Consider the following 56,534-nt stretch of genomic DNA (forward strand, 5'->3'; position numbering starts at 1 on the left):
CTCGTGCGCCGGGACGCCCGGCTGGACCCCGTACAGGGTGCCGCGCAGTTGGAACCGACGAGCTGAACCTCATCCGACAAGCCGAAGATATGCCTGGTTTGTGACGATATGCGGGTTACCGTGCCCGCATGCACAGGAACACTCCGCCACGGAGCACGATTCGACTGACGCGCAGGGGCCGACTCGTCCTCATCGCGACCGGGGCCGTCGTGGCCGGCACCGCCGTGGCGGTGCCGCTGCTCAGCCTGCGGGGCGAGGAGCAGAGGGAGTCCGCCACCCTGGTGATCCCGGAGGGCTGGCGGGCCGGGCAGATCTACGACGCCGTGGACAAGGCACTCGCCCGGCCCCCCGGCACCGCGAAGAAGTCCCTGGCCAAGGCGCACCTCAAGCTGCCCAACGACGCCGAGGGCAACCCGGAGGGCTATCTCTTCCCGGCGACCTACCCGCTGGAGCGCAACGGGAGGAAGGCGACGCCCGAGGCGCTGCTCACGTTCATGGTCGACACCGCGAACAAGAAGTTCAACGGCGCTCCCATCGCGGCCGGCGCACAGCGCAACGCGATGAACGTCTACCAGGCCGTCACCATCGCGAGCATCGTCCAGGCCGAGGCGGCGACCAAGGCGGACATGGGGAAGGTGGCCCGGGTCATCTTCAACCGGCTGGAGCGCGGGATGCCGTTGCAGATGGACTCCACCATCAACTACGCGCTGAACCGCTCCACCCTCCGGACCACCGGCGCCGACCTGCGGATCGACAGCCCCTACAACTCGTACCAGCGCATGGGTCTGCCGCCGAGCCCGATCGACAACCCGGGCGAGGAGGCGATGCGCGCGGCGATCAACCCGACGCCGGGGGACTGGCTGTACTTCGTGACGGTGAAGCCGGGGGACACCCGTTTCACCAACAGCTTCGACGAACACCGGCGCAACGTGGCCGAGTTCAACAAGAACCAGAAGAACTCGTCCGCGACCGGGTGATGTGACGGACCGTCAGGCTACAGCGGGTTCCGCGGTCAGCAGCCGCCTGATGTCCCGTACGGCCGCACGGCCCGCGCGGTTGGCGCCGATGGTGCTCGCCGACGGGCCGTAGCCGACGAGGTGGACCCGTGGGTCGGCGACCGCGCGCGTGCCCTCGACCCGGATCCCGCCGCCCGGCTCGCGCAGCCTCAGCGGGGCCAGGTGGTCGATGGCCGCCCGGAACCCGGTCGCCCACAGGATCACGTCGGCGTCCACGCGCCGCCCGTCGTCCCACTCCACGCCGTCGGGAGTGATCCGGTCGAACATGGGCCGCCGGTCGAGGACGCCGTCCGCGAGGGCCTGCCGGACCGCGTCGTTCAGTGGCAGTCCGGTCACCGACACCACGCTCTTCGGCGGCAGACCCTGCCGGACCCGCTCCTCGACGAGCGCCACGGCCTCCCGGCCGACGTCCTCGGTGAAGGGACCCTCGCGGAACACCGGTTCGCGCCGGGTCACCCAGGTGGTGGCGGCCGCGTACGGGGCGAGTTCCATGAGGTGCTGGGTGCCGGACGCGCCCCCGCCCACCACGACCACCCGCAGCCCGGCGAACGCCTCGGGCCCGGGGTACTGCGCGGTGTGCAACTGCCGCCCCCGGAAGGTCTCCTGGCCGGGATAGCGCGGCCAGAACGGCCGGTCCCAGGTACCGGTCGCGTTGATCAGCGCCCGTGTCGACCAGACGCCGTCCGAGGTCTCCACCAGCAGCCGCCGGTCGTCCCCCTCCCGCACCGCACGCACGTCTACCGGTCGGCGTACGCGCAGGTCGAAGGCCCGCTCGTAGGCCGTGAAGTACTCGGCGATCACCTGCGACGAGGGCCGCTGCGGGTCGGCGCCTTCGAGCTCCATCCCGGGCAGCGCGTGCATGCCGTGGACCTTGCCGTACGTCAGCGACGGCCACCGGAACTGCCAGGCGCCGCCGGGGGCGGGGGAGTGGTCCAGCACCACGAAGTCGCGCTCCGGCTCGAAACCGGTGCGGCGCAGGTGGTAGGCGCTGGACAGACCCGCCTGACCAGCGCCCACGACGACTACCTCGACCTCGCGCGTGTTGTTCACCTTTCTACTAACCGTGGCGGGGTCGTGGATCTTCCCGGGTCGGTCCTCGCAGGAGTGGGCGCGGGAGACCCCGGATGACGAGTGAATCCGACGGGAGGGGTGAGGATGGGGGCATGTCAGACGCTTTCACCACCCGAGTCCTGAACGTCGCCTCCGGTTCGTCGGAGCGGATCGTCGACCTCACCGGCGACTGCGAGGCGTTTCTGCGGGAGGCCGCCGCGGGTCGCGACGGCCTCCTCAACATCTTCGTCCCGCACGCCACGGCCGGCGTCGCGATCATCGAGACGGGCGCCGGCAGCGACGACGACCTCCTGGCCGCCCTGCACACCCTGCTCCCCGCCGACGACCGCTGGCAGCACCGCCACGGCAGCCCCGGCCACGGCCGGGACCACGTCCTCCCGGCCATCGTGCCCCCGCACGCCACGCTGCCGGTGGTGAACGGAAGCCTGGAGCTGGGGACCTGGCAGTCGGTGTGCCTGGTGGACACGAACCGGGACAACCCGCAGCGGAAGGTCCGCCTCACCTTCCTCGCCGGTTCCTGAGCCGCCCATCTCTAGGCCGGGCAGCCGGAATCCGCCACGACGTAGTGACCGGGCGCGGTCTGCTCCAGGGTGTGCACGGTGAACGTGTTCCACAGACCCATCGGCTCGTCGGAACCGTTGGCATAGGTGCGGCCACCGCTCTGGTGGGCGCGCCCGGCGGCCGTGTGGTCGTAGTTGCTCGCCGTGTGGCAGGTGGGCGTGAACCCGGTCGTGGTCGCCGTCACCGCGGCGGAGACCGCGCCCTCCACACCGGCCGGGTCGACGGCCGTCACCGTGTAGCGGTAGCCGGTCCCGGTGGCCAGACCGGTGTCGGTGTACGCGGTGGACGTGGCGGTGCCCACCTTCGTGCCGCCCCGGCGGACGGTGTACGAGGCCGCGCCGGGCACCGCGTCCCAGCGCAGGGCCACGCTGGTGCCGGTGGTCCCGGTGACGGTCAGCCCCGTGGGCGCGGGCAGGGCGCCGGTGCCCGGGTCGTCGCCGTCGAGGCCCCAGAAACGGGCGGTGTGGTAGCTGGAGCAGATGGTGTCGAGGTAGTACGTGCCGGTGGTCCCGCACTGCTCGGCACCGCTGCCCGGGTCGACCGCGAGTCCGTGCGCCATGCCGGAGACGGAGTAGACCTCGACCGCGGGTCGGCCGGAGGCGTCGTCGTAGACGGTCAGCGTGGTGCCCCCGCTCAGGTTCTCGGTGCGTGCGGGGGTCTGGCCGAGGCCCCACACATCGGTCCACTGGTCGCGGAGTTCGGTGGCGTTGGCGGGCCGGACCGTGGTGTCGGCCGAGCCCTGCCAGATCGCGACGCGCGGCCAGGAGGTGGTGCCGGCGGGCGCCGCGGCGCGCACCAGGTCGCCCCACTGGGCGGGGGTCCGGTCCGGTGGGCTGTACATGCAGGTGTAGGCCGCGGACACGGTGGTCGCGCAGGACGCGGGCAGTCCGGAGTCGACGGCCCCGCCCGCGAAGACGTCCGGGTACGCGGCGAGCAGGTCGGCGGTCATGCCGCCGCCCGCGGACAGGCCGGTGACGTAGATCCGCCGGGTGTCGCTGCCGTACCGCGCGACGGCGTTGTCGACCATCTGTCTGATCGACAGTGCCTCGCCCCGGCCGCGCGAACTGTCCGCCGGTTCGAACCAGTTGAAGCAGGAGTTGGCGTTGTTGGCGCTGCTCGTCTGCGGGAGGACCAGCGCGAAGCCGTAGCGGTCGGCGAACTTCGGCCAGCCGGAGTGGGAGTAGTAGTCGCTCGCGCTCTGCGTGCAGCCGTGCAGGGCGACCACGAGCGGGGCGCCGGACGGCAGGGCGTCCGGGGCGTAGGTGTACATGGACAGGTTGCCGGGGTTGCTGCCGAAGCCGGTGACCTGCGTCAGGCCCGCGGCGGACGCCTGGGGGCCCGCGGCGATCAGACCGCCCGTCAGCGCCAGAGCCCCCGCGGTGGCGGTCACCCAGCGCCGGATGCCTCCGAGGAGGCGGCGGCCTTTCGCGCGGGGGCCCTTCGTACGGCGGCTCTTCGTACGGTCGAACGGAGGATGCGACTGTCCCATGACGACTGCCTCCCGATGCCCGGGCGAATGCCCGTTGACTGGTGAGGCGTGCATCATCGGGGCGCACCTCCGGGCCCTGGCATGGGCTGGGCAGCCAGGACCGCGGAAGGGGCTGTGTGAGGGCAGCCCATAGGTGCGGTCGCGCCGGGCTCGGCCGGCACATGTCTGACCCCTCGGGATGGTGTGGGGCACCATCACCGGCGGGCGGACGGTGGGTGACGGCCCCATGTCTGGGCGGGTGCGGGCGCCCTAGTCTCCGCGCATCCTCATACGCGCGCTCGGAGGCACATCCATGCGTCTGTCCCCCCGCTCCCCGTCCGGCTCCCGGCCGCACCGGGTTCCCACGGTCCTCGCCGTGGCGGCTCTCGTGCTCACCCCGCTGCCCGCCACCGCCACCGCCGCCGCGGACCGTCCCGGCGCCCACTGCGCGCACCGCACCGAGCTGCGCGTGCCGGGCGCCGAGTACCAACAGGCGGCATGCCTGGGCGACTTGACCACCACCGGCACGGTCCTGACGGGCCACACCGACCCGGCCGACTGGGCCGGACTGACGGCGAAGGACCTGAGCGCCCCCAGCGGCGTGCCCGGCATCCAGATCGACGGCTACTTCCCCGACACCTCCACCACCAACACCAACCACGACTGGGGACACGACTCCCAGTTCGTCGTCCGCCTGCCCGACCGGTGGAACGGCGGCCTGGTGGTCGCCGGCACCCCCGGCAACCGCGAGCAGTACGCCAACGACCGGGCCATCGCCGACTCGGTGCTCTCCCGCGGCTACGCCTACGCCGCCACGGACAAGGGCAACACCGGCCTCGCCTTCCACCGGGACGGCACGGCACCCGGTGACGCCGTCGCCGAGTGGAACGACCGGCTCACCCAGCTCACCCGGGCCGCCCGGGCCACGGTCGCCCGGCGCTACCACCGCCCCCCGACGCGCACCCTCGTGACCGGCATGTCCAACGGCGGATACCTGGTGCGCTGGCAACTGGAGAACCACCCGGAGCTCTACGACGGCGGAGTCGACTGGGAGGGCACCCTGTGGCGCTCCGACGGTCCCACCCTGCTGGACTTCCTGCCCCAGGCGCTGCGCCACTACCCGGTGTACGCCGCCGGGGGCGAGGGCGCCCGGCAGGCGCGGGAGGCCCTGCACGCCGCCGGTTTCCCGCCCGGCTCGGAGTTCCTGTGGCCCTACCACCACCAGGTCTACTGGGACCTGACCCAGCGCATCTACCGCGAGGAACTCGACCCCGGGTTCGACGGGGCCACGGAGGCCGGGACGCCGTACTGCACGACGGGCACCCCGGCCTGCGACGCCGACTACGACTACTCCGCGCGCCCGGAGGAGGTCAGGCGGGCCGTGGCGAGGATCGCCCTGACCGGACGGATCGGCAAGCCGCTGATCACCCTGCACGGCACCCTGGACGTCCTGCTGCCGATCAGCCAGGACTCCGACGTGTACGCCCGTATGGTCCGCGAGGCCGGGCGAGGCGCGCTGTACCGCTACTACCGCGTCGAGGGCGGCACCCACACCGACGCTCTGGTCGACCTGTTCCCGGACCGGCTGCGGCCTCTCGCGCCCTGCTACCGCACGGCGTTCACCGCACTGGAACGCTGGCTCGGCACGGGCCTGCGGCCACCGGCCTCCCGGACCGTGCCCCGGCCGGCCGGGACGGACACCACGGCGTCGGCGAACGACTGCTCCCTGGACGGCCGGACCGGAACCGGCCGGCGGTGACGGGCCAAGTCCCGTCACCGCACGTCCCGTTGAGCCGTCAGTAGACGGACAGCCCGTACGCGTTCAGCACTTCCTGGATCGGCTGGTAATAGGTGGTCCCTCCGGTGGTGCAGTTCCCGGAGCCGCCGGAGAGGATGCCGATGACCTTGTCGCCGGCGTAGAGCGGGCCCCCGCTGTCGCCCGGCTCGGCGCAGATGTTGGTCCGGATCAGCCCGGAGACGGTGCTGCCGTCTCCGTAGTTGACGGTCGCGTTCAGCCCGGTGACGAGACCGCACCGGACACCGGTGGTCGCTCCCCGGCGGCAGACGCTCTGGCCGACGTAGGCGGCCGCGGTGCCGGTGACGTCGACGGTTCCGATGGTGCCGGGGTGCGGTACGTCCGGGTTGGCGTACCGCACCACTCCGAAGTCGTTGCCGGGGAAGCTGGTCGCGGTCGTGGGACCGATCGTCGTGGTCATGGCGGAGCTGGTGTACCAGGTGGGCAGGCCGTTCGTGCAGTGGCCGGCCGTGACGAAGTAGTACGCGGAGCCGGCGCGCACGTTGACGCCCGCCGAGCAGCGCCAGGCGGAGGCGAAGATGCCGTCGCCGCCGGACACGAGGGTGCGCAGCCGGCCGTCGAGCCGCTCGACCGTCACGGCCCCCGGGAAGCGTCCGGTGGCCTGCCGGATGCGCGACAGGTCCGATCCCGCGACCGTGGAGTCGGCGGAGACCCGCAGCCTTCCGGTGCGCTCGTCGACGGTCCACGAAGTCCCGGCGATGCGCAGGGAGTCGACGGCCGCCGCCGCATCGGACACCGACGCCGTGGAGGGCGTGGAACCGGCCGCGGGCGCCGCGGCCGCGCCGGTGGCGGACACGGCGAGCGCGGCCACCACCAGCAGACTCAGCACCGGGGCGATCAGCCGCGGACGTCTGGTGCCGGTACGACGTGTTCTGGTCACGGGAGCCCCCCGGAGCGGTAGGTCGGGTCCGGAGCACGCCCCTGCGGTCGCGGGGCGTGCGGTGCTGCTGTGCTGTGTCGTTCTGTGCGGGTGCGAAGGGTGCGCCGGTCCACGCGTCCGTGGCCGACGCTTCAGTGTGCCCGCCCGCGGCCGGTGCGGGTAGACGGCCTTCGGTCGACGAACCGGTGCGCGGGCTGGGGCAGTTGTGGCTCCTGCTTTGCCGGTGCACGCGCTGTCGTCCGGCCTTCGCGGGGTGCGCCGGCGGAAGTCGGCCGGACACCCGTCGGCGCGGGGCGAAGCCCGGGACGGCGAGGGGGACGCCGTCCCGGGCGGACGTGCGGGCGGAGAGGCTACGGCGTGGTCAGATAGGCCCTTTCGATCGTCTGGGTCAGGGTGTTGCCCGCCCGGTCGGTCAGCTCCGCGCGCAGGGAGACCGAACCGGCCGTCGCCGGGTGCCGCAGCGACAGGTGCGTGCCGCCGACGGCTTCGGCGGGCTGCCAGGTCCTTCCGTCGTCGTACGACACCTGGAAGGCGAGCTGCGCCGGGTGCTGCCCGGCCGCCGCGCCCTCGACGGTGAAGGGCACCTCGAAGCGCCTGCCCGCCTTCGCCGTACTGCGCGGGGTCAGTTCGGGGCTGAACCGGACCGTGGACAGCGGCAGTGCGGCGAACTCGCCCCGGGGGGTCCGCGCCGAGCGGAAGGTCCACTCGGCGTGGACCCGGGTGCTCACCGGATACGCCGCGGGATCACGGGAGTTGTCGACGGTCAGCCGGTACGCGGTGTCCTCGGCGGGAAGGGTGTACTCGGTGAGACCGAGGGTCGGTGGGATGCCGTAGTCGTCGGCGATCTCCCTGCCGTTCGCCTCCAGCCGGGTCGTCATCGTCGTCGTCTCGCTGGTGCCCCAGTGCCCGGAGCCGTCGCCGAACAGCGGCAGGAAGGTCCTGAGGGTGTTCCCGTCGCGGCCGGCACCGGGGTAGCCCCGGGCCGGGCCGAGGTCGCCGGGGCCGCTCAGGACCGGCCCGAAGACGCCCACGCCGAAGCGCTCCTGGTAGGTGTGCCCGGCCCGCCAGGTCCGCGGCATGCGCATCAGGAAGCCCTCGAACGGCGCGTCCGGACCCTCGCCCCAGCGCTGCCAGGTGCGCACCGACCACTTCACGCCGTTGTCGAGGATGTACTCGGTGCTCCGGTACGGCAGGTCCCCGCGCATGTCGGTGTAGCCGGTCAGCAGCCGGCCGTCGGGCAGGTGCGCGCTCACCTCGGCCTGGACGCGCCGGCCCTCGACCGCCGCGCCGACGCGCAGGTCCACCTTGGCCAGTTGCCCGCGCCGGACGCTTGCGGTGAGGCCGTCCAGGCTGCCCTCCCGGTACCAGCCCAGGTGGTAGTGGACCGGCCTGCCCCGCTTGTCCTTGCCGGTCCAGCCGCCGGAGTACAGGGAGTTGAGCCCCGCCACGGGCTCGTCGGAGCCGAGCCGACCGAAGCGGGAACCCTCGAAGGTGGGCAGCAGGAACTGCAGGGAGGCGTCGTCCAGGCCCTCGCCCCGCCCGTAGCCGATCGCGACCGCGGCGTCGTCGTTGACGGCCGTCGGGTCCGGCACGGTGATGTCCACCGGCTTCGCCTGCCGGGCGTCCACGGTGACCGTCGTGTCCTTGTCCAGCCGCAGCCTGGGCTGGACGAGGACGGCGTGCCCGGGGGCGGACAGCGCCGGGTGGATCACCCCGGTCAGGAGGTAGTCGGCCTTGGGCAGGCGTACCGTCAGCTCACCGTCCCGCTCGTCGCCGTAGTCGGCGTAGAAGCTGCCCACGAGAGCCGCCACGGAGGTCACGGCGTCGCCCGTGGCCGTGCCCTGCTCGTCGAGGTGCTTGAGCGTGAGGTCGTACGACTCCACCTCGCGGACCACGCCGACGGCGGACCGCACCCGCACCTGGCCGTCGGCGGACGCGGCCGTCACCGAGCCGCCGAAGCTGCCGTCCACGGTGCCGGCGCGGGTGTCGGCGGTGACCTCGGCGCTCGCCTCGCCGCCCGCCGGGACGGTGACGCGCCGCGGGGAGACGGCGAACATGCCCTCGGCGGCGGGCTTCTGGTCCACGCCGTAGGCCTCGACCGACAGGTCGAGTGTGACCGGCTCGGAGCTGAGGTTGCGGTAGATGAGCCGCTCGGTCCGCGCCCTGTCGTCGTCGTGCGGCCACCGCTGTACGCCGAAGTCGAGCGGCCCCTGCTCGGTGACGACGCCCTCGTCCAGGGCCCGGGTCACGTCGACCCGTCCGGTGCCCTGCTGGTAGGAGCTGTACGTGCCCGGTTTCGCGGAACCGGTCAGCACCGCCTTGAGGCGCTCACCGCTCCAGTCGGGGTGCTGCTGGGCGAGGAGCGCGGCCGCGCCCGCGACATGCGGGGTGGCCATGGAGGTGCCCTCGATCGTGAGGTACCCGGGGATATCGGAGGGGAACCACTCCGACAGGACGCTGCCCGCGGCGGCCGCGGCGGTGATGGCGACCCCCGGCGCGGTCAGGTCGGGCTTGACCCCGCCGTCACCGACCCGGGGGCCGCGGCTGGAGAAGGCGGCGAGCGCGTCGGACGTGTCGACCGCGCCGACGGTGAGCGCCGACGCGGCGCTGCCGGGCGAGCCGACGGTCCCCTCGCCGGACTCGCCGTCGTTGCCGGCCGCGATGACGAAGAGGGTGCCGGACTCGGCGGAGAGCCGGTCGACGGCCTCCTCCATCGGGTCGGTGCCGGGGGAATCCGGGCCGCCGAGGCTGAGGTTGACGACGTCCGCGCCCTCGGCCACCGCCCACTCCATGCCGGCGATGATCCCGGAGTCGGTGCCGCCGCCCTGGTCGTCGAGGACCTTGCCGTTGAGGAGCCGGGCGCCCGGCGCGACGCCCTTGTACTTCCCGTCCGACTTCGCCCCGCTGCCGGCCACCGTGGACGCCACATGGGTGCCGTGCCCGAACTTGTCGGTGGTGGTGCCGGTGCCGCTGAAGTCCCGCTCGGCCACCACCTTGCCCGCCAGGTCGGGGTGGCCGGTGTCGATCCCGGTGTCCAGGACGGCGACCTTGGTGCCGGTGCCGTCGAAGCCCGCGGCCCAGGCGGTCGGCGCGCCGATCTGCGGGACGCTTCTGTCGAGGGACGCCTGCCGCCTCCCGTCGAGCCACAGCTTCTCCACGCCGGCCGCGGCGGTGAACTCCGCCCTGCCTGCCGGGGAGTTGCGCGTGACGGCCTTCCAGAATCCGGCGCCGCGCTTCTTCGCGGCACGCAACGCCCGCCCGTTGACGACGGGCAGCGGGCGTCCCATCCGTGCCCCGGCCGCGGTGAACGGGCTCGTCGAGGGGGCCTTCGTGCCGCGGAACGTGGCGATCAGCGGGAGATCGGAGCGGCGCGCGTCGTCGTAGCCGTCCTTGACGAGCTGCGTGACGTCGAACAGCCGCGGATCCAACCTGCCCTGGGCCAGCAGCAGTTCGGCGTCACCGGGAACGACCCGGGTGTGCCCGGCGGCGACCCGGATCGAGAACGGCATGTCCTCCCGGCCCCGCGCCCGCTGCACCCCGGAGAGCTGGCCGGTGCCGTCCAGCAGGACGCGGTCGCCGGTGACGAGCGTGACCGTCCGCACCGCGGAGGCCCTACGGGCACCCCCGGACGAGGCGTCGGCGGCTCCGGCACCGGACGGGAGCCCGGCGAGGACCAGGGTCACCGAGGCCACTCCCGCGGCGAGGGCCGCGTGTCTGTGGCGTACGCGTAACTCCATCTGCACTCCTGACAGTCGGGGATCAGTGCGTCACGGGACCGAGGGGCCCGTGATGAGACGGCCGTCGCTGTCGTACGGCCAGACATTGGGGACGCAGCCGTGCAGGCCCTTGATCTGCTGCATCATCGCGGGGGCGGGCCGCCCCGCACCGGGGCAGGTGACATGGCCGTGGCCCAGGAAGTGGCCCACCTCGTGGTTGATGATCAGCGAGCGGTACCCGACGACGTCGTCGCGGTAGAACTCGGTGGCCAGGACCCAGCGTCTGAGGTTGACCATCACGTCGTGGTTCACGCTGCAGTTGACCGTGCCGCCGGTGTCGAGACCGCCCTCGGCGCAGATCCGGTCGACGGTCGCCGGGGTGGCGAGCCGGACCCGGAAGTCGGTGGGGCCGCTGGACACCCGCTGGAACGCCGAGTGGCCGTCGGCCGTCCAGCCGCGCCGATCGGCCAGGATCCGCTCCACCTGGGCGGCGACCTCCTCGGGGGAGATCGTGATGCCCTTCTCCACCTCGACCCGGTAACGCAGCGGCGTGCCCTCGCCGACCGGCTCGCTCTCCCCGGGGGCGACGTCGAAGGTCCCCGGGCCGCTCCGGGGCAGGGGAGTCGAGGAGGGGCCGGACTTCTCGGCACTCGGCTCCGTCTCCGACGGCCCGGTGGTGGTCCGCGGCGCCGGACTCCCGACGGTCCCGGAGGCCGCGGAGGTGCGTCCCGTGTCGGACGGCAACCACGCCACCACCGCGCCGCCGACGGCCGCGAAGACCGCCAACGCGGCCAGGCCGCCCATCAGTTGGCTCTTCACGCTCCGCTCGGAGCGCTTCCGGCGACCGCGGCCGGCGGGGTTTCGTCTGTGCGCTGTCACGGTGGTTCACGATGTGATCGCCATGTGATCGGAGCTGGCCCGGAAGGTAACGAACCGATAACCCTCCTCGTGCTCGCGCCCGTGTGGATACTGTGCGCATGCCACGTGTACTGCTGATCGAGGACGACCCCGCCGTGCGGGAGGGCGTCGCCCTGGCCCTGCGGCGCCAGAGTCACGACGTCTGCGCCACCGCGACCGGCGAGGAGGGGATGGACCGGCTGCGGGCCTTCCGGCCGGACATCGTCGTCCTCGATCTGATGCTGCCCGGCATGCCCGGCCTGGAGGTCTGCCGGGGCATCCGGGCCGTCGACCAGACCCTGCCGATCATCATGGCGACGGCCCGGGGAGACGAAGTGGACATCGTTGTCGGCCTGGAGGCGGGCGCCGACGACTACGTCGTCAAACCCGTGCCGGCCCGGGTGCTCGACGCGCGCATACGCGCCGTCCTGCGCCGGACGGCGGGAGCCCCGGCCGGCGCCGAGGGCCTGCCGAAGATAGACACCTACGGCGACCTCGCCGTGGACCGCGCCGGCCTGACCGTCGCACTGGACGGCGAGCCCATCGCCCTCGCCCCCTCCGAGCTGCGGCTCCTGCTCACCCTGTCCGCCTCACCGGGCCAGGTCTTCAGCCGCCAGCAGCTCCTGGAGGCGGTCTGGGAGCACGACTACCACGGCGACGCCCGCCTGGTGGACGCCTGCGTCAAGCGACTGCGCACCAAGATGTCCGAGCCGCCCCGCGCACCCCGCTACATCCACACCGTGCGCGGTTTCGGCTACCGCTTCGCGGCGCCGTGAGGAGGCGCCGGCTGCGGGGCCTGCGGGCCCGTCTGGTGGTGGCGTTCGGGCTCGTCGCCACCGTCGCGGCCATCTCGACCGGGGCCCTGACCTTCCGGGAGGCGCGCACCGGAGTGCTCCAGCAGAGCCAGGACGCCACCATCAGACAACTGCGGGCCCAGCTCAACCAGCACGCCGCCGAACTCCCCCTGCCCCCCGGCGAACCGGCGCTGCGGGAGTTCGCGAACGACATGGCGGCCACCGAGTCCCAGGGCAGTTGGCGGGTGCTGGTGACCTACGGGGACCGCAGCGGCTCCTCCGCCCCGGGCGACCCCTTCACCGAGGTGACGCCCGCCCTGCGCGAGGCCGTCGGCTCCAGCCGGGCCACCGTCTTCCAGCGGGTGCGCGGCGAGGGACGCACCTCCCTCGTCGTCGGCATGTCGATCCTCTTCGGCGGCCGCGACACCGTCTCCACGGTCACCGGGGTCCAGGTGTTCCTCGTCGTTCCGCAGACCAAGGAACAGGCGTACGTCGACGCCCTGGTCACCGCAGTCGAACGGGCCATGGTGGTCGCCCTCGCGCTCGCCGTCGTGCTCGCGCTCCTCGCCGCGCGCGGGGTGCTGGTGCCGGTGCGCCGGCTCCGGCTCGCCACCCGCAGGATCGCCGAAGGGCGCCTGGACACCCGGCTCGCGGTCAACGGCTCGGACGAACTCGCCGACCTGTCCCACACGTTCAACGAGACGGCCGCCGCGCTGGAGTCGTCGGTCGCGGAGCTCCGCGGGATGGAGGCCCGCGCCCGACGCTTCGCCGCCGACGTCTCGCACGAACTGCGCACCCCGCTCGCCGCCATGTCCGCGGTCACCGACGTCCTCGACGAGGACGCCGCCCGACTGGACCCGGACACCGCCACCGCGGTCCGCCTCATCAGCGCGGAGACCGTCAAACTCGCCCGCCTCGTCGACGACTTGATGGAGATCTCCCGCTTCGACGCGGGCGCCGCGGTGCTGCACCTGGACGAGATCGACCTCGCCGAGTCGATCCGCCGCACCCTCGCCGCCCGCAACTGGACGGACACGGTGGCCACCGACCTGCCCCCACCGGACGCGGTCCGCGGCCGTGTCGACCCGCGCCGCCTCGACGTGGTCGTCGCCAACCTGGTCGGCAACGCCCTCAGGCACGGCGCCCGTCCGGTACGAGTGCGCCTGACCGCCGCCGACGCGGTGGCCGTCATCGAGGTACGGGACAGCGGCCCCGGCATCCCCTCCGACGTCCTGCCCCATGTCTTCGAGCGGTTCTACAAGTCGGACACCGCCCGGATCCGCTCCGAGGGCAGCGGCCTGGGCCTCGCCATCACCGCCGAGAACGTCCGGGTCCACGGCGGTACGGTCCGCGCGGCCAACCATCCGGCGGGCGGCGCCGTCTTCACCGTGGAACTCCCGCTGCGGCGGGACGAGTCGCCCGAGGAGGACCCGTCATGAGGCTGCTGCGCCGTGTCCCGCTGCTGGCGCTGCTCGCCGTCACCTCCTGCGGCATCCCCGCGACCGGGGTGGTGCAGGCAGGAGGCCCCGCGAGCGGCACCCTCCCGCTGACGCAGGTCTACTTCGTCGTGCACGGCGCCCTCGTCCCGATGCCCCGCACGACCGAGGAGCCCGGCGACCCCGAGGCGGCCCTGGTGCTGCTGATGGCGGGCCCGCTGCCCGGGGAGGGACGCGTGGGCGGTCTCTCCACCGAGGTGCCCGGCCTGCCGACCGCGGTGGCCCTTCCGACGGACATCACCGGCGCGCCCGGCGAGCCCGCCTCGGACGCCCCGCGGGTGAAGGACGTCCCGCGGGTGAAGGTGGAAGGAGGCACGATGGCCATTGAACTCCCGTCGGGCGTGGGCAGGTTGCCGGACATCGGGGTGCGGCAGGTCGTGTGCACGGCGGCCTTCGCGTACCGCCTCGACCGCCCGTCGACCGGCACACTCGCCGTCGAGGTGACCGACGGTGCCGGACGGCGGGTCAGGGGGTCCGACGAGGGCTGCCCCGGTCGGTGAGGAGCCCCGCCGCGTCGGAGGGGACCGTCGACGCGGCTGTGTCCGCCTGCTGGAGCTGGGTCAGAAGCAGGTTCTGGCCCGCCAGGAGCTCCGTGAGGATGCGGCGGGCCGCGCGCAGGAGTTCGGCGACGTCGCCGCCGGCGAGGGCGTAACTGACCGTGGAGCCCTCGCGGATGGACACGACGATGCCCGAGCGGCGCAGCACGGCCAACTGCTGGGAGAGGCTGGAGGGCTCGATGTCGATGTCGGCCAGCAGGTCGCGGACCGGCACGGGCCCGTTCTGGAGCAGTTCCAGGACACGGATGCGCACGGGGTGGCCGAGCATGCGGAAGAAGTCCGCCTTGGCCTGGTAGAGGGGGACGTGCACGTTGCTCGCTCCCTGCCGGACGGTACGGGGTCGGTGCCGATCCTGCTGGTCGGGGACGCCGGGCGGCCACGGATTGGACTCATGTGGATGTGGCGACTTGAAGAAGTCTTCACATCACGGGCGTGCGGCGCCCCGACCGGCAGCGGGTCTAGATCTCCAACTCCGCTTCCACGCGCTTGAGTTGGTGCCGGGCCATCGCCAGGTTCGAGCGGGCCTTGTCGAGGACGAGGTAGAGGAACAGCCCGTTGCCGGAGCGGCCGGTCACCAGGCGGATGAGGTGGTACTGGTGCTCCAGCGTGATCAGGATGTCCTCGATGTCGCTCTTGAGGCCCAGTTGCTCCATGGTGCGCACCTTGGCCCGGATGACGTCGGTGTTGCCGGCCGCCGCGACCGTCGTGTCCAGGTCCTTGCCGCCGCCCAGGGTGCCCAGCGCCATCCCGCTGGTGTAGTCGACCACCGCGGCCGCCATCGCCCCTTCCGTCCCGGCCATCATCTCCTTCAGCGACACTTCCACACTCGCCACGGTGCCTCCCTGAGTTCCAGTGGATCGCGGCGGGCCCGTGGTCGGGTCCGTCCGCCGGATGGCTGGAACGTATGCGCGCGGCGGGGGCCGGATGCGGGGCTCTTCGGGACTGCCTCCCGATGACCGAACGCCGTACCGAAAGGACCGCCCGAGGGCCACAACTGGCCTTCGGGAGGCCGAAGATGACGACGGGCGGGCCCGCCGCGCTCAGTGGGTGCGGGCCGCCAGCAGTGTCACGTCGTCCTCCGACTTCGACGGGGCCAGCCGCTCGACGACGGTGGTGAGGATGTCCGGGAGGGCCTGCCCGGGGACGACGGGAACGTCGGCGAGTGCGGCGAGCCCGGCGTCGATGTCCTGGCCCCGCCGCTCCACGAGCCCGTCCGTGTAGGCCAGCAGCAGGCTGCCCGGCGGCAGCGGGCAGTGCCGGCTCTCGTAGCCGCCGGCGCCCGTGCCGAGCGGCGGACCGACCGGCAGGTCCGCGAGCTCGGGGGTGGCGCCGGGCCGGACCAGCAGCGGCGGGACATGGCCGGCGGTGGCCAGGACCGCTGCTCCGGCGGCCGGGTCCAGGAGGGCCAGCACACAGGTGGCGACGCGGTCCAGGTCGAGCGCGTGGGCGGTGCGGTCCGCCTCGGTGAGCAGCCGGTCGGGGGCAAGTCCCTGAAGGGCCAGCGCGCGCAGCAGCGAGCGGTACTCGCTCATGGCCGCGGCGGCCCGCACCCCGTGCCCCATGACGTCCCCGACCACGAGCAGCGTCCGCCCGCAGGGCAGCGCCACGGCGTCGAACCAGTCGCCGCCCACCTCGGCACCCCGCCCGGCGGGCAGATAGCGGCTGGCGATCTCCACGCCGGGCCCCGGGGTGTGCGGGGTGGCCAGGAAGGCGCGCTGCATCTCCAGCACGGTCTCGTGCTCGTGGGTGTAGCGCAGGGCGTGGCCGATGCCCGTCGCGGCCCGCGCGGTCAGCAGTTCCAGCAGCTCGAGGTCGTCCGGCGCGAACTCGGGGGAGTGCGCCCTGCGGCCGAGCATGACCGCCCCGACGGGCTCGCCGCCGACCATGAGGGGCAGGTAGGCCACGGAGTGCAGTCCCAGGGCGCGGTAGCGCTCCAGCCGCTGCCGGGTCGGGGCGAGCAGTCGTACGGTCTCGTCGTCGGGCCGGTTGAGCACCATCGGCCGGTGCCCGGTCAGTACCTGGGACATGGAGGAGCTGGCCTGGTGGAAGATCACCTCGCCGCTGCGGGTCGCGGGGGTGAGCGGTTCGGGGGTGCCGGGCGCGGCGGCCACCGCCATGCGCCGCAGCCGCACCGGGACGGGGGTGGCCGGGGCCCTGCGCGTGCCCTCGGGATCGAGGACGTCCACGGCGGCGTAGTCGGCGAACCGCGGCACCAGCAGCTCGGTCAGGGCCTGGCAGGCCTCGGCCGCGTCGAGGGTGCCGCCGACCCGGGCGGCGGTCTGTTCCAGCAGTTCCAGGCGTTCCTGGGCGCGCCGCAGCGACTCGCGCTGCCGGATGCCCTCGGTGACCTCCATGACGACGGCGGCGACCCCGAGGATGCCGCCGTCCTCCGCCTCCAGCCGGTGGAAGGCGCCGAGCCACCAGCGCGGCACGTCCACGGTGCCGTCCGGCACCCGGCCGTCGAACACGAGCGTCCGCGGCCGGCCGGTGCGCAGCACCTCACGGGCCACCTCCGCCGAGGGTCCCGAGCCGGGGACCACCTCCGGCATGGGGCGGCCGAGGTGTTCCTCGACGGGCAGCCCGTTGAACTCGGCCAGCGTGTCGTTGAGGTACAGGTAGCGCAGCTCCGCGTCCAGGACCGCGACGGCAGCCGGTGTCCCGTCCAGGAACCGGCGGGCCGTCCACAGCTCGTCCAGCACCTCCCCCGTCCCGGCAGCCCGGGCCGCCTCCGACAGTTCCCGCAGCGTCCCCGAGGAGAGGAAGGGGGCGGACCGGGCGGACGGGCGGGGGTGGGTCATGGGGTGTGATTCCTCGAAGGCCGGAGTCCGATTCGTCATACTTATGGCGTATTGGACCATATGTGCGACATCGAGGCTATGAGCTGGGTCTCACCCGCCGCCGACCAGCTTCTCGAAGAAGAACTCGTGCTTGAGGAACGAGGTCTCGTGCTCCGTTCCCGGGTACGGCGGAACGAGCTGCGCCGCCTGGAAGAGCCGCCAGCCGTCCTCCAGGGCGGCCACCCCCGTCTCATAGGGCGGCTCGTCGCTGTCCCCGGTGGTGGGACGGGTGGTGCCCGTGCCGTCGTAGCGGGCCCAGCCGACGACCCGCGAGTCGAGCGCGGAGGTGTCCAGGTACAGGACCAGGACCTGCTGGCGCACGGTGGTGGACATGGTCACGCCTGGCTCCTCTGTGCGGCGGGCCGGTTCCCGATGCGGGTGGCCCAGTACTCGATGTCGAAGGCGGGGTCGCCGGACAGGACGCGCCACAGCCTGATCCGGTTGAGGAGCTCCAGTCGGCCGGTGGCCTGCTCGTACCAGGGGAAACCGCGCCCCAGCTCCTCGCGGACGGCGGGCGCGTCGAGGTCCGCCGTGTCCCACAGCCGGACCTGCGGCACGGTCGGGTTGAAGCGGATCTTGTACATGTGGCGGACGGTGTCGCTGTCGTTGCGCCGCCCGCCGTGCCAGATCCCGTGGTGCAGCAGCACGACCGTGCCGGCCGGGCAGGTCAGCCGGGTCTGGCCGCGCAGGTTCTGGTAGCGGCCGGTGTCGGACTCGTTGGTGCGGCGCAGATGGCTGCCGGGCACGATGAGCGTGCCGCCCATCTCCGCGGTGACCTCCCGCGGGTAGTACATGAGCTGGACGTCGAACGCGTCGGGCCGCGGATCGATCAGGGCGTCGGCGTGCAAGGGCTGGGCGCTGCCCTCACGCGGTTCACGGACGTGCACGAAATGGTGGTCGACGGTCGGCTCCGGCCCCACCAGGCTCTCCAACGCCCCGGCGACCGCCGGCAGTTCGACGAGTCGCCGGGCGAAGGAACCCTCGGGGAACGCCTTCGGCACGGGGGTGCCGTACGGCACGGAGGGCAGCCCGGCGGCGAAGACCCCGAGCGCCTCCTCGTTCATCTCCCGGGGCACGATGCCGTCCAGGCGCAGGAAGCCGTGGGCCACGAACCGCGCCACCTGCACGGAGTTCAGTAGCTGTCGTGTGGTTGACATACGGCAACCGTAGGAACAACCGCCCCTGCGGTCGTGGGCTGTAATCGGCGACCACTGGTAATTTTCCACCATGACCCGTCATGTCGACCTGGCCCTCGACCTGCCGCCCCAGGTGGAGAACGCGGGCGTCGGCGTGCACGGCTCCGCGGGCCCGCACGACGTGTACCGCCTGCCCCACCTGTGGCAGCTCCATCTCTACGGCTGGTCGGGCACCCTGGAGCTCGGCGGCTCCCGGCACCCGGTCCGCCCCGGTCACGTCAGCCTCGTCCCGCCCGGGACCGAGGTGCACTTCCACTACGACGCCACGCGCTGCGAGCACCTCTACGCCCACTTCCGGTTGCCCGGCGACGGCGAGCGGCACCGGGTCCCGGTGATGCAGGACGCCGGCGCGGACGCGGCGGCGCTGACCGGGCTGCTGCGGCAGACGGTCGCGGCGAGCGCGCAGTCCCCGGCCCGGGCCTCCGCCGAACTGTGGGCCGTGCTGTGGCGCACCACCGGCCTGACCGGCGCCGGCGAGGACCGGGCCAGGCACCCCGCGCTGCGGACGGCGATCGCCCACATCGAGGAGCACCTGGCCGGTCCCCTGACCGTCCCCGGCATCGCCCGTGCCGCCGGCGTCTCGCACACCCATCTGACCCGGCTGTTCCGCGAGGACACGGGGCACACCGTCGTCGCCTACGTCCGGCGCCGCCGCATGGAACGCGCCCGGCACCTGCTCATCGCCTCGACGCTGGCCATCCCGGCGATCGCGGCGACGGTCGGCGTCCCCGACCTCCAGGCCTTCAACAAGACCTGCCGCAAGGAGCTGGGCGCCTCCCCGCGGGCGGTACGGGAGCGGCACGGCCAGGGCGGTTCAGGCCGGCGCCGGGACCGCACGCCGGGCTCCGTGACGCCGGGCCCGGCCCCTGCCGACCGCGGCGCAGCCGGCGTAGAGGACGAAGGAGATCGTCGTGACGTACGGGCTGATCGGGATGCTGCTGCCCAGGGCCAGCAGGATGCCGCCCTCGATCGACGCCATGGCGAACACCACGCTGAGCAGCGGCAGCAGGACCGGTGAGGCGGTGACGCGGGCGGCGGCCGCGGCCGGGGTGATCAGCAGGGAGAGCACCAGCAGGGCGCCCACGACCTGCACCGACAGGGCGACGGCCAGACCGAGCACCACCATGAAGCCGAAGGAGAGCCCGCGCACCGGCACCCCGCGGGCCTCGGCGACGTCGGGGTCGGCGCTGGCGAAGGCGAGCGGACGCCACATCACGGCGAGGGCGACCAGGACCACGGCGGAGGTGGCCAGCAGCCAGGTCGTCTGCGGGGTGTCCACGGCCACTATCTGCCCGGTGAGCAGGCCGAACTTGTTGGCCGCCCGTCCCTTGTAGAGGGCGAGGAAGAGCACCCCGAGACCCAGTCCGAACGGCATCAGGATGCCGATCACCGAGTTGCGGTCACGCGCGCGCGTGCCGAGCACGCCGATCGCGCCGGCCGCCATGAGCGACCCGGCGATCGAGCCCGCCACGATGTTCGTGCCCAGCAGCAGCGCCCCGGAGGCACCGGCGAACGACAGCTCGCTGATGCCGTGCACCGCGAACGGCAGGTCGCGCATCGCGACGAAGACCCCGGCGAGGCCGCCGACCAGGCCGAGGGCCGCTCCCGCGACGAGCGAGTTGCGGACCAGGACGAGGAGTTCGCCGTAGTTCTCGAAGTCGAACATCTGGTGCCAGACGCTCATGGCCGGACCTCCTCGGGCAGGTGGTGCGCGTGGTCGTCGTGGGCGCCGACCACCACGACCCGGCCGTGCACCCGGACCACGTCGACCCGGGTGCCGTACAGCAGGTACAGGGACTCGGAGGTCAGCACCTCGTCGGGGGTGCCGACGCGATGGCCGCCCGGCGCCAGGTACAGCACCCGGTCCACCAGGCCGAGCACGGGGTTGATCTCGTGGGTCACGAACACCACCGCCGTGCCGTGGGACCGGCGGCGGGCGTCCACCAACTCGGTGACCGCGCGCTGGTGGTGGAGGTCGAGGGAGAGCAGCGGCTCGTCGCACAGCAGGACGCGGGGATCGGTCGCGAGGGCCTGCCCGATCCGCACCCGTTGGCGCTCACCACCGGACAACCGCGCGAGGGGCACGTCGGCGTACGCCGAGGCGCCCACGGAGGCGAGGATCTCGTCGACACGCCTGCGCAGGGCGGCCGTTCGCAGCCGTGGCCCGAAGCGGTGGCCGTCGATGCCGAAGCGCACGAGGTCACGGGCGCGGAGCGGCGCCTGCGCGGACAGGGCCGCCTGCTGGGGGACGTATCCGATGTGCCGGGCGGCCTGTCGGGGGGAGCGGCCGAGCACCGTCAACTCCCCGGCGGACAGCGGCTGTCGGCCGAGGAGGGCCCGGACGAAACTGGTCTTGCCGGCTCCGTTCGGGCCCAGCACGGCGAGGAACTCCCCGGCCCGCACGTCGAGTTCGAGGTCGCTCCAGACCGTGCGGGGGCCGTAGGAGAGCGCGGCCCCGCGCAGGCTGATCACCGGTGGGGATGTCGTGCTCACTTGGCCAGGGCGTTCGCGAGCGCGTCGACGTTGCCGGTCATCCAGGAGAGGTAGTCCCTGCCGCTCGGCAGGGTCTCCGTCACCGGGACCACCGGGATGCCCGCCGCCCTGGCCGCCTGCTCGGACTTCTCGGTCTGCGGGCCGGAGGTCTGCTCGTTGTAGACCAGCGCCTCGACCTGCTTGCCGGTGAACAGGGCGAGCGCCTCCCGGAGCACCTTGGGGGAGACGTCGGTGCCCTCCTCGACGGCCTCGCTGAACTCGGCGGGCGTCCGGTCGACCAGGCCGCTCGCGCCGGTCATGTACAGCGGCACGGGCTCGGTGATGGCGATCGCCTCTCCGCCGTGCTCCTTCCTTATGCGCGCTTCCTTGGCCTCCAGGGGCTTCAGGTCCGCCTTGAAGGCGTCGGCGTTGCGCCGGTAGGTGGTGGCGTTCGCGGGGTCGGCCTTGCCGAGGGCGGCGGCTATATGGTCGGCGATCCTCGCGACCGAGGGGAAGTCGTACCAGACGTGTTCGTTGAGCTCGCCGCCCTCGGGAGCGGTCTTCCCGGACACCTTCACGGCGTTGACCACCTCGGCGGAGGAGTTGCCGGCGCTCTTGAGCATCCGGTCCACGAAGTCGTCGTAGCCGCCGCCGTTCTCGACGACGACCTTCGCCTTCGACAGCGCCAACTGGTTCTGTGTGCTGGCCTCGTAGGAGTGCGGGTCCTGGTCGGGGTCGCTGATGACCGAGGTGACGGACACCTTGTCGCCGCCTATGCGCGCGACGATGTCGCCGTAGACGTTGGTGGAGGCGACGACGGAGACCGTGGACGAGGCGGCCGGGGCCGCGGAGGCGTTTTTGTCGCTCCCGGATCCCGAGGAGCTGCCGCAGCCTGCCAGCAGGGCGAGACAGGCGCCGACGAGCAGCGCCGGACGGCGGGACGGGGACGGGGACATGGATCCTCCAAGCGCGGTTCTGATGACCCCGTCACGCTAGATGGAAATGATTGTCGTAAACAGGCTTGGCTGCGGCTATATGAAAACCGTTGCCAATAATTGACCCGTCCCTGGTCCGGCGCCCCCGCGCTAGGCCCGGGATGCCGTGCGGGCCCGGTGACGGCGCACCGCGTCGCGGTTGGCGCACCGCTGGGAGCAGTACCGGCGGCGGCCGGTGCGCGTGGTGTCGGCGAAGATCGTGGCGCACTCCGTCACCTCGCAGCGCCGCAGCCGGTGCATACCGCGTCCCGCCAGGTGCAGGGCGGTGCCCACGGAGATCAGGGAGTACAACACGTCGCCGAGCGACTGACCCTCGTCGCGGTAGTGCAGGTGCCAGCCGGTTCCCACGTGGTTGGTCATCCGCGGATACGCGGCGGCCGCCGCCAGCATGCGGTTGAGCAGCGCGGCGCGCTCCTCCTCGCCGGGGGCGTCGACGATCTTCTCCCACGCGTCCAGCACCTCGCCCGTGCGGGCCAGGTCCCGCGCGGTGACCGGGCCGTCCAGCACGACGCCCGCGGCGTGGCAGCGGTCCGCGAGTTCCGTGACGTCGGACGGACGCCGGTTGGCCAGATCCGCGGCCAGGTTCACGGGGTCCGCGCCGTAAGGGTTGAGATGCACAAGGACATTACATCAACCTGGTCGGCATGGGACAAGGCAGCTCAAGCGCAGGGTCCGTACGGCGGGCGGTGGGGTACGACCTCGTGGAGCTGGTGCGTCTGCAGGCTCTGCGGTCCGGGGACCTCGACGGCGACGGACTGGACTCGCTTGCGGCGACGCTGTGGGAACAGCTCGCCGCGGAGGACGTGCGCGTCCTGGTCGTGGACGCCGCGGACGAGGGCCTCGCCGCGTGCGGCATCGGCGCCATCGACCGACGCCCGCCCCGGCCGGGCGCGGGCGGGGGCCGGACCGGGCACGTCGTCGGGGTGGTCACCGATCCGGACCACCGGCGGCCCGACCACAGCGGCACGCTCGTCAGGAGCCTGCTCGCCTGGTTCCGCGATCACGGCGTCTCCCGGGTGGAACTGCGCGCGCCCCTCGGGAGCGCGCCCCCGCGCCGGGCCGTCAGTCCTTCCCGGTGAGCAGCCGTCTGGGGTTGGCGATCCGGAAGGCGTAGGCGGCCGCTCCGCCGAGCCCGTGGCCGGGGTGCTGCGGCGGCTCCGCGTACGGCCGGTCGGAACCCTGGACCACGGCGTCCACGCCCAGCGCCCGCACCACGGACTCGACCGCGCGCGGCCCGTACGAGGACGTCTCGACGAAGACCGACGGGTCCGGCCGCAGCCCGCCGCCCCCGCGCGCGGCGAACCGCTCCCCGTGCAGCGGGGCGAGCCCGGCCAGCAGCGCGAAGCAGACCCGCAGCCGTGGGTGACGCGGCCGGGCGAAGGCGTGGAACGCGAACCAGGCGGCGTGCATCTGCTGGACGTAGGGGACCATCGCGGGCCACCAGCCGGGCCCCTCGCAGCCACCGGCCGCGGGTCCCGGATGGACGAACAGCGGCAGGTCGCGTTCCTCCAGCAGGTCGAGCAGCGGGGCGCAGCGGGCGTAACCGGCCGCGTCCACGAGGGCGTCGGCGGGCAACTGGAGGCCGACGAACCCCTGGTCGAGCCGGGCGGCCGTGGCCTTCGCGTCGATGTCCCGCACACAGGCGGCGGCCCACGCCCCGAAGGGCCGGGGCAGGGCGGCCGCACCCTCGTGGTAGGCGTCGAGCAGCGGCCGCGCCTCGGCCGCGGGCAGCCACTCCACGCCGATCGGCGCCGACAGGGAGACGAGCGCGAGACCGAGCCCGTCGGTCCCGGCGAGCTCCGCGCGCCGCGCCACGTCGTGGTCGGCGGGCGGGAGGTCGTAGGGCGGCTCACCGTCCAGATGCAGGGTCCAGCCGTCGAGGTACGGCGGCTCGCGCCGTGCCCTCAAGGCCGTCACCAGCGCCGGGCTCCACAGATGCTGGTGCACGTCGACATTGGTCATGCCGCTCCTCCCACCCAGGCCCGCGCGATGCTCCGGACTCCGCCTGCCCCCATGATCTCGCGGCCCCCCACCTCCCCGTCCACCCCACCGGCGCCCCGCGGCCGGCCGTCATCCGCCGGACGCCGAGCCGATCTCCACCACGCGGGCCCAGGAGGGCGGTGTGTCCGGCACGTACTCGGGGTCGTTCTCGCGTCGCGCCTGACTCCTGGCCGGCCGCGGGAACAGGCCGACGACCGTACGGCACGAGGGCCGGGCGCTCGGCCAGGGCGTCTGCCCGTCCGTCAGGGCCACGACCACGTCCGGGCGGGGGCGCGAGCGCAGCGCCTTCGCGAAGCCCGTGCGCAGGTCGGTGCCCCCGCCGCCGACCAGCGGGATGCCCTCGGCCCGGCACAGCGGGCGCACGGCGCCGGCCGCCGCGTCGCACGAGAGCACCCCGACCAGGTCGCGGCGGCCGCCCACGGCCCGGGAGATCGCGGTCACCTCCAGCAGGGCGCTGCCCAGTTCGTCGTCGCTGACCGAGCCGGAGGTGTCGATGATCACGCAGACCCGCGGCGGCCGGCGCCGCAGGCTCGGCAGCACCGCTCCGGGCACCCCCGCCGAGCGCCGCGACGGCCGGCCGTAGCTGTAGTCGTCGCCCGCGCCGGACCCGCTGACCGCCGAACGCAGGGCCGCGCCCAGCAGGTCCCGCCACGGCTGCGGCGGATGGAACGCCTCCTCAGCCCAGCGCCGCCAGCCCCGCGGGAGGCTTCCCGGGCGCGCCTTGATGCCCTGCGCCACCCGGAAGCGGACCGCGTCCCGCTCCTGCTCGCTCAGCCCGTCCGCCCCCTCGGGCCCCAGGTCCCACGGGCGCTCCAGACCGTCGGCCCCGCTGCCGCAGTCCAGCCAGGACAGATCGAGGGTGAGCGCGCCGAGGCTGATCCCGCTCAGGTACTCCTCCATGAGCTGCCCCTCGGGCAGCCGCAACCGCCAGGGCCGCACGGCGCCTTTGGGCGGGAGCAGTCCGTCGCCGTACACGTCGTCGTTGATCTCGCAGTCCGCGGCGATGTTCATCCGCAGCCGGTCGCCGACCCCGGTCAGCCCGCGCTCCCGGGCGACCCGGTCGCCGCGCCCGTGGTGGTCGCGCAGCAGGTGGGACACCTCGTGCACCCACACCCCGGCCAGCTCCTCCACCGGCATCCGGTCCACGAAGGCCGGGGAGACATAGCAGCGCCAGTGTCGGTCGACGGCCATCGTCGGCACCCGCTCCGACGCGACGGTGTGCAGGGCGAACAGTGCAGTGGCGAGGTACGGGCGGGCCCGGGCCGCGTGGAGCCGGGCGGCGAAGAGCTTGTCGCGGTCCAGGCGGCCCACCTCCTCGGGGACGGTCGCGCTCACCGGCGGGCCTTGGAGGCGACCGCCGCCCGGTCAGCCCGTCGTGACAGCGCCACCGTGCCGGCCAGCCTCTCGATGGTGTCCGGTACGTCCCAGTCCTGCTGTCGCAGCGAGGCGAGCGTGGTCGCGGGCACGACCACCAGGTCCGGCGCCCCGGTCTCCAGCGCCCGGGCCAGCACCGCCCACGCCGAGTCCCAGCGGGCCCGGTCCGGACGGGCGCGTACGGCCGCCACCACACCGTCGAGCACGGCCTGCCGCAGGTCTCCGCGCTCGGGCAGGACGGCCCCCTCGGGATCGGCGAGCACGTCCTCCGGGTCGGGCAGGTCGAGGCGGTCCAGGCTCGCCAGCAGCTCGAGCCCCGGGCCGTCGCCCACCGTGCCCCGGACCAGCAGGGAGAGCACGTCCCGTGCGGAACCGGTCGCGGTCGCGAACGCCACCAGGGACAGGGTCATGTCCCAGCTCCGCGGCGACGGCCAGGGGCCGCCGCGCCGGGTCTCGTCGCCGGGCAGCCGGTGCACGAGGGTGGGCCGTGCGGCGAGCAGCCCGCACACCGCGCGGCGGGCGAACGCCACGGCCTCCGGCAACCTGCCCGGATCGAGCCGCGGCAAGGTGGCCCGCGGCCAGGTCCCGCCGAGCCCCCGTACGACGACCTCGTGGTCGTGGGTCCACTGGAGATGGACGAACCGGTTGGCCAGCGGCGGGCTCAGTTCCCAGCCGTCGGCCGCCGAGGAGCGGGGGTTGGCGGCGGCCACGATCCGTACCCCGGGCGGGAGTTGCAGCGTGCCGATCCGTCGCTCCAGGACGAGCCTGAGCAGCGCGGCCTGGACGGCGGGCGGCGCGGTGGACAACTCGTCCAGGAACAGCAGTCCCCGTCCGGCCCGCACCAACCGCACGGCCCAGTCCGGCGGGGCCATCGGCACGCCCTGGGTCGCGGGGTCGTCCCCGACCACGGGCAGCCCCGAGAAGTCGGACGGCTCGTGCACGCTGGCGATCACCGTGGTCAGCGGCAGGTCCAGGGCCGCGGCGAGTTGGGTGAGGGCGGCCGTCTTGCCGATGCCGGGCTCACCCCACAGCAGAACCGGCAGATCGGCGGCGACGGCCAGGGTGAGGGCCTCCAGTTGGGAGTCGGGGCGCGGTTCGGTGGTGGAGTCGCGCAGGAGGGTCAACAGGTCGGCGGCGATGTCGAGTTGAGAGACGGGAACAGGGACGGTCAAGGTCATGTGAGATCACCTGTGGGCCAGGAGCGGGCCGGGAAGGGGGACGGGGTCCCCGGGGGTGGGGTCGGTGGGTGTGCCGTGGAGGGGTGCGTCGGGTTCGGGGGTGGCGGTGGTGGAGTCGGTGGGTGTGCCCTGGCGGCACACGCGGTTTCGGGGGTGGCGGTGGTGGAGTCAGTCGGGTGTGCCGTGGAGGGATGCGTGGTTGCGGGGGTCGTCGTGTCGGAGTCAGCGCGCAAGTCGTGGAGGACGCGCCGGGTTCAGTGGTCGCGGTGGTGGAGTCAGCGGGTGTGCCGTGGATGGGCGCGCGGGTTTCGGGAGGTGGTGGAGTCAGCGCGCGAGTCGTGGAGGGCGTGGTCGCGGTGGTGCAGTCAGTGGGTGTGCCCTGGCGGCACACGCGGTTTCGGGAGTCGCGTGGTGGGGTCTGTAGGCGTGCCCTGGATGGGCGGGTGGTTTGCGGGAGCGGGCCGTGGCGCAGTCAACGCGCGTGTCGTGGGTGGGTGCGGCGGTTCCGGGAGTCGCGGTCTGACGGGCGTGGGCGGAACCGGGTGGGACCAGGTCCCGTCAGGCCCGCCCTGAACAGGCCGTAGGTGACGCGTCGCAGCGCGGCCGCCTCCAGTTCGTCCCGGAGGGGGCCGGTGCGCAGCAGCGCCTCGGGGCCGAGCAGTGCCTCCACGACGGCCAGCGCGCCGGCGGTGTCGCCGTGCAGGAGTCGTTCGCGGACGCCGTCCAGGCAGTGCGGACGGCGGTGTGCCTCGTCGATCGCCTGGAGGCAGGGGAGCGGGGTGCCGGTGAGCGCGACCAGCAGTTCCTCCCGCCGGATCTCGTCGGGGTCGTGGTCCAGCGGGGCCAGCACCCCGTCGACCAGGCCGATCCGGTGGCGGGCTCCCCGGCACTCCACGAGCCGTGCGTGTCCGGGCCCGGCGGGGGTGCGGGGCGGCCCGGTGGCCGTGCAATCCGGTGCCAACGCGGCGGCGACCAGGGGATGCAGCCGGTCGACCTCGATCGCACCGGCGCGCAGCAGTCGGAGGTCGGGCGGCACCCAGGTCGCCGCGTCGGGCAGGACGGGAAGCGCGGAGACGCTGCCGGCCGACGGTGTCGGTACGGGACGTAGCAGGTCTTGGTCCGCGGAGAGTTCCAGCACCAGTCGGTGCCGTCCGCCCCACCGCACCGACAGGCGGCCGCCGGCCTGCCCTTCGGCTGCGAGCAGGGCCCGGGCCTCGGCCGGCCAACGGTCGACGGCACAGGCGTGCGGCACCGCCAACTCCGGTCCACCGAAGGAAGCTTGCCGAGATGCGTGCCGGGACGAGGACTCCCCGGCCCCAGACCGCTCCCGCGCCTCCCCGGCCCCCGGCCGCCCCCACAACTCCCCGGCATCCGTCCCGGCCCGCAACTCCCCGGCCTCCGACCGTTCCCTCAACTCCCCGGCCCGCGACCAAGCCCACAACTCGTCGGCCTCCAGCCGCTCCCGCAACTCCTCGGCGCCCGGCCCGGCCCGCAACTCGCCGGCCCCAGACCGCTCCCGCAACTCCCCGGCCCGCGACCGAGCCCGCAACTCGCCGGCCTCCGACCGCCCCCACAAGTCCCCACCCCCCGACCGCCCCCACAACTCCCCGGCCCGGGACGCGTCCCAGAGGTGTCGGTGCAGGTCCAGTCGGAAGCGTCGGTTCGGGCGTGGATGCGGATGTCCCACGGCGTCCGCAGCGGACCGGGACCACAGCGCGAGGCTGACGCGCTGGCCGGCGTCCGCCCAGGCGGGTGCGGTCCGGGCCACGAGGTGCACGGGGCCCTCGACGGTGTCGTACCGCGCCAGCGTCACGGTCATCCCGGGCCGCAGCAGCCCGTCCGGGGCGACCCTGGGCAGATGCCAGCGCAGCAGGTCGGGTGCGAGGGTGCGCAGATCGGACCGGACCCGCGACGCCAGGTCCCGGCCGTGATCGCGCGCCACGGCACGGAGGTCGAGATCGACGTCGAAACCGGCGGCGGCACACGCCCCCGCCCAGTCCCCGGCGAGGCGACGGGCGGTCGCGGTCTCGATCATGGAGGCCGGCACGGCGAACTCGCGCACGCGCGGCCAGAAGGAGGTACGGATGTCCTCGTCCGCGTTCGCAGGGAGCATCAGCGCTCACCTTGCGCGGACGGGACCCCCAATCGTTCAGGAGTGTGAGTCGTCATCGTGGAGCAGCGTAAGCCCCTCCCCGCGCATCCGTCACGTGGTTTGTGCCGGGTTAGCCTGGGGCGTGATCGGATTCCCGCTCGGCGCCGCCACCACGACGGCCCAACTCGCCAGTGATCCGCACCCGCGCCTGGCCGAACTGCGCGCGGGCGAACCGGTGTCCTGGCTGCCCGCGCTCAACGGCTGGCTGGTGACCCGCCGCGATCTCGCGCTGGACGTGATGCGGGACGCCGAGACCTTCACCGTCGACGACCCCCGCTTCTCCACCGCCCAGGTCGTCGGCCCGAGCATGCTCTCCCTGGACGGCGACGAACACACCCGCCACCGGGAGCCGTTCACGCAGCCCTTCCGTCCCCGTGAAGTGCACGACGGGTTCGCCGCGTTCGTCGAGCGGGAGACCGACCGGCTCGTCACCGCGCTCGAACCGGAGGGCGCTGCCGACCTGCGCCGCGCCTTCGCCGCCCCGCTCGCCGTCGCCGTCGTCACCGAGGCGCTCGGGTTGGTGGGCGCCGGCACCGACACGGTGCTCTCCTGGTACGACGCCATCGTGCGGTCGGTCTCGGACCTCACGGAGGGCCGTGCGGCGGGGTCCGAGGGCCCGCAGGCGTACGCACGGCTGCGGCGGGCGGTCGAGGCCACGGTCGCCGAGGGGGCCTCCTCCTCGCTCCTGACCCGCGCCGCCGACCGGCTGGCGCTGCCGGAAGTGGCCTCCAACGCCGCGGTGCTGATGTTCGGCGGCATAGAGACCACCGAGGCGATGATCACCAACGCGCTGCTGCACCTCCTGCGTCACCCCGACCAACTCGCCCTCGTGAAAGCCGACTTCGCCCTGCTCGACGGGGCGGTCGAGGAGTCGCTGCGCCTCGAACCCGGCGCGGCCGTCGTCGACCGCTACGCCACCCGTGACATCACGCTCGGCGCGGCCACGATCCGCCGGGGCGACCTCGTCACGGTGTCCCTGACGGGCGCCAACCGTGATCCCGCCGTCTTCCCCGACCCCGACCGCTTCGACGTCCGCCGTGCGAACGCCCGCCTCCACCTGGCCTTCGCGCACGGCCCCCACTACTGCCTCGCCGCGCACCTGGCCCGCCTGGAGACCCGTATCGCCCTGCGGCACCTGCTCGACCGGCTCCCCGCCCTCCGACTCGACCCGGACCACCCGGCCGCCCCGTACGGCCTGGTCTTCCGCAAGCCGCCCACGCTGCACGTGCTCTGGGGCTGAGGCGCACCGGCGGTGCCTCAGCCGGCCCGGGTCACCTCCAGGGACAGGTCGTTGTCGACCGTGTAATAGGGCCGCACCACGACTTGCCCGGCCGTGGCGCCGGGGTAGACGAAGACGTGCTTGCGGTCCGCCACGTCGTCCAGGAGACGTGCGAGCCGGATCATCGGGGCGCCGGTGGCGGGACGGACGAACAGGTCCCAGACGCCGAGGTCCAGGGTGGCGTCGTCGACCGTGAAGGAGAAGCTCCGGCCGTCCTCCCCGACCAGCGGCTCAAGGGTGCGTACGACTCCTTCGCCCCGCCGCAGCCGCAGCAGCACCTCGGCGCCGGCCGACAGCGCGGCACCGTGCAGTCGGACTGCGAACCGCAGCGTCCCGCCCGTGACGTCCACGCGTCCGGCCTCCGCGTGGGCCGGCCGCAGCCAGGTCCGCAGGGCGAGGTAGCCGTCCTTGGTGACATAGGGGACCCTGACCGCCAGCGGCCCTCGCGGCTCCCGCAGGTGCCCCTCGACCAGGGCCCGCAGATCGGGGGGGCCCGGCCGCAGCCGCGTGCGTTCGGAGCCGTCCAGCAGATAGACGTCCCAGCGTCCCTCCGCGAGCACGGGGTCCGGGCCCAGGACGGCCCGGCCCCGCCCCTCGTCCGCGGCGTCCAGGTCGAGGACGTGCAGGGTGTCCTCGGGCCGGCCCTTCTTCGGACGCAGCCGCAGCAGCAGTTGGTGCCCGGGGGAGGCCGGCAGCTCGAAGGTGATCCGGCCCTCCGCGTCGATCGCGCAACCGGTGCGTGGAGTGGTCATGACCGTCCCTTCCGTACGAGGCGCAGCGCGCCGCTCGCCGCGATCAGCGCGGTGTCCCGGGCGGCGGAGCCCCGGGCGGTCAGCGTCCCGCCCTGACGCTCCCGCACGACCGGCCGGCCCGCCCGCCGCGCCGAGACGGCCTCCTCGATGAGCCGCTCGGCCTGCGCGACGACCGGACCGGGAGCGAACCGGCGCGCGTTGTCCAGGGCCGCACGGCTCATCCGGCGGCGCAGTTCGTCGTTGCCGACCAGCTCAAGGAGGGCCGCCGCCATCGCGTCCCGGTCCCCGACCGGCACCAGCCTGCCGTCGGCCCGGTCCGCGATGATCTCGGCGGGCCCGTGGGGGCAGTCGGTGCTCACGACGGGCAGTCCGCAGCGCATCGCCTCGACGATGGTCATGCCGAAGGGTTCGAAGTCGGAGGCGGCCACCCCGATCGAGCCCTTGACCCACTCCGCCTCCATCGGGGCCGCGGGCCCCATCAGGAAGACGTTGTTCCACAGCCCGAGGTCGGTGATGAGCCGCCGCAGCCGGTCGTGCTCCTCACCCTTGCCGTAGATGCGCAGTTGCCAGTCCGGATGCTCGGCGGCGACCGCGGCGAAGGCCTCGACGAGAAGGTCGTACCGCTTCACCGGGACCAGCCGGCCGGCCGCGACGACCACCTTCGCGGAGGCGTCCGCGGCCGGCAGCACCGGATCCGGCACGCTGTTGGGCAGTGTCTCCACGCGCACGCCGGGCAGCCGCATCCGGCGCCGGTACGCGGTCGCGTCCGCCTCGGTGACCGTGGTGAGCACGTCGAGGCCGCGGTAGGCCCGGCGCAGCGCGGTGCGCAACCGGGGCGAGTGGTTGTCCAGGGTGAGGTGTTCCTGCCCGATCCGGGCCACGTGCGGCGGCGCCTGGTCCGCGAGGTGCACGTTCAGCCCGGGCCGGGTGCCGATCACCGCGTCCGCGTCGATGGTGGCGAGGGCCTCCGATATCCGCTGGTCCGTCAGTTCGCTGTACTGCCCGTACCGGTACTCGGAGCGTGGGAACACCCGCGCCGGTCTCAGGTGTAAGGGGTGCTCCTTCTCCTGTCTGAGATCGACCAGCGGCCGCAGCGACACCCGGGGATCCAGCACGAAGTTGGGCAGCTCCCGGTGCCGGAGCACGGAGACGATCTCCACCTCGTGCCGTGCGGCCAGGGCCTGGGCCAGGTTGAACGTGGTGGTGATGGTCCCTCCGATCCCGTAGGCGTTGTGGAGCAGGAAAGAGATCTTCATGCCGGGCTAGACCACCCGGCATTGCCTTCGGTTGACCTTCGTTACCCATTCGTGGTGTCCTCGCCACCCCGGCGTCACGCCGTGTACTGGTATGCGGGATAAGTGAGGTAGCCGTTGTCCCCGCCCTGGAAGTAGGTGGCCTCGTCGGCCGGGGCGATCGGCAGACCGGTGCGCAGCCGCTCGACCAGGTCGGGGTTGGCGATGAAGGCGCGGCCGAAGCTGATGAGGTCGGCGCCGAGGCCGAGCCAGTGGTCGGCCTCCGAGCGGCCGGCCTGCTTGGCGCCCATCGGCTGCACCGGGTTCATGACGAGCGCGCCCGGCCAGGCCCGGCGCAGGGCGAGAAGGGTCTCCTCCGGGGCGGTGGCCTCCAGATGGACGTAGGCCAGTCCGAGCCCGGACAACTCGGTCAGGAGCGCGGTGTACAGCTCGGGGACGTCCGCCTCCTCGACCCCCCAGAACGTCCCGCCCGGGGAGAGCCGGATACCGGTCCGCTCCGCGCCCACCGCGTCCACGGTCGCGGCGGCCGCCTCGATGGCGAACCGGATCCGGCCGGCCACCGAGCCGCCGTAGCGGTCCGTGCGCAGATTGGCGTTGGAGGAGAGGAACTGCGAGATCAGGTAGCCGTTGGCGCCGTGCAGTTCCACCCCGTCGAAGCCCGCGTCGACCGCGCGGCGCGCGGCCTCGGCGTACGAGGCGGCGTGCTCGGGGACCTCTGCCGTCTCCAGTGCCCGGGGCACCGGCGCGGGCTGCGGTCCCGTGGGTGTGAACACCTCGCCGGTGGCCGGGACGGCCGAGGGGCCGACGGGCCGCAGACCGGTGGTGTCCGGGTGCGAGACCCGGCCGCCGTGCATGATCTGCGCGAAGATCCGGCCCCCGTTGATGTGCACGGCCTCGGTCACCGGGCGCCAGGAGGCCACCTGCTCGTCGGTGTACAGCCCCGGCGTGCCCGGGTTGGACTGTCCCACGAGGCTCGGCTGCACCCCCTCGGTGACGATCAGGCCGGCCGTGGCCCGCTGGGCGTAGTAGCGCGCCATCGACGGCGTCGCCAGACCGCCCTCGGCGGCCCGCACCCGGGTCATCGGGGCCATGACCACCCGGTTGGGCAGCCGCAGTCCGCCGAGCCGGAAACCGGTGAAAAGCGTCGTCACGTCATGTCTCCTTCGTGATCCGTCGTACCCGTGTCCCGGGCACGCGGTTACGCTAAAACCTGACGTCGACGTGAGGGTCAAGCCCGCCAGGGAGGAACTTGTGCGCATCGGGGAGTTGTCGGCACGGGCCGGGGTCAGCGTCCGGGCCCTGCGCTACTACGAGGAGCAGGGCCTGCTCACCAGCGCGCGCAGCGCGAGCGGGCAGCGGCACTACACGGAGAGCGCGGTCGAGCGCGTGGTCTTCCTCCAGCGGATGTACGCGGCCGGACTGTCCAGCCGTACGATCGCCGAACTCCTGCCGTGCGTGGAGTCGCCCAGCGAGGAGACGTCCGACGCGGCGCTGGTGCGGATGGCCGAGGAGCGCGACCGGCTCTCCGAGCACATCACGGACCTGATCCGCACCCGGGACGCCCTCGACGCCCTGATGGCCACCAACCGGGCCCACCGCGAGAGCCTGAGCCCGGCGTGACACGCTGAGATCACCGCAACCGGCCGGACCGAGGAGCTCTCCCGTGACGTACGACATCGCCGCCCTCCGCTCCCACTTCCCGGCCCTGTCGGCCGGTACCGCCCACTTCGACGGCCCCGGCGGCACCCAGACCCCCGAGCCGGTCGTCCGGGCCATCGCCGACGCCCTGGCGCAGCCCCTGTCGAACCGGGGACGCATCACCCTGGGGGAGCGCAACGCCGAGCGGATCGTCACCGGGGCCCGCCGGGCCATGGCCGACCTGCTCGGGGCGGACCCGGCGGGCATCGTCTTCGGCCGCAGTGCCACCCAGCTCACCTACGACTTCTCGCGCACCCTCGCCAGGACGTGGGCGCCCGGCGACGAGGTGGTCGTCACCCGCCTCGACCACGACGCCAACATCCGCCCCTGGGTCCAGTCGGGCGCCACCGTGCGCTGGGCCGAGTTCGACCCTGAGACAGGGGAGTTGACGGTCGACGCGGTCCGGGCCGTGCTGTCCGAACGCACCCGGCTCGTCGCCGTCACGGCCGCCTCCAACCTGATCGGCACCCGCCCCGACATCCCCGCGATCGCCGCCGCGGCCCACGAGGTCGGCGCACTCGTGTACGTCGACGGCGTCCACCACGCCGCCCACTCCCTCGTCGACACGCAGGAGCTCGGCGCGGACTTCTTCGTGTGCTCCCCCTACAAGTTCCTCGGCCCGCACCACGGAGTCCTCGCCGCCCGCCCGGAGTTGCTGGAGACCCTGCGCCCGGACAAGCTGCTGCCCTCCTCCGACGCCGTCCCCGAGCGCTTCGAACTGGGCACGCTGCCCTACGAGTTCCTCGCCGGCACAGCGGCGGCCGTCGACTTCCTCGCCGACCGGCTCGACCCGGACGCCACCGGCGGGCGACGCGAGCGGCTGGCCGCCGGGTTCGCCGCCCTCGAAGCCCACGAACACGTCCTGCGCACCCGCATCGACGACGGGCTGGCCGCACTCGACGGCATCACCGTCCACTCCCGGGCAGCCGACCGCACCCCGACCGTCCTGCTCACCTTCGACGACCACAGCACGGCCGACGCGTACGGCTTCCTCGCCGAACGCGGAGTCCAGGCCCCGGCCGGCTCCTTCTACGCCATCGAGGCCTCCCGCCGGCTCGGCCTCGGCGACACCGGCGGCCTGCGCGTCGGCCTCGCCCCCTACAACGACCTCGACGACGTCGACCGCCTTCTGGCGGGCCTGACAGACTTCCTCAAGAGGTGAGTTTCCCGCGGAGGTGGACCTCGCGAAGGGGTGCACCTCCCGCAAGGCGAAGGGAGAGCCGCTCATGACCACGTTCCCCACCGCACGAGACGTACGGACCACCCCGGAAGGGCTGCTGTGGGAGCCCAGCGAACGCTGGGTGCGCGGCCGCAAGGGGGACGTCACGGTCGTCGACAGCCGGCGCCCCGTCCTCGTCTGGGAGCCGGACGTCCCCGTCCCGCTGTACGCCTTCCCGCGCGCCGACGTCCGCGAGGACCTGCTGCGCCCCGCGAAGAACCCGGCGACCGGCACCCACACCGGGTCGCGGGCCTTCTACGACCTGGAGGCGGACGGCGAACTCGTCGAGAACGCCGCCTGGACCTTCCAGGCCGCCGATCTCGCCGACCACATCGCCTTCGCGTGGTTCCGCCGCTGGGGGACCGGCCTCGACCACTGGTACGAGGAGGAGGAAGAGATCTTCGTCCACCCCCGTGACCCGCACAAACGCGTCGACGCCATGCCCAGCAGCCGTCATGTCCGGGTGGAGGTCGACGGGACGGTCGTCGCCGACACCCGCCGTCCCGTCCTGCTCTTCGAGACCGGCCTGCCCACGCGGTACTACATCCCGCGCGAGGACGTCCGCCTCGACCTCCTCGACGCCACCGACCACCGCACCGGCTGCCCCTACAAGGGCACCGCCGCGTACTGGTCGACGGGCGGCCACGCGAACATCGTCTGGAGCTACCCCGACCCGCTCCCCGCCGTGGGCGCCGTCAGAGGGCTGCTCGCGTTCTTCAACGAGGCCGTCGACCTCACCGTGGACGGGGAGCGCCTGGAGCGGCCGGTCACCCCCTTCACCGGAACCGTGCGGTGACCAGGCCCGCCCGCCCCGGGACGATCCGCTCGGATCGCCCCCAAACCGCCCGCGACACGTGACCTGACTCTCATGGCCACCGGCCCCCTTTGCCGAGAACATGGGGGCGTCACCGGCAGGCCGAAGGGAACGGGAATGCTCCGCAAGGTACTGGTCGCCAACCGCGGTGAGATCGCGATCCGGGCGTTTCGCGCGGGTTACGAGGTGGGCGCGAGGACGGTCGCCGTCTTCCCCCACGAGGACCGCAACTCACTGCACCGACTCAAAGCCGACGAGGCCTACGAGATCGGCGAACCGGGCCATCCCGTGCGGGCCTACCTCTCCTTCGACGAGATCATCCGCGCCGCCCGCCAGGCCGGTGCCGACGCCGTCTACCCCGGCTACGGCTTCCTCTCCGAGAACCCGGAGCTGGCCCGGGCCTGCGAGGAGGCGGGCATCACCTTCGTCGGCCCCAGCGCCGACATCCTCGAACTGACCGGCAACAAGGCCCGCGCGGTCGCCGCCGCCCGGGCCGCCGGGGTGCCGGTCCTGGGCTCCTCGGCGCCTTCGGACGACGTGGACGAGCTGGTCCGGGCCGCGGACGACATCGGCTTCCCCGTCTTCGTGAAGGCCGTCGCCGGTGGCGGCGGACGCGGTATGCGCCGGGTCGAGGACCCCGCCCAGCTCCGCGAGTCCATCGAGGCGGCCGCCCGCGAGGCCGCGAGCGCCTTCGGCGACTCGACCGTCTTCCTGGAGAGGGCCGTCGTCGAGCCCCGCCACATCGAGGTGCAGATCCTCGCCGACGGCGAGGGCAACGTCATCCACCTCTACGAACGCGACTGCTCGGTGCAGCGCCGCCACCAGAAGGTCATCGAGCTCGCCCCCGCGCCCAACCTCGACCCCGACCTGCGCGACCGGATCTGCGCCGACGCCGTGCGCTTCGCCCGCGAGATCGGCTACCGCAACGCGGGCACCGTGGAGTTCCTCCTCGACCGGGAGGGCAACCACGTCTTCATCGAGATGAACCCGCGCATCCAGGTCGAGCACACGGTCACCGAGGAGGTCACCGACGTCGACCTCGTCCAGGCCCAGCTCCGCATCGCCGCCGGCGCCACCCTCGCCGACCTCGGCCTCTCCCAGGAGGCGATCCGGCTGCACGGCGCCGCCCTCCAGTGCCGTATCACCACCGAGGACCCCGCCAACGGCTTCCGTCCGGACACCGGCCGCATCAGCGCCTACCGCTCACCCGGCGGCTCCGGCATCCGCCTCGACGGCGGCACCACCCACGCCGGTACGGAGATCAGCGCCCACTTCGACTCGATGCTGGTCAAACTCTCCTGCCGGGGACGGGACTTCACCACCGCGGTCAACCGGGCCCGGCGCGCCGTCGCCGAGTTCCGCATCCGCGGTGTGGCCACCAACATCCCGTTCCTCCAGGCGGTGCTGGACGACCCGGACTTCCAGGCGGGCCACGTCACCACGTCGTTCATCGAGCAGCGCCCGCACCTGCTGACGGCCCGTCACTCGGCCGACCGCGGAACCAAGTTGCTCACCTACCTGGCCGACGTGACGGTGAACAAGCCGCACGGCGAGCGGCCGGAGCTGATCGACCCGGTCTCCAAGCTGCCCAGGACCCCGGACATCGAGCCGCCCGCGGGCTCCAGGCAGAAGCTCACCGAGCTGGGTCCCGAGGGCTTCGCCCGGTGGCTGCGCGAGTCGCCGACCATCGGCGTCACCGACACCACCTTCCGCGACGCCCACCAGTCGCTGCTCGCCACCCGCGTCCGCACCAAGGACATGCTCGCCGTCGCCCCGGCCGTCGCCCGCACCCTGCCCGAACTGCTCTCCCTGGAGTGCTGGGGCGGCGCCACCTACGACGTGGCCCTGCGCTTCCTCGCCGAGGACCCCTGGGAGCGGCTCGCCGCCCTGCGCGAGGCCGTGCCCAACATCTGCCTCCAGATGCTGCTGCGCGGCCGCAACACCGTCGGCTACACCCCGTACCCGACCGAGGTGACCGACGCCTTCGTGCAGGAGGCCGCCGAGACCGGCATCGACATCTTCCGCATCTTCGACGCCCTCAACGACGTCAGCCAGATGCGCCCCGCCATCGAGGCCGTACGCGCCACCGGCACCTCGATCGCCGAAGTCGCCCTCTGCTACACCTCGGACCTGTCCGACCCGGACGAGCGCCTCTACACCCTCGACTACTACCTGCGCCTCGCCGAGCAGATCGTCGACGCGGGCGCGCACGTCCTGGCCGTCAAGGACATGGCGGGCCTGCTGCGCGCCCCGGCCGCGGCCAAGCTCGTCTCGGCGCTGCGCCGCGAGTTCGACCTGCCGGTGCACATCCACACCCACGACACCGCGGGCGGCCAGCTCGCCACCTACCTGGCCGCGATCCAGGCGGGCGCCGACGCCGTCGACGGGGCCGTGGCCTCCATGGCCGGCACGACCTCCCAGCCCTCCCTCTCCGCGATCGTCGCCGCCACCGACCACTCCGACCGGCCGACCGGCCTCGACCTGCGGGCGGTCGGCGACCTGGAGCCCTACTGGGAGAGCGTCCGCCGCGTGTACGCCCCCTTCGAGGCGGGCCTCGCCTCCCCGACCGGGCGCGTCTACGACCACGAGATCCCCGGCGGCCAGCTCTCCAACCTGCGCACCCAGGCCGTCGCCCTCGGCCTCGGCGACCGCTTCGAGGACATCGAGGCGATGTACGCCGCCGCCGACCGCATCCTCGGTCACCTGGTCAAGGTCACCCCGTCCTCCAAGGTGGTCGGCGACCTCGCCCTGCACCTGGTCGGTGCCGGGGTGACGCCGAAGGAGTTCGAGGAGACCCCGGACCGCTTCGACATCCCCGACTCGGTGATCGGCTTCCTGCGCGGCGAACTCGGCACCCCGCCCGGCGGCTGGCCCGAGCCCTTCCGCAGCAAGGCGCTCCAGGGCCGCGCCGACGCCAAGCCGGTCCAGGAACTGAACGCCGAGGACCGCGAAGGGCTGGAGAAGGACCGCCGCTCGACCCTCAACCGGCTCCTGTTCCCCGGCCCGACCCGCGAGTTCGAGACCCACCGCCAGTCCTACGGCGACACCAGCCTCCTGGACAGCAAGGACTTCTTCTACGGCCTGCGCCCGGGCAAGGAGTACGCCGTCGACCTGGAACCGGGTGTGCGGCTCCTCATCGCCCTGGAGGCGATCGGCGAGGCCGACGAGCGGGGCATGCGCACGGTGATGTCCACGCTCAACGGCCAGTTGCGGCCCATCCAGATCCGCGATGCCGCCGTCTCCTCGGACATCCCGGCCACGGAGAAGGCCGACCGTTCCGACACCGGTCATGTGGCGGCCCCGTTCGCGGGAGTGGTCACGCTCGCGGTCTCCGAGGGCGACCAGGTGGCGGCCGGAGCGACCGTCGCCACCATCGAGGCCATGAAGATGGAGGCCTCCATCACCGCCGCGAAGGCCGGCCGGGTCTCCCGACTCGCCATCAACAGGATTCAGCAGGTGGAGGGCGGTGACCTGCTGGTCGAGATCGCCTGAGCCGGAACGCGGTCGCCGTCCCCGTCCGAGCCCGGACGGGGACGGCGACGGGGGCCTGTGACCGGGAGGAACCCCTGACGTGACAGTGATCCACGAGATCAACACCCTCGTCTGGCTTGACGGGTTGAGCCGCCGTCACGGCCGTGCCGTCACCCTCGGCGACGTGCCCGGCGAGGCGTGGGACGCCGTCGCACCACCCGGCGTCGACACCGTGTGGCTGATGGGCGTGTGGGAACGCAGCCCGGCCGGGCGGGAGATCGCCCTGCGCGACCGGGGCCTCATGGACTCCTTCCGCGCCGCCCTGCCCGACGTCACCGAGGCGGACATCGCCGGATCGCCGTACTGCGTACGGAACTACGTCGTGGACATCTCCCTCGGCGGCCCGGAAGGACTGGCCGCCGCCCGTGCCCAACTGGCCGCCCGGGGCGTGCGGTTGATCCTCGACCACGTCCCCGACCACGTGGCCCCCGACCACCCCTGGCTCACCTCGGACCCCGACCGCCTCGTCCGGGGCACCCCCGACGACCTGGCCCGGGCCCCGGCCGACTTCGTCGAGACCGGGGCAGGGATCTACGCCCGCGGCCGCGACCCGCACTTCCCGCCCTGGCCCGACGTCGTGCAGCTCGACGCCTTCAGCAGCGCCCTCCGGGACGCGACCGTCGAGACCCTCGTCTCCATCGGCGACCAGGCCGACGGCGTGCGCTGCGACATGGCCATGCTGCTGATGAACGGCATCTTCGGGAGGACCTGGGGAGACCGCGTGGGCCCGGCCCCCGCCGAGGACTTCTGGCCGTACGTCATCCCGCGCGTACGGGCCCGCCACCCCGGCCTCCTCCTCGTCGCCGAGGCCTACTGGGACCTCGAACACGCCCTCCGGCAGCAGGGTTTCGACCTCTGCTACGACAAGCGCCTCTGTGACCGCCTCCGGCACGAGGACGCCGACGCCGTCCGCGCCCACCTCGGCGCCGGCCTCGCCCACCAGCGCGGCCTCGTCCGCTTCCTGGAGAACCACGACGAACCACGGGCCGCCGCCGTCCTGCCCGGCGACCGGGGACGGGCGGCGGCCGTGACCGTCGCGACCCTGCCCGGCGCCACCCTCTGGCACGAGGGCCAGTTCGACGGCCGCCGGGTGCGGCCCCCGGTGTTCCTGAGCCGCAGACCGCAGGAGCCTGTCGACGAACCCCTGCGCGACTTCTACGCCCGGCTGCTGCCCGCCGCCGCCTCGGTACGCCGGGGCGAGTGGCGCCTCCTGACCCCGCGGGGCCTGCCGGACGACGACACCCACCACCACCTGCTCGCCTGGACCTGGACGCACGACGACGCCCGCCACCTCGTCGTCGTCAACGACTCCGGCCGTCCGGCCCGGGCGAGGCTGCCCCTGCCGTGGGACGACCTGAGGGGCCGCGCGTGCCGGGCCACCGACCTGCTCACCGGAGCGGTGTACGACCGTGACGGACACGAACTGACCGACTCCGGTCTGTTCGTGTGCCTGGCGGCCTGGGGGTGCCACGTCCTCCAGTGGTGACGGGCGCGACACGGGCGTACCGTCGAACGGAGATTATGAGCACCGACCCGCAGGCGAGTTCTGCACCACGCACCACCCCACCGGACTCCGGCGGGGGCGGAAACGCCATGGCGCTGCTGGTCATCGCGTCCTGCCAGCTCATGGTCGTGCTCGACATCACCATCGTGAACATCGCGCTCCCGGACATCCAGCGCTCCCTGGACTTCTCCACCACCAGCCTGGCCTGGGTGGTCAACGCGTACACCCTCACCTTCGGCGGACTGCTGCTGCTCGGCGGCCGGACCGGGGACATCCTCGGCAGACGCCGCATGTTCGTCTGCGGAGTGCTGCTGTTCGTGCTGGCCTCCCTGCTCGGCGGGCTCGCCCAGAACGAGGGTCAACTCCTCGCCGCGCGCGCCCTCCAGGGCGTCGGCGGTGCCATCGCCTCCCCGACCGCGCTCTCCCTGGTCAGCACGACCTTCCGGGAAGGCCCCGAACGCAACCGGGCCTTCGGTGTCTTCGCCGCGGTGTCGGCGGGCGGCGGCGCGATCGGACTGCTGGCCGGCGGAATCCTCGTCGAGTGGCTGAACTGGCGGTGGGTGCTGTTCGTCAACGTCCCCATCGGACTGCTCATCGCGCTCGCCACGCCCCGCTGGATCCGCGAGTCGGAGCGGCATCCCGGCCACTTCGACATCACCGGGGCGCTCACCGCCACAGCGGGCATGGTGCTGCTCGTGTACGGATTCATCCGGGCCGCCCAGGAAGGCTGGCGGGACGCGTTCACGCTGGCCTCGTTCGCCGCCGCGGTCGTCCTCCTCGTGCTGTTCGTGCTGATCGAGAAGCGGTCCCGACAGCCGATCACCCCGCTCCACATGTTCGCCGACCGCAACCGCGCCGGCACGTACGGCATCATGCTGTGCCTCGCGGCCGCCATCTTCGGCATGTTCTTCTTCCTGACGCTGTTCGTGCAGAACGTCCTGAACTTCAGCCCCCTGGCGACCGGGTTCGCGTTCCTGCCGGTCAGCGCGGTCATCGCGCTCGGTGCCGGTCTCGCCTCGCGCTTCCTGCCCGTGTACGGGCCCAAGCCCTTCATGGTGGGCGGCGCGATCCTCGCGGCGGCGGGCCTGGCCTGGCTGACCCTGACCGACGTGCACTCCACCTACGCGGGCAGTGTCCTCGGGCCGATGCTCGTCTTCAGCCTCGGCATGGGCATGGAGTTCGTGTCGCTGACCCTGATGGCGCTGTCCAACGTGCCCAACGCGGAGACCGGCGCGGCCTCCGGTCTCCTCAACGCCACCCAGCAGGTGGGCGGTTCGCTCGGGCTGTCCATCCTGGTCACCATGTTCGGCACGGCCAGCGCCAACGAGGCGGAGAAGCAGGTCCCGAGCTTCCTCGCGCAGGCCACCCCGGCCGAGCGCCGGCTCTTCGCCCGCACCGGCGAACTCCCGGGCGCCTGGGGCGACGAGGTGCTGACCGCCGGTGTCTCGGCCGCCTTCGTCGTGGCCGCCGTCTTCACGGTGCTCGCGGCCCTCATCGCCGTCGTCGTCATCCAGGTCCGCCCCTCCGACCTGGAACGCCTCAAGGGCGGGCCCCCGGTGCCGTAGGGACGGCAGGGACGAGACCGAGCCGCTGGGCCTGGAGCACCGTGCTGACGCGGTCGTGCGTCCCGAGCTTGCGGTAGATGTTCGCCAGGTGCTTGTGGACCGTGCGCTCGGATATCCCGAGCCTGCGGCCGATCGACACGGCCGTCAAGGCGTCACCGAGCAGGAGCAGCACCGTCGTCTCCCGGGGGGTGAGCGACACGTCGGCCGCCTCCTCGGACGGGGCGTGCAGCCGCCGCAGAAGCTGCCGCTGCTGCTCGACCGCGGCCAGCAGCGGCTGCAACTGCTCGGCCAGCCGCAGCTCTTCGTCGGTGAAGTCCCGTCCGGAGCGGTACACCATGCACCCGGTGACCGGGGTGGTCGACTGCGGCAGCGGGACCCCCAGCACGTGGTCGACGTCCAGGACGTCGTCGAGCAGCCGGGCGGTCGGGCTCCCCGACCAGGAACGGCCCGCCACCCGGCGGGCGGTCACCGGCGTCCGGTCCGGTCCGCCCGCGTAGTGACCGGACAACGGGTAGCCCGCGCGCAGCAGTCCCGTCTCCTCGTCGCCGAGCGAGCTGAACTCGGCGTCGGCGCCGGGGGACAGCCCGAGCGTGCCCTCGCTCTCGTTCCAGTCGTCCAGCTTGTAGATCAGGGCGTCACCGCCGCACAGAACCGGCAGTTCGGCTGCCAGCAGGGGCCACAGCCGCTCAGGGTCGCGTTCGTGGAGCGCGGCCACGGCGACCGACAGCACCCGCTCATACGCAGTTGTACCCATACCGGCCCAGTACCTCGCTGACCCACACTTCATCCGAGCAACATCGACGTTGTCGCATGTACTCCAGCACAGTGAAGCTCCGGCGGGCCGCAGTGGGGGGAGGCGGCCCGTCGGATACGCCTGCCCCCCACGGGGGCGGCAGCGCCGGCCGCGACGCGTGCGGGCCGCCGGCACGGGGGACCGGCGGCCCGCACGGGCCCAGCCTCTCCTGGTCAGGCGCCGGCTCCGGCTCGAAGGCCGGGTGGTGGCTCGCCGGCGGCGCCCGACGGGTCCGTCCGCCGTGTGTCAGGCGGGCCGTATCGCGCCGCGGATGATCGACTCGCCCGTCGGGTAGATCGACTCCTCGCGGATGGACGCACCGGGGCCCGGCGCGTGGATCATCATGCCGTTGCCGGTGCACAGGCCCACGTGGCTGAAGTCGTCGTGGAAGAAGACGAGATCACCGGGTTGCATCGCGTACAGCGGCACCGCCGTGCCGGTGCTCGCCTGACCGAGGGAGGTACGGGGCAGGGAGACGCCGGCGACCTTCCAGGCGGCCTGGGTGAGACCGGAGTTGTCGTACGACCCCGGGCCCGCCGCGCCCCAGACACAGGGCTTGCCGATCTGGGAACGGGCGAAGGCGAGCACCTGGATGACCTTCGAGTCGTAACCGGGGTCGACGGTGGGGAGGTTGGGGTCGGTCGTGGGCACGGCGGGGGCCGGCGCCAAGGTCAGGGGGGCGATGGCCGGGGCCGGGGCGGGCTGGGGGGACTCCCAGGAGGACGGCTCGGGGGAGCGGGGCGCCGGGATCGCCGGGATGCTCTGGGTCGCTGCGGGGGCGATCGGGGCGTACGCGACGGCCGGGACACCCTGGGTGCTGTCGACCGGCGGGGGCGCGAGCGCGGCGAGGGGCGCGGTGAGAGCGGAGTACTCGGGGCGCCCCGTGCCCGGTTGCGCGGGGTACTCGGGGAAGGCCGCGGTCTGTGCCAGGTACTCGGGGAAACCCGGAGTGGCCTCCGCGGGGTACTCGGGGAACCCCGTGGCGGCGGGCGGGGCGTATTCCGGAAGTCCGGTGCCGGCCATGACCTGTTGACCGCCGTAGTCCGAGAAGCCGGTGGTGGCCGACCCGGTGTACTCCGGCAGGACGGTGCCGAACTGACCCGTGTGGTCGGAGTACGCCGTGCCGGTCTGCGCACCGTACTCGGGGAAGCCCGCACCGGGGGTCGCGGTGTACGCCGGGATCGCGGTGTCGGTCTGCGGGGTGTACTCGGGCACACCGGTGATGAGTTGCGGTGTGTACGGGGCGGCGGTGACGACGGGCTGCGCGGTGTACTCCGGGACCCCGGTGACGACCTGAGAGGTGCCGAGGGCGGGCATCCCGCCCGTGCCGGTGAGGTCCCGCGGGGTCGGTTCCGGTGCCCACGAGGGGGACTGGGCCGGGGCGGCGGGCAGGGCGGCGACCGGTGCGGGTTCCGGAGCGCTCGGCAGGGCCGGTACGGGTCTGGCGGCCAGTTCCGGCAGGGACCGCTCGGCGGGTCTCGGTTCACGTGCCGTGGGGGCGGACGCCGGGCTCCGGCGTGGCGGCTCGGCGCGGCGGTTGGCGACCCGGTCGGAGGGCAGGGACGCTGCGATCGTGGGCCCGAGCCTCGCGCGGGCCGTGCCGTACCACTGCCTGGCGAGGGCGTCGAGGGCGGGATCGCCGTCCGACCTGCTCCCGCCGCCGGTCGGCGAACCGCCGCGGCCACGGGTGCTCGACGCCGTTCCGGCCGCGCGCGTGGCGTTGTAGGTGCCGGAGTCGTTCTCGGCCCGGTCGTAGAGGTTGGTGACCCGCCGGCTCACCTCGTCGCGGCTCGGGCCCTCGTCCGCCGCCGCGCTCCCGGTCTGCGAGAGGAGTGCCGCGGAGGCCATGGCGGCCGTCGCGAGGGCGGAGTTGCGCTTGGCGGGGAGGCTGAGCCCTCCATCGCGCGAAGTTCGATCCGGCGCCATGAAAGTCATGCCCCTTCCGTCGTGCTGCTCGCCGTCAACTTAGCCAACTTGTGAGACTCACGTGAAGATTGAAGTGTGAAAAGCGTGAGATGTAACTGTGACCTTCGTCGCGTACGGGCAGCCGCCCCGGTGGCGGTCAGCTCCGGCCCCGCTGCGCACGCCACGCCTCGTAGTGGTCGAGGACCGTCTCCTCGATCGGCCGGTAGGTGACGCCCAGTTCGCGCACGCTGCGGCTGTTGTCCACCCGGAACCGGATGCCGAGGTGCTTGCGGATGTAGTCCTGGGTGAGCCCGAAGGCCGGGCCCAGGACGCGCACGGGCCAGTGGGGGAGCGCGGTGCGCGGGATGCGCGGGTCGCGGGGGTAGCGGGTGCGGATGACGCGGGACATCTCGTGGAACGACGTCATCGTCTCGGCGGCCAGGATGTAACGGCCCTTCGCGTCGGGCTGCTCCGCCGCCGCGATGTGCGCGTCGGCCACGTCACGGACGTCGACCGTGGTGAAGCTGAAGTCCGGGGCGCCGTAGAAGAAGTAGCCCTTGAAGAGCTCCTCCAGGAGGAAGAGGCTGCCGGACTCGGAGGCGGGCGTGAGCGAAGGGCCGAGGATCAGGCCGGGGTTGAGGGACACCATGCGCCAGCGGTCCTGCGCGGCCTCCGCGTCCCAGGCCGCCCGCTCGGCGACGGTCTTGGCGTAGTGGTACGGGTTGTTCTCCACCGTGCTGCTGGTGTTGAAGTACTTCTCCGACAGGACCTGCCCGTCCATCTCCCGTACGTCGGAGTAGTCGCCGAAGATCGCACCGACCGTGGAGGTGAGCACCAGTCGTTCCACGGACGGCGTCCGCTCGATGCCGGCCAGGACGTTGCGGGTGCCGGTCAGGGCCGGGTCGACCATGTCCCGAAGGCCGTCCTTGATCCTCTCGGGCATGAAGAAGGGCGAGGCGACATGGAAGACCACGCGGCAGCCCGCCATGGCCTCGTCGAAGGAGCCCTCCTTGAGCAGGTCCGCCTCGAACAGCGCGAGCCTGTCGGGGAACTCGCCCTGCATGTCCCGCAGCGGGCGCACCTTCGCCGGGTTCGCGAGACTGCGCACGGTGGCGTGCACCGCGTACCCGCGCTCCAGCAGCCGTCGCACCAGATGGCTGCCGACGAACCCGCTGCCACCGGTCACCAGGACCTCGCCCGACTCCGCACCCATGCCGCCGCTCCTCCGCCCAGGGGGTGACATTGAAGCACCGCTCCGCGCTCAACTGCCGTCCCACGTCCGCGGTCTGGGTACGGATGGCATCCTTCGCGCGGGGGAGCTCCCGCCCCGGCACCGTACGGCTGTGGGACCCCGGCGTGGGCAACCGCGCCGCCGAGGTGTGCCCGGGAGTCGTCACCGGCGTTGTGCACGAGTTCGTCGGGGCACACTGCTGCCAAGCACGAGGCGTGGACGATCGGGGAGGCGCGGGTGTACGACCCAGACGAGAGCCCGGGTGCGGCGGCGGCGCGGCTGACCGGCCGGACGGTGACGGACGAGCGGCCGCTGTCCGGCGCGCTGGTCGAGGTGGACCTCGACGACGGCCGGACGGTGATGGTCAAACGCGCCGACGGCCTCGAGGAGGCCCGCGCCGAGGCGGCGGGCCTGGACTGGCTGGCAGAGGCCGGCACGGTCCGGGTGCCGACCGTGTACGGGCAGGACGGGCACCTGCTGGTGACCGACCTGGTCCCGCGTGGGCGGCCGAGCCGGGAGGCGGCGCTCGATCTGGGCCGGGCGCTGGCCGGGCTGCACCTCGCGGGGGCGCCCGCGTTCGGCTCGGCACCGCCCGGCGGGCCCCGGGAGGCGTACATCGGACGTGCGCCGATGCGGAACGTCGAGGGCGCAAAGTGGCCGGCGTGGTACGCCGAGCACCGGGTGCTGCCGTATCTGCGGAGCGCGGTGGACGACGGCACGATCACGCTCCCCGAGGCCGAGGTGATCGAGCGGCTCTGCGCCGAACTGCCCCGTCTCGCGGGCCCCGCCGAGCCCCCGGCCCGGCTGCACGGCGACCTGTGGAACGGCAACGTGCTGTGGGGCGCCGACGGTCACGCCTGGCTCATCGACCCGGCCGCGCACGGCGGCCACCGCGAGACCGACCTCGCCATGCTCCACCTCTTCGGCTGCCCCCACCTGGACGAGGTGCTGCACGGCTACCGGAGCGCGGCCCCGCTCGCCGACGGCTGGGCCGACCGGATCGGCCTGCACCAGATGTTCCCGCTGCTGGTGCACGCGGTGCTGTTCGGACGGAGCTACGCGGAAAAGGCGCTCAGCACGGCGAAGGCGGCCCTGGAACGGTGAGATCAGCGGTCGGGGGCCGCCTGTGGCCTGACGTCGCCGGCGAGGAGGGCGAAGGGACTGGGGCTTGGAGTAAGCCGGTCTGCAACCGGTGAGAAGGAAGCCCCTTCATGGCCTCGTACGTCGACGTCGGGGGCGAGGAAAGCGGAAGGACTGGAGATCCGAGCCCCATGGGGGCTCATCTAAGAGGAGAAGGAAGCCCTTCCATGGCCTCGCCACGACGAACGCTAGCAGTCACTCGGGGATCAGGTCGCGCAGGTTTTCCGGGGTGATGACCACCGAGTCCGGGTGCAGCCCCTCGGGACGCTCCAGGCCGATGTACGTCACGGGCCCCTCCGGCACCGAACCGGGGTCCCAGGCCGCCACGTCCGTACCGCCGTTCGCCATCAGCGCGGTCAGGTACCCGACCGTGAGCTGCTCGCGCTCGACGACGGCCCGCAACAGCGTGGCCACCGACACCTGGTTGCCCTCGACGCGGTTGTACTCCGGATGCCCCTTCAGGTACAGGTGCAGCCACTTGGCCTGCCAACTCCCGTCCTGCGCACGGCGGAACGCGAGCGGCAGCGCCACCCGGCCGGGCCCGCGCAGCTCCGACTTCATCCGCACGGTCCGCGCCTCGAAGGGCCGCCCCCGCTGCTCGCCCTCCCGCAGCATGAACCCGAAGAACGACTCCTCGGCCTCCTCGAACCCCTCCCCGGAGTAGATGTTGACCTGCGGCACGATGTACGTGCCCCGCACCGCCCCGAGCCGCAGGTCGATGAACTCCGAGGCGCCGTCGGGGGCGTTGGTGATGTCACCCGAGTGCTCGCCCTCCACCTCGCGGAGATTGGTGTACGACAGCCACGACACCGTCCCGTAGTCCGCGTCCAGCAGCAGCGCCGACAGGTCGTAGTCGGTGACCCGCTGCGCCTGCTTCCAGTACACGAAGAACCGCAGCAGCTCCCCGTCCACCGGCGAGAGTGACCCGCGGGGCAGCACACCGAGCCCGCCCGAGGTCGCCCGACCGCTGAGCGGAAGCGCCACGTCGAGGACGTCGGGCCCGACCAACAGCCGCTCCGGGCGCGGGAGTCGACGAGCGATCTCCGCGTCCAGCACGGCGCTCAGACGTCCGGTGTCCGTCTCCGGTACGGCCGTACGCGTGTCGTCGGCGACGTGCGCGCGGCCGAGACGGTTGACGAACACCCGCTTGCGGCCCGACTCCGCGGCCCGGTTCTGCAGGTGCTCGCGCACCGACAGCACGACCCGCCCGGAGACCTCCGGGGCGACCTCCTCGACGGCGGCCAGCACGGCGTCCCGCTCCTCCCGCGTACGCGCGGCGCGCAGCAGCCGGTCCAGCGCACGGAAGAGCTTGCCCGGTGCGGACCTGAGGAGTTCCACCGCCCCGGTGACGTCGTCCGCGCCGAACAGCGCCTCCACGCGGGCGTCGAAGGTGTACGCCTTCTTCTCGCCCCGGGCGACGGCGAACACCTCGGCGGCCCGCGGCCACTGCGGGTACTCGTGCGGGTGCAGCCGCTCGCCGAGCCGCTTGAAGGCCTCACCGTGCGTGAGCACGTCGGCGAGCTTGGCCGGGGCCGCCGCCACGACCGCGTCGAGCCCCGCGAGCAGCGCCCGGCGGACCGGTCGCGACAGTGCCCGGAACCGGGTCGGCTCCTGGAGGGACAAATCGCCGCCGGACACCGCGCAGGCCAGCCGCAGGACATCGGTCACGGTGTCCAGGAGCAGACCCGAACCCGCCTTCAGACGGGCCTCGTTGACGACGGCGCGGTTCTCCCGCACCGGGATCGTCTCCGGCTGGGGGCCGTCCGCGCAGTGCTCGGCGAGCACCCTGAGATCGGCCAGGTGCTCGTCGCCGAGCGGTGTGGTGCTGCCGGCCAGCGCCAGGTACAGGGCGGTGAGTTCGTCCTCCAGGGGGCCGCCCAGGTGGAGGACGGTCAGCCGGTCGCCGACCGCGGCCGTCAGTTCGTCGTGCGCGGCGAGCATCTCGTCGTAGGTGTGCCGGTAGGTGCCGTACGACGGCAGCGTCAGCAGGTTGACCACGCCGTCGCGGAGCTGGGCGAGGACGCCGGAGCGGGCCTTGCCGTCCTCCAGGGCCTCGCGGACGCAGCGCATCCAGAAGTCGAGGGTGTCCGGGACGTTCGCCGGGAAGTCCTTGAAGTAGACGTTGTGCCGCACATGGTCGCCGGCCATCTCACGGACGGCGGCGAGGGTGGGCACGGCGGTGTCGACGACCGTGCTCCCGGACAGTCCCGACAGTGTCCTCAGCGCGTCGGCCGACAGCTTGAAGCCGACGGACATCAGCGCGGCGTCGAACTGCCGCGCCGCGACGTCGCCCTCACCGGCGGGGCCCGCGGGGGCGGGCAGCCGGAGGGCATGCCGAACGACCAGGGATTCGAGACGGTGGACCATGCCGGAATGGTCGCAGAGGTGTTCGACCCGGCGCACGGGAGTTTCCGGGGCCTCCCGCCGCCCCGGGAGTCAGGACTCCTGGCCCTGCTTCTTCTCCTTGACGCGCGCCGCCTCCTTGCGGACCTCCGCCTGCGTGGCGCGCTCCTTCTCCAGCCACTCGGGCTTCTCCTCCCGCAGCTCCTCGATCTGCTCGCTGGTGAGCGGCTCGGTGACCCCGCCGCGCGCGAGACCGGCGATCGAGACACCCAGCCGGGCGGCGACGACCGGGCGGGGGTGCGGGCCGTTGCGTCGCAGGTCCTGCAACCACTGCGGCGGGTTCGCCTGGAGTTCGTTGAACTCGGCGCGCGAGACGACACCCTGCTGGAACTCGGCGGGGGTGGCAGGGAGGTACACACCCAGCTTCTTCGCCGCGGTGGCGGGCTTCATCGTCTGGGTGTTCTGGTGCGACGTCATGGAGTCCAGGGTATCGGCCGCGCACGAGACCTCCGACCACAGTGGGTAACCTTGCCGCGTGACAGACTCGCCAGCATCCCCCTCCTTCCGGCTCGCGTACGTCCCCGGGGTGACGCCCGCCAAGTGGGTGCGGATCTGGAACGAGCGCCTGCCGGACATCCCCCTGGAGCTCCTCCAGGTGACCGCCGCCGAGGCCTTCGACGTGTTGCGCGACGGGACCGCGGACGCGGGGTTCGTGCGCCTCCCGGTCGACCGTACGGTGTTCAGCGCGATCCCCCTCTACACCGAGACCACCGTCGTCGTGGTCCCCAAGGACCATGTGGTGACCGCGGCCGAGGAGGTCACCCTGGAGGACCTTGCCGACGAGGTCGTCCTGCACCCCCTCGACGACGTCATCGGCTGGGAGCAGCCGCCCGGTGAACCGGCCTTCGAGCGCCCGGCCACCACGGCGGACGCCATCGAGCTCGTGGCGGCGAACATCGGCGTCCTGGTCGTGCCCCAGTCCCTGGCCCGCCTCCACCACCGCCGCGACCTGACCTACCGCCCGCTCGTCGACGCCCCGCAGTCCGACATCGCGCTGTCCTGGCGCGAGGACGCGACGACGGACATGGTCGAGGACTTCATCGGCATCGTCCGGGGCCGCACCCCCAACAGCTCCCGGGGTCGCACCCAGCCGGAGCCCGAGCGCAAGCAGCGCCCCGACAAGGGCGCCGGCCGCAAGCCCGCGGGCACCGGCAAGAGCACGGCACGCGGCACTTCGGGCACGGCCAAGGGTGCTCGCGGGGGGTCCGGGCGGGCAGGTGGGGCCGGTGGCTCCAGGGCCGCGGGCGCCCGGCGGGGCAAGCCCAAGCGCAGGGGGTAGCCCGCACGGCGGCTTCGCCTCAGTCGCCGGTGCCGCTTCGCCTCAGTCGCCGACGCCGCCGGAGCCCTCGGACCTGTCGGTGTTGTCGGAGGTGTCGGAGTCCTCGGGGCTGTCGACGAACACGCCGTCGGCCCCGAAGGCGATCCCCGCGAACCGTTCCCCCATCAGCCGGTGCGTCCTCGCGTCCGGGTGGAGGTCGTCCGGGAGGGGCAGTTCCGCCCAGTCGTCCTGCCCGTACAGTTCGCGGCCGTCGAGGTAGTGCAGGTGGGGGTCGTCGGCGGCGCGCTGTTTCACGATCCGGGCCAGTTCCTCGCGGATGACCTGGAGGGTCAGCTTCCCGCTCGCGCGCTCCGCCGGGTCGCCCATGGTCCTGAAGCGCAGCCGGCCCTCGCCGAGGTCGCTGACGTCCGGGAAGCAGGGGCCCGGGGTGTCCTCGTGGATCGGGCACAGGATGGGGGAGACGACCAGCAGGGGTGTGTCCGGGTGGCCCTCGCGGACCGTGTCGAGGAAGCCGTGGACGGCGGGACCGAAGGCGCGCAGCCGCATCAGGTCGTGGTTGACGACGTTGATGCCGATCTTGAGGCTGATGACGTCGGCCGGGGTGTCCCGGACGGCCCGCGCGGTGAACGGGTCGAGCAGCGCGCTCCCCGCGAGGCCCAGGTTGATCAGCTCCACGCCACCCAGTCCCGCGGCGACCGCGGGCCAGATGCCCGTGGGGCTAGCCGCGTCGGACCCGTGGCTGATGGAGCTGCCGTGGTGCAGCCACACCCTGCGCTCCCCGCGCGGCGCGGGTTCGACGGGCGCGTCGGTGCGCAGGGCGATCAGCTCGGTGGTCTCGTTGTGCGGCAGCCAGATCTCCACGTCCTTGAGGTCGCCGGACAGTCCGTCGAACCGGACGGTGCCGGGCTCTCCCGGCCGGACCTCGGACGTCCCCTCGGTCATGTCGACCGTGATGACGTTGCCGCCGCGCACACTGCCCTGTCCGGCCGGGCGCCCGTCGACGACCAGGTCGTACAGGCCGTGCGGGCGCGGCGGCGCACCGACGTAGGCCCGCTTGGTCGGCAGCGTGTCCAGCTCCAGCACGGTGGCCCGGGTGCGCAGGACCAGCCGTACGCCGGACGGCTGGGACTCGGCCATGGCGAGCTGGTCGTCGGTGTTCTGGGCGCGGGCCCGGGCGGGCAGCCGGTGCGGCAGGACCCCGTGCTCGGTGCGCTCCACGTCGAGGGCGCCGCGCAGCATCTCGGCCGTGACGGGGGTGGTGATCCAGTCGTGCATGTTCCTCAGCCTGTCGGTCAGCGGGTGGGCCAGTTGCGCAACAGCGAGTCGAGGGCGTCCAGGATCCGTTTCCAGGACTCCTCGGAGTCGGGGGAGCTGTGGCTGAACCCGCCTGCCCCCTCCAGGCTCGCGTAGCCGTGGAAGGTGCTGCCCAGCAGTCGTACGGCGTGGGTCTGGTCGGGTTCGGGCAGGTCGTAGCCGCGCAGGATGGCGCGCATCATCTGTGCCTGCCGGACGCCCGCGCTGGCGGCCGCGGTCTCGGGGTCGAGCCTCGTCCGGGCGGCCGCGGCCCGGCCGGGGTGGGCGTGGGCGTAGTCGCGGTAGACGTTCGCGAAGGCGGTCAGGGCGTCCTTGCCGGCCCGTCCGGCCACCGCGTCGGCGGAGAGGTCGGCGAGCTCCTCCAGGGCGAACAGGGCGATCCGGGTCTTGAGGTCCTGGGAGTTCCTCACGTGCGAGTACAGGCTCGCGACCTTGACGTCGAAGCGGCGGGCGAGCTCCGAGACGGTCACCTGGTCGAAGCCCACCTCGTCGGCCAGCTCCGCGCCCGCCCGCACCAGTCGCTCCGTGGACAGCCCTGCCCGTGCCATAACGATCCTCTCGTTCGCTGGTATCGATTATGCATTTGCCTAAACGATTTAGGCAAACTAGCTTGGGCTTATGGAACCGATGACCGAGCGAGAGATCCGTGCCGCCTTCGTGAACTGCACCAAGGGCGAGGCGAAGCGACTGTCGGTGCCGCGTGACCTGGCCGATCGGCCGTGGGAGGACCTGGACTACCTCGGCTGGCGCGACCCGCAGGCCCCGGACCGGGCCTACCTGGTGACCGTCCTGGACGGCCGCCCGACCGCGCTCGCGCTGCGCGGCTCGGCCGCCGGCTCCTGGCAGACCCGGCGCAGCATGTGCTCGATGTGCCTGACCACCCACTCCGGCGGCGTCAGCCTGATGGTCGCTCCCAGAGCGGGCAAGGCGGGTCAGCAGGGCAACTCGGTGGGCGCGTACATGTGCGACGACCTGGCCTGTTCGCTGTACGTCCGCGGCAGGAAGGACGCGGGCGCCGGTGCGCGGCTGCACGAGACGCTCACCGTCGACGAGAAGATCCACCGGACGGTGACGAACCTGGCCGCCTTCGTCAAGAAGGTGACGAGCACCGCGTGAGGCACCCGCGTCCGGGGGAGCCGGGTCAGGGGACGTAGGTCGCCCGCTGGGCCGTGTCCGCGACCGTCCACTCGTGCGCCTGAGTGCGCGGCCCTCCAGGAGCCCATCGTCGATCGCCCCGGGCGACGAACGCGTCTTTGCCGGCGAACGGCGCCCCCGCCCACATCGCGTCCAGCAGTGAAGTGCCGTCGGACTTAACCGGGTTGGCCACCGCGCAGCACGACCCCGCCGAGAACGACCGGGGCATCGAGCGCCGGAAGTGGGCGTGGGACGGGTCCTCGGTCGCTCGTGCACGGGGGCGAACTCGCTGCTGTGCAGGGCGAAGTGGAGGGGCCTCACGCTCACCGGGGGCAGCGTCGGCAGCAGGTCGCCGGACAGGGCCGCGCATGAGGGGCGGGTTGGGGTCAACGGGTCGGGAGCGACTGGTGCTGGTCAGGTGTCCCGGGCGTCGGAGTGTCGGGGGCGGGGGCCCTTGCCGGTCTTTCCGTGGGCGGTCGGAGTGGCGTCGCCCCGTCAACCCGCGCTCCGGAGCAGCCAGTCCCAGGCCGTCCGGGCCGTGAACTCCTCCTGGCCTCCCCGTAGGAGCAGGTCGGCTCGGGCGAACTCGGGGGCGTCGGCCTGGGCCGCGAGGTACGGGACGGCGATGCAGCGCATCCCGGCCGCGTGCGCGGCGGCGGCGCCGGGAGCCGCGTCCTCCAGGACCACGCAGTCGGCAGGGGCGACACCGAGTCGGCGCGCCGCCTCCAGGAAGACGTCCGGCGCGGGCTTGCCGCGGGCGACCTCGTCGGCCGAGACGCTCGTCCGTAGATACGTGTCGAGGCCCGTCCCGGCCAGGATCGCTTCGACGGCCGCGGGCGAGGACCCGGAGGCGACAGCCATCGGGACGCTCTCACCGGCGAGCAGCTCCACGAACTTCCGCATCTCGGGGTACGCACGCGTGTGGGTGCGGGCCAGCTCCAGATAGCGCCGGTTCTTCGCCGCGAGCAGCTCGGGCACGGACGCCCGCAACCCGTACAGGGACTTCCACCGCGTCACCGTCTCCCGGGTGCTGATCCCGACGTACCGCTCGTGGTCGCTCCAGGTGAAGTCCGGGACGCCGTGCTCGGCGAGGATCTGCCGCCCCGCCTCGAAGTAGTTCGGCTCGCTGTCCACGAGAGTTCCGTCGAGATCGAAGACGACCGCTGTACCGCTGAGCCTGCTCATGGCCTCCAGGATGGCAAAGATCAACTCCGGGCGGCGCGACCGAGCGACTCCACCAGCGGCAGCAGCCGGTGCGGGACCCGCTCCCGCAGCGCCACCTCGGTCCGGGTGCGCACCACTCCCGGCATGCTGATCACCGTCTGGATGACGTCCTCCAGATGTGCGTTGTCCCGCGCCACGACCCGCGCCAGCAGATCCCCGCCGCCCGCGGTCGAGAACGCCTCCACGATCTCCGGTACGGCCGCCAGCGCGTCCCCCACGTCGTCGAGCCGACCCTGGGTCACCTCGATGTGCACGAACGCCAGCACCGGATGCCCGAGCGCGGCGGGGGACAGGGAGGGGCCCGTGCCGGTGATCACCCCGTCCCGCTCCAGGCGGTCCAGTCGCGCCTGCAAGGTGCCCCGGGCGACCCCGAGGATCCGCGCGTACTCCCGCACGCTCGTCCGCGGCTGCTCCAGCAGCAGTCGCAGGATGCGGGTGTCGAGTGCGTCCACGGCCATGGCGTACGGCCTCCTCGTGCCTGGTCCTTTGGCCTGCCGACGGCCGCTTCAGAACCGCTTTCGCTGTACCAATGGCTCAGCTTATCCGACTTCGCTTGAGCCGACAGCGGCGAAGATGCTGCAATGAGCACGTCGATGGCGCTGCGGACCCCCGCGGCGCCTTTTCCATGCCGGTGTCCGAGGGAAGCAGGGGGCGGTACGTGCTGAAGAGGGTGTTCATGGCGCCGGACCCGGGCCGGGTACGGCTGCGCTTCGCCGCGCGGGCGGTGCTCGGGATCGGGCTCGCCGTCGTGGTGTGCGGCCTCGCGGGCCACTCGCTCGCCGGAGCCGTCACCGGCGGGCTCGCCGCGCTGCTCGCCCTGTTCACCGTCACGGACGCCACCGTGCGGGGACAGGCGGTCACCACCGCGCTGCTGCCCGCCGTGGGCATCCCCGTCCTCACCGCCGCGGCCGAGCTCCACGACCATCCCGTCGCCCGCGACCTCACCTTCCTCGCCGTGGTCGGCGCGGGCGTGTACGCCCGGCGCTGGGGCCCGCGCGGACACAGCCTCGGCGTCTTCGCGTTCATGACCTTCTTCGTGGCGCAGTTCCTGCACGCGACCACCGACCGGCTGCCCGAACTGCACGCCGCCGTGCTGCTGTCCGTCCTCACCGCGGCGGCGGTCCGCTTCGGCCTGTGGTGCTACGAGCGCAGGCTGCCCCCGGCCCCCGTGCCCGCCCCGCCCGCCGGTACCGGCCTCGCCCGCGTGACCACCCGCCAGGCGGTGCAGGCCATGACGGGTGCGGGCTTCGCCCTGGTCGTCGGCCAGCTCGTGTCCGGCCAGCGCTGGTACTGGGCCGTCGGCGCCACCTGGTGGATCTTCGTGAACACCGCCTCGCGCGGCGAGACCCTGGTGCGCGGCTTCCGGCGCGTTCTCGGCACGGTGATCGGCATCGGTCTCGGCCTGCTCGTCGCGCTGCCGCTGCACGGCGCACCGGCGCCCACCGCCGTCCTCGTCGCGGTCTGCGTCTTCGGCATCTTCTACACGGCCGCCGTGTCGTACACGTGGATGATGCTCTGGGTCACCCTGCTCGCCGGACTCCTCTACGGCCTCCTCGGCGTCCTGGAACCCGGCCTGCTGGCGTTGCGGTTCGCGGAGACCGGCATCGGCGCGGTCGGCGCCGTCCTGGCGGTGCTGTTCGTGCTGCCGATCACCACCCACAGCGTCACCGACGCCTGGATCCAGCGCGCCCTGCGCTGCGTCCACGCCTGCACCGCCGAGGCAGCCGCCCGCCTCGCGGGCGTACCGGACGCGGACCCGGCCGGCCGCGTCGCGGAACTGGAGCACCTGCTCGGCCGGGTCCGCCTCTCGGTCGCCCCGCTGGTCCATCCCCTCAACCCCGTGCCGGCCCGCAAGCGCCGCGCCCGCCGGGTCCTCGCCCTCCTCGACGACTGCGCCCGGGAGATCCGGGGCCTGGTCGCCGTCGCTGCCGACCCCGAGGCCTCCCACGACAGCCGTCTGACCACCGCGTGCCGCCGCGTGGAGACCCTCGTGGAGGCACTCACCGACGGCAGGGACCT

49 protein-coding genes and 1 pseudogene (2 of these 50 only partly in view) are annotated in these 56,534 nt (G+C 73.0%); 20 read left to right on the forward strand and 30 right to left on the reverse strand.

Going from position 1 to position 56,534, the window contains the following annotated elements; all coding sequences use genetic code 11:
* On the forward strand, positions 1-66 hold the 3' end of the coding sequence (locus ACZ66S_RS22420) for an ABC transporter ATP-binding protein (protein WP_469903275.1). Its footprint begins 1,773 nt before the window's first position; 66 of the gene's 1,839 nt are visible here — the last part of the coding sequence; its start codon lies off the left edge, out of view; it ends in the stop codon at positions 64-66.
* 62 nt (positions 67-128) lie between these two features.
* The gene (gene mltG / locus ACZ66S_RS22425) at positions 129-977 is read left to right on the forward strand and encodes an endolytic transglycosylase MltG (protein ID WP_469903276.1); all 849 of its coding nucleotides are present in this window, start codon (positions 129-131) and stop codon (positions 975-977) included.
* 12 nt (positions 978-989) lie between these two features.
* On the opposite strand, the gene ACZ66S_RS22430 is transcribed toward mltG, so the two are convergent.
* A complete protein-coding gene (locus tag ACZ66S_RS22430; protein WP_469903277.1) occupies positions 990-2,066 on the reverse strand; it encodes an NAD(P)-binding domain-containing protein in 1,077 nt (358 codons plus the stop codon).
* A 113-nt stretch (positions 2,067-2,179) separates the two neighbouring features.
* On the opposite strand from ACZ66S_RS22430, the gene ACZ66S_RS22435 reads away from it, so the two are divergent.
* Positions 2,180-2,608 carry a secondary thiamine-phosphate synthase enzyme YjbQ gene (locus ACZ66S_RS22435; protein WP_469903278.1) on the forward strand — a complete coding sequence of 143 codons (429 nt, stop codon included), beginning with the start codon at positions 2,180-2,182 and terminating at the stop codon, positions 2,606-2,608.
* 11 nt (positions 2,609-2,619) lie between these two features.
* On the opposite strand, the gene ACZ66S_RS22440 is transcribed toward ACZ66S_RS22435, so the two are convergent.
* On the reverse strand, positions 2,620-4,137 hold the full coding sequence (locus tag ACZ66S_RS22440) for an extracellular catalytic domain type 1 short-chain-length polyhydroxyalkanoate depolymerase (RefSeq protein ID WP_469903279.1): 1,518 nt from the start codon (positions 4,135-4,137) through the stop codon (positions 2,620-2,622).
* A gap of 292 nt (positions 4,138-4,429) precedes the next feature.
* Between ACZ66S_RS22440 and ACZ66S_RS22445 the strand changes: the two genes are divergently transcribed.
* Positions 4,430-5,875: a 3-hydroxybutyrate oligomer hydrolase family protein gene (locus ACZ66S_RS22445; protein ID WP_469903280.1), complete on the forward strand. Its 1,446-nt coding sequence runs from the start codon at positions 4,430-4,432 to the stop codon at positions 5,873-5,875.
* A gap of 37 nt (positions 5,876-5,912) precedes the next feature.
* Here the strand turns inward: ACZ66S_RS22445 and ACZ66S_RS22450 are convergent, their stop codons facing one another.
* From ACZ66S_RS22450 to ACZ66S_RS22460, 3 genes are all read right to left on the reverse strand, one after another.
* Complete coding sequence (locus ACZ66S_RS22450; protein ID WP_469903281.1) at positions 5,913-6,812, reverse strand: S1 family peptidase; 900 nt, start codon at positions 6,810-6,812, stop codon at positions 5,913-5,915.
* A gap of 350 nt (positions 6,813-7,162) precedes the next feature.
* Entirely contained in the window at positions 7,163-10,549 is a 3,387-nt protein-coding gene (locus ACZ66S_RS22455; RefSeq protein WP_469903282.1) for a S8 family peptidase, read from the reverse strand.
* 30 nt (positions 10,550-10,579) lie between these two features.
* Positions 10,580-11,332 carry a DUF3152 domain-containing protein gene (locus ACZ66S_RS22460; protein WP_469903488.1) on the reverse strand — a complete coding sequence of 251 codons (753 nt, stop codon included), beginning with the start codon at positions 11,330-11,332 and terminating at the stop codon, positions 10,580-10,582.
* A gap of 173 nt (positions 11,333-11,505) precedes the next feature.
* Between ACZ66S_RS22460 and ACZ66S_RS22465 the strand changes: the two genes are divergently transcribed.
* Genes ACZ66S_RS22465 through ACZ66S_RS22475 form a run of 3 tightly spaced genes read left to right on the forward strand, consistent with a single transcriptional unit; the run spans position 11,506 to position 14,215 of the window.
* The gene (locus ACZ66S_RS22465; RefSeq protein WP_469903283.1) at positions 11,506-12,201 is read left to right on the forward strand and encodes a response regulator; all 696 of its coding nucleotides are present in this window, start codon (positions 11,506-11,508) and stop codon (positions 12,199-12,201) included.
* Positions 12,198-13,658 carry an ATP-binding protein gene (locus ACZ66S_RS22470; protein WP_469903284.1) on the forward strand — a complete coding sequence of 487 codons (1,461 nt, stop codon included), beginning with the start codon at positions 12,198-12,200 and terminating at the stop codon, positions 13,656-13,658. The genes ACZ66S_RS22465 and ACZ66S_RS22470 overlap by 4 nt, the downstream gene beginning before the upstream one ends.
* Positions 13,655-14,215 carry a hypothetical protein gene (locus ACZ66S_RS22475; RefSeq protein WP_469903285.1) on the forward strand — a complete coding sequence of 187 codons (561 nt, stop codon included), beginning with the start codon at positions 13,655-13,657 and terminating at the stop codon, positions 14,213-14,215. The genes ACZ66S_RS22470 and ACZ66S_RS22475 overlap by 4 nt, the downstream gene beginning before the upstream one ends.
* On the opposite strand, the gene ACZ66S_RS22480 is transcribed toward ACZ66S_RS22475, so the two are convergent.
* The 5 genes from ACZ66S_RS22480 to ACZ66S_RS22500 form a co-directional block, all read right to left on the reverse strand.
* Positions 14,181-14,582 (reverse strand): ArsR/SmtB family transcription factor, encoded by a 402-nt coding sequence (locus ACZ66S_RS22480; protein ID WP_469903286.1) that lies wholly within the window; start codon positions 14,580-14,582, stop codon positions 14,181-14,183. The two genes, ACZ66S_RS22475 and ACZ66S_RS22480, sit on opposite strands and share 35 nt — an antisense overlap.
* 148 nt (positions 14,583-14,730) lie before the next feature.
* Positions 14,731-15,105 (reverse strand): hypothetical protein, encoded by a 375-nt coding sequence (locus ACZ66S_RS22485; protein WP_469903287.1) that lies wholly within the window; start codon positions 15,103-15,105, stop codon positions 14,731-14,733.
* A gap of 207 nt (positions 15,106-15,312) precedes the next feature.
* Positions 15,313-17,070: a SpoIIE family protein phosphatase gene (locus tag ACZ66S_RS22490; protein ID WP_469903288.1), complete on the reverse strand. Its 1,758-nt coding sequence runs from the start codon at positions 17,068-17,070 to the stop codon at positions 15,313-15,315.
* Positions 17,071-17,160: 90 nt separating this feature from the next.
* Positions 17,161-17,442 carry a hypothetical protein gene (locus ACZ66S_RS22495; RefSeq protein WP_469903489.1) on the reverse strand — a complete coding sequence of 94 codons (282 nt, stop codon included), beginning with the start codon at positions 17,440-17,442 and terminating at the stop codon, positions 17,161-17,163.
* A 2-nt stretch (positions 17,443-17,444) separates the two neighbouring features.
* Entirely contained in the window at positions 17,445-18,266 is an 822-nt protein-coding gene (locus ACZ66S_RS22500; protein ID WP_469903289.1) for a phytanoyl-CoA dioxygenase family protein, read from the reverse strand.
* Between the two features lie 70 nt (positions 18,267-18,336).
* On the opposite strand from ACZ66S_RS22500, the pseudogene ACZ66S_RS22505 reads away from it, so the two are divergent.
* Positions 18,337-19,110: pseudogene (locus tag ACZ66S_RS22505) on the forward strand (helix-turn-helix domain-containing protein); the annotation flags it as partial.
* Between the two features lie 9 nt (positions 19,111-19,119).
* On the opposite strand, the gene ACZ66S_RS22510 reads toward ACZ66S_RS22505, so the two are convergent.
* The 4 genes from ACZ66S_RS22510 to ACZ66S_RS22525 form a co-directional block, all read right to left on the reverse strand.
* On the reverse strand, positions 19,120-19,989 hold the full coding sequence (locus ACZ66S_RS22510) for a metal ABC transporter permease (RefSeq protein ID WP_469903290.1): 870 nt from the start codon (positions 19,987-19,989) through the stop codon (positions 19,120-19,122).
* Positions 19,986-20,798 (reverse strand): metal ABC transporter ATP-binding protein, encoded by an 813-nt coding sequence (locus ACZ66S_RS22515; protein WP_469903291.1) that lies wholly within the window; start codon positions 20,796-20,798, stop codon positions 19,986-19,988. The genes ACZ66S_RS22510 and ACZ66S_RS22515 overlap by 4 nt, the downstream gene beginning before the upstream one ends.
* Positions 20,795-21,733 carry a metal ABC transporter solute-binding protein, Zn/Mn family gene (locus ACZ66S_RS22520; RefSeq protein ID WP_469903292.1) on the reverse strand — a complete coding sequence of 313 codons (939 nt, stop codon included), beginning with the start codon at positions 21,731-21,733 and terminating at the stop codon, positions 20,795-20,797. Before ACZ66S_RS22520 ends, ACZ66S_RS22515 begins: the two co-directional genes overlap by 4 nt.
* A gap of 129 nt (positions 21,734-21,862) precedes the next feature.
* Positions 21,863-22,390, reverse strand: coding sequence for a CGNR zinc finger domain-containing protein (locus ACZ66S_RS22525; protein ID WP_469903293.1), 528 nt, complete (start codon positions 22,388-22,390; stop codon positions 21,863-21,865).
* Between the two features lie 26 nt (positions 22,391-22,416).
* Here ACZ66S_RS22525 and ACZ66S_RS22530 point away from each other — a divergent pair, with 26 nt between their 5' ends.
* Positions 22,417-22,851, forward strand: a complete 435-nt coding sequence (locus ACZ66S_RS22530; RefSeq protein ID WP_469903294.1) for a GNAT family N-acetyltransferase — start codon at positions 22,417-22,419, stop codon at positions 22,849-22,851.
* Here the strand turns inward: ACZ66S_RS22530 and ACZ66S_RS22535 are convergent.
* From ACZ66S_RS22535 to ACZ66S_RS22550, 4 genes are all read right to left on the reverse strand, one after another.
* A complete protein-coding gene (locus tag ACZ66S_RS22535) occupies positions 22,835-23,734 on the reverse strand; it encodes an amidohydrolase family protein (RefSeq protein WP_469903295.1) in 900 nt (299 codons plus the stop codon). The genes ACZ66S_RS22530 and ACZ66S_RS22535 overlap by 17 nt on opposite strands.
* Positions 23,735-23,842: 108 nt before the next feature.
* Positions 23,843-25,108: a vWA domain-containing protein gene (locus ACZ66S_RS22540; protein WP_469903296.1), complete on the reverse strand. Its 1,266-nt coding sequence runs from the start codon at positions 25,106-25,108 to the stop codon at positions 23,843-23,845.
* The gene (locus ACZ66S_RS22545) at positions 25,105-26,325 is read right to left on the reverse strand and encodes an AAA family ATPase (RefSeq protein WP_469903297.1); all 1,221 of its coding nucleotides are present in this window, start codon (positions 26,323-26,325) and stop codon (positions 25,105-25,107) included. The genes ACZ66S_RS22540 and ACZ66S_RS22545 overlap by 4 nt, the downstream gene beginning before the upstream one ends.
* A 472-nt stretch (positions 26,326-26,797) precedes the next feature.
* Entirely contained in the window at positions 26,798-28,438 is a 1,641-nt protein-coding gene (locus ACZ66S_RS22550) for a hypothetical protein (protein ID WP_469903298.1), read from the reverse strand.
* A 121-nt stretch (positions 28,439-28,559) separates the two neighbouring features.
* On the opposite strand from ACZ66S_RS22550, the gene ACZ66S_RS22555 reads away from it, so the two are divergent.
* Complete coding sequence (locus tag ACZ66S_RS22555; RefSeq protein WP_469903299.1) at positions 28,560-29,717, forward strand: cytochrome P450; 1,158 nt, start codon at positions 28,560-28,562, stop codon at positions 29,715-29,717.
* Between the two features lie 17 nt (positions 29,718-29,734).
* On the opposite strand, the gene ACZ66S_RS22560 is transcribed toward ACZ66S_RS22555, so the two are convergent.
* The 3 genes from ACZ66S_RS22560 to ACZ66S_RS22570 form a co-directional block, all read right to left on the reverse strand.
* Positions 29,735-30,508: a hypothetical protein gene (locus ACZ66S_RS22560; protein ID WP_469903300.1), complete on the reverse strand. Its 774-nt coding sequence runs from the start codon at positions 30,506-30,508 to the stop codon at positions 29,735-29,737.
* On the reverse strand, positions 30,505-31,764 hold the full coding sequence (locus ACZ66S_RS22565) for a glycosyltransferase family 4 protein (protein WP_469903301.1): 1,260 nt from the start codon (positions 31,762-31,764) through the stop codon (positions 30,505-30,507). The genes ACZ66S_RS22560 and ACZ66S_RS22565 overlap by 4 nt, the downstream gene beginning before the upstream one ends.
* Before the next feature lie 74 nt (positions 31,765-31,838).
* A complete protein-coding gene (locus ACZ66S_RS22570) occupies positions 31,839-32,912 on the reverse strand; it encodes an alkene reductase (RefSeq protein WP_469903302.1) in 1,074 nt (357 codons plus the stop codon).
* A gap of 100 nt (positions 32,913-33,012) precedes the next feature.
* Here ACZ66S_RS22570 and ACZ66S_RS22575 point away from each other — a divergent pair, with 100 nt between their 5' ends.
* From ACZ66S_RS22575 to ACZ66S_RS22600, 6 genes are all read left to right on the forward strand, one after another.
* Entirely contained in the window at positions 33,013-33,381 is a 369-nt protein-coding gene (locus ACZ66S_RS22575) for a MerR family transcriptional regulator (RefSeq protein ID WP_469903303.1), read from the forward strand.
* Between the two features lie 43 nt (positions 33,382-33,424).
* A complete protein-coding gene (locus tag ACZ66S_RS22580; RefSeq protein WP_469903304.1) occupies positions 33,425-34,621 on the forward strand; it encodes a cysteine desulfurase-like protein in 1,197 nt (398 codons plus the stop codon).
* 64 nt (positions 34,622-34,685) lie between these two features.
* A complete protein-coding gene (locus ACZ66S_RS22585) occupies positions 34,686-35,474 on the forward strand; it encodes a DUF427 domain-containing protein (RefSeq protein ID WP_469903305.1) in 789 nt (262 codons plus the stop codon).
* 135 nt (positions 35,475-35,609) lie between these two features.
* Complete coding sequence (locus ACZ66S_RS22590; RefSeq protein ID WP_469903306.1) at positions 35,610-38,984, forward strand: pyruvate carboxylase; 3,375 nt, start codon at positions 35,610-35,612, stop codon at positions 38,982-38,984.
* A 79-nt stretch (positions 38,985-39,063) separates the two neighbouring features.
* On the forward strand, positions 39,064-40,509 hold the full coding sequence (locus tag ACZ66S_RS22595) for an alpha-amylase (RefSeq protein ID WP_469903307.1): 1,446 nt from the start codon (positions 39,064-39,066) through the stop codon (positions 40,507-40,509).
* A gap of 107 nt (positions 40,510-40,616) precedes the next feature.
* Positions 40,617-42,092 carry an MFS transporter gene (locus ACZ66S_RS22600; protein ID WP_469903308.1) on the forward strand — a complete coding sequence of 492 codons (1,476 nt, stop codon included), beginning with the start codon at positions 40,617-40,619 and terminating at the stop codon, positions 42,090-42,092.
* Here ACZ66S_RS22600 and ACZ66S_RS22605 read toward each other — a convergent pair.
* From ACZ66S_RS22605 to ACZ66S_RS22615, 3 genes are all read right to left on the reverse strand, one after another.
* A complete protein-coding gene (locus ACZ66S_RS22605) occupies positions 42,067-42,846 on the reverse strand; it encodes a LuxR C-terminal-related transcriptional regulator (RefSeq protein WP_469903309.1) in 780 nt (259 codons plus the stop codon). The two genes, ACZ66S_RS22600 and ACZ66S_RS22605, sit on opposite strands and share 26 nt — an antisense overlap.
* 285 nt (positions 42,847-43,131) lie before the next feature.
* On the reverse strand, positions 43,132-44,811 hold the full coding sequence (locus ACZ66S_RS22610) for a C40 family peptidase (protein ID WP_469903310.1): 1,680 nt from the start codon (positions 44,809-44,811) through the stop codon (positions 43,132-43,134).
* A gap of 136 nt (positions 44,812-44,947) precedes the next feature.
* The gene (locus tag ACZ66S_RS22615; RefSeq protein WP_469903311.1) at positions 44,948-46,003 is read right to left on the reverse strand and encodes an NAD-dependent epimerase/dehydratase family protein; all 1,056 of its coding nucleotides are present in this window, start codon (positions 46,001-46,003) and stop codon (positions 44,948-44,950) included.
* A 255-nt stretch (positions 46,004-46,258) separates the two neighbouring features.
* Between ACZ66S_RS22615 and ACZ66S_RS22620 the strand changes: the two genes are divergently transcribed.
* Entirely contained in the window at positions 46,259-47,125 is an 867-nt protein-coding gene (locus tag ACZ66S_RS22620) for a fructosamine kinase family protein (protein WP_469903312.1), read from the forward strand.
* A 231-nt stretch (positions 47,126-47,356) separates the two neighbouring features.
* Here ACZ66S_RS22620 and ACZ66S_RS22625 read toward each other — a convergent pair whose 3' ends face one another.
* On the reverse strand, positions 47,357-49,528 hold the full coding sequence (locus tag ACZ66S_RS22625) for a TerD family protein (RefSeq protein WP_469903313.1): 2,172 nt from the start codon (positions 49,526-49,528) through the stop codon (positions 47,357-47,359).
* Between the two features lie 69 nt (positions 49,529-49,597).
* The gene (locus ACZ66S_RS22630) at positions 49,598-49,981 is read right to left on the reverse strand and encodes a DUF5997 family protein (RefSeq protein WP_469903314.1); all 384 of its coding nucleotides are present in this window, start codon (positions 49,979-49,981) and stop codon (positions 49,598-49,600) included.
* Positions 49,982-50,039: 58 nt separating this feature from the next.
* On the opposite strand from ACZ66S_RS22630, the gene ACZ66S_RS22635 reads away from it, so the two are divergent.
* Positions 50,040-50,843, forward strand: coding sequence for a LysR substrate-binding domain-containing protein (locus tag ACZ66S_RS22635; protein ID WP_469903315.1), 804 nt, complete (start codon positions 50,040-50,042; stop codon positions 50,841-50,843).
* Between the two features lie 42 nt (positions 50,844-50,885).
* On the opposite strand, the gene ACZ66S_RS22640 is transcribed toward ACZ66S_RS22635, so the two are convergent.
* Both ACZ66S_RS22640 and ACZ66S_RS22645 read right to left on the reverse strand, forming a co-directional pair.
* On the reverse strand, positions 50,886-52,118 hold the full coding sequence (locus ACZ66S_RS22640) for a GDSL-type esterase/lipase family protein (protein WP_469903316.1): 1,233 nt from the start codon (positions 52,116-52,118) through the stop codon (positions 50,886-50,888).
* A gap of 17 nt (positions 52,119-52,135) precedes the next feature.
* Positions 52,136-52,705: a TetR/AcrR family transcriptional regulator gene (locus ACZ66S_RS22645; RefSeq protein WP_469903317.1), complete on the reverse strand. Its 570-nt coding sequence runs from the start codon at positions 52,703-52,705 to the stop codon at positions 52,136-52,138.
* A gap of 70 nt (positions 52,706-52,775) precedes the next feature.
* Here ACZ66S_RS22645 and ACZ66S_RS22650 point away from each other — a divergent pair, with 70 nt between their 5' ends.
* Positions 52,776-53,273: an FBP domain-containing protein gene (locus tag ACZ66S_RS22650; RefSeq protein ID WP_469903318.1), complete on the forward strand. Its 498-nt coding sequence runs from the start codon at positions 52,776-52,778 to the stop codon at positions 53,271-53,273.
* A gap of 513 nt (positions 53,274-53,786) precedes the next feature.
* Here ACZ66S_RS22650 and ACZ66S_RS22655 read toward each other — a convergent pair.
* On the reverse strand, positions 53,787-54,476 hold the full coding sequence (locus ACZ66S_RS22655) for an HAD family hydrolase (protein WP_469903319.1): 690 nt from the start codon (positions 54,474-54,476) through the stop codon (positions 53,787-53,789).
* A gap of 20 nt (positions 54,477-54,496) precedes the next feature.
* Positions 54,497-54,973: an Lrp/AsnC family transcriptional regulator gene (locus tag ACZ66S_RS22660; protein ID WP_469903320.1), complete on the reverse strand. Its 477-nt coding sequence runs from the start codon at positions 54,971-54,973 to the stop codon at positions 54,497-54,499.
* A gap of 200 nt (positions 54,974-55,173) precedes the next feature.
* Between ACZ66S_RS22660 and ACZ66S_RS22665 the strand changes: the two genes are divergently transcribed.
* Positions 55,174-56,534, forward strand: partial view of an FUSC family protein gene (locus tag ACZ66S_RS22665; RefSeq protein WP_469903321.1) — the 5' portion only. Its footprint extends 145 nt past the window's final position; only the first 1,361 of its 1,506 coding nucleotides appear in the window; the start codon lies at positions 55,174-55,176; the stop codon falls past the right edge of the window.

Source organism: Streptomyces sp. NPDC107471, assembly GCF_055582845.1.

What these genes read in the sequence shown, in the direction of transcription:
- mltG (WP_469903276.1), top strand. Translation starts at nt 129, where the DNA reads ATGCACAGGAACACTCCGCCACGGAGCACGATTCGACTGACGCGCAGG.
- ACZ66S_RS22435 (WP_469903278.1), top strand. Translation starts at nt 2,180, where the DNA reads ATGTCAGACGCTTTCACCACCCGAGTCCTGAACGTCGCCTCCGGTTCG.
- ACZ66S_RS22440 (WP_469903279.1), bottom strand. Translation starts at nt 4,137, where the DNA reads ATGGGACAGTCGCATCCTCCGTTCGACCGTACGAAGAGCCGCCGTACG.
- ACZ66S_RS22445 (WP_469903280.1), top strand. Translation starts at nt 4,430, where the DNA reads ATGCGTCTGTCCCCCCGCTCCCCGTCCGGCTCCCGGCCGCACCGGGTT.
- ACZ66S_RS22455 (WP_469903282.1), bottom strand. Translation starts at nt 10,549, where the DNA reads ATGGAGTTACGCGTACGCCACAGACACGCGGCCCTCGCCGCGGGAGTG.
- ACZ66S_RS22460 (WP_469903488.1), bottom strand. Translation starts at nt 11,332, where the DNA reads ATGGGCGGCCTGGCCGCGTTGGCGGTCTTCGCGGCCGTCGGCGGCGCG.
- ACZ66S_RS22465 (WP_469903283.1), top strand. Translation starts at nt 11,506, where the DNA reads ATGCCACGTGTACTGCTGATCGAGGACGACCCCGCCGTGCGGGAGGGC.
- ACZ66S_RS22475 (WP_469903285.1), top strand. Translation starts at nt 13,655, where the DNA reads ATGAGGCTGCTGCGCCGTGTCCCGCTGCTGGCGCTGCTCGCCGTCACC.
- ACZ66S_RS22490 (WP_469903288.1), bottom strand. Translation starts at nt 17,070, where the DNA reads ATGACCCACCCCCGCCCGTCCGCCCGGTCCGCCCCCTTCCTCTCCTCG.
- ACZ66S_RS22495 (WP_469903489.1), bottom strand. Translation starts at nt 17,442, where the DNA reads ATGTCCACCACCGTGCGCCAGCAGGTCCTGGTCCTGTACCTGGACACC.
- ACZ66S_RS22500 (WP_469903289.1), bottom strand. Translation starts at nt 18,266, where the DNA reads ATGTCAACCACACGACAGCTACTGAACTCCGTGCAGGTGGCGCGGTTC.
- ACZ66S_RS22510 (WP_469903290.1), bottom strand. Translation starts at nt 19,989, where the DNA reads ATGAGCGTCTGGCACCAGATGTTCGACTTCGAGAACTACGGCGAACTC.
- ACZ66S_RS22520 (WP_469903292.1), bottom strand. Translation starts at nt 21,733, where the DNA reads ATGTCCCCGTCCCCGTCCCGCCGTCCGGCGCTGCTCGTCGGCGCCTGT.
- ACZ66S_RS22530 (WP_469903294.1), top strand. Translation starts at nt 22,417, where the DNA reads ATGGGACAAGGCAGCTCAAGCGCAGGGTCCGTACGGCGGGCGGTGGGG.
- ACZ66S_RS22535 (WP_469903295.1), bottom strand. Translation starts at nt 23,734, where the DNA reads ATGACCAATGTCGACGTGCACCAGCATCTGTGGAGCCCGGCGCTGGTG.
- ACZ66S_RS22545 (WP_469903297.1), bottom strand. Translation starts at nt 26,325, where the DNA reads ATGACCTTGACCGTCCCTGTTCCCGTCTCTCAACTCGACATCGCCGCC.
- ACZ66S_RS22550 (WP_469903298.1), bottom strand. Translation starts at nt 28,438, where the DNA reads ATGCTCCCTGCGAACGCGGACGAGGACATCCGTACCTCCTTCTGGCCG.
- ACZ66S_RS22560 (WP_469903300.1), bottom strand. Translation starts at nt 30,508, where the DNA reads ATGACCACTCCACGCACCGGTTGCGCGATCGACGCGGAGGGCCGGATC.
- ACZ66S_RS22565 (WP_469903301.1), bottom strand. Translation starts at nt 31,764, where the DNA reads ATGAAGATCTCTTTCCTGCTCCACAACGCCTACGGGATCGGAGGGACC.
- ACZ66S_RS22585 (WP_469903305.1), top strand. Translation starts at nt 34,686, where the DNA reads ATGACCACGTTCCCCACCGCACGAGACGTACGGACCACCCCGGAAGGG.
- ACZ66S_RS22590 (WP_469903306.1), top strand. Translation starts at nt 35,610, where the DNA reads ATGCTCCGCAAGGTACTGGTCGCCAACCGCGGTGAGATCGCGATCCGG.
- ACZ66S_RS22600 (WP_469903308.1), top strand. Translation starts at nt 40,617, where the DNA reads ATGGCGCTGCTGGTCATCGCGTCCTGCCAGCTCATGGTCGTGCTCGAC.
- ACZ66S_RS22605 (WP_469903309.1), bottom strand. Translation starts at nt 42,846, where the DNA reads ATGGGTACAACTGCGTATGAGCGGGTGCTGTCGGTCGCCGTGGCCGCG.
- ACZ66S_RS22610 (WP_469903310.1), bottom strand. Translation starts at nt 44,811, where the DNA reads ATGGCGCCGGATCGAACTTCGCGCGATGGAGGGCTCAGCCTCCCCGCC.
- ACZ66S_RS22615 (WP_469903311.1), bottom strand. Translation starts at nt 46,003, where the DNA reads ATGGGTGCGGAGTCGGGCGAGGTCCTGGTGACCGGTGGCAGCGGGTTC.
- ACZ66S_RS22625 (WP_469903313.1), bottom strand. Translation starts at nt 49,528, where the DNA reads ATGGTCCACCGTCTCGAATCCCTGGTCGTTCGGCATGCCCTCCGGCTG.
- ACZ66S_RS22630 (WP_469903314.1), bottom strand. Translation starts at nt 49,981, where the DNA reads ATGACGTCGCACCAGAACACCCAGACGATGAAGCCCGCCACCGCGGCG.
- ACZ66S_RS22640 (WP_469903316.1), bottom strand. Translation starts at nt 52,118, where the DNA reads ATGCACGACTGGATCACCACCCCCGTCACGGCCGAGATGCTGCGCGGC.
- ACZ66S_RS22645 (WP_469903317.1), bottom strand. Translation starts at nt 52,705, where the DNA reads ATGGCACGGGCAGGGCTGTCCACGGAGCGACTGGTGCGGGCGGGCGCG.
- ACZ66S_RS22650 (WP_469903318.1), top strand. Translation starts at nt 52,776, where the DNA reads ATGGAACCGATGACCGAGCGAGAGATCCGTGCCGCCTTCGTGAACTGC.
- ACZ66S_RS22655 (WP_469903319.1), bottom strand. Translation starts at nt 54,476, where the DNA reads ATGAGCAGGCTCAGCGGTACAGCGGTCGTCTTCGATCTCGACGGAACT.
- ACZ66S_RS22660 (WP_469903320.1), bottom strand. Translation starts at nt 54,973, where the DNA reads ATGGCCGTGGACGCACTCGACACCCGCATCCTGCGACTGCTGCTGGAG.